37 protein-coding genes and 1 pseudogene are annotated in these 45,915 nt (G+C 37.3%); 14 read left to right on the forward strand and 24 right to left on the reverse strand.

Features of this window, described 5'->3' with window-relative positions; translation table 11 throughout:
• The coding region (locus tag BVH02_RS21690) for a hypothetical protein (RefSeq protein ID WP_205635764.1) at window positions 1-194 on the forward strand (194 nt) is incomplete at its 5' end.
• 22 nt (window positions 195-216) lie between these two features.
• Here the strand turns inward: BVH02_RS21690 and BVH02_RS20090 are convergent.
• From BVH02_RS20090 to BVH02_RS20210, 23 genes and pseudogenes are all read right to left on the reverse strand, one after another.
• Entirely contained in the window at window positions 217-1,377 is a 1,161-nt protein-coding gene (locus BVH02_RS20090) for a glycosyltransferase family 4 protein (RefSeq protein ID WP_086503263.1), read from the reverse strand.
• Window positions 1,378-1,896: 519 nt separating this feature from the next.
• Entirely contained in the window at window positions 1,897-3,537 is a 1,641-nt protein-coding gene (locus BVH02_RS20095; RefSeq protein ID WP_086503264.1) for a capsule assembly Wzi family protein, read from the reverse strand.
• Between the two features lie 4 nt (window positions 3,538-3,541).
• Window positions 3,542-3,811: a hypothetical protein gene (locus BVH02_RS20100; protein ID WP_086503265.1), complete on the reverse strand. Its 270-nt coding sequence runs from the start codon at window positions 3,809-3,811 to the stop codon at window positions 3,542-3,544.
• A gap of 306 nt (window positions 3,812-4,117) precedes the next feature.
• Complete coding sequence (locus tag BVH02_RS20105) at window positions 4,118-5,410, reverse strand: hypothetical protein (protein ID WP_086503266.1); 1,293 nt, start codon at window positions 5,408-5,410, stop codon at window positions 4,118-4,120.
• A gap of 9 nt (window positions 5,411-5,419) precedes the next feature.
• On the reverse strand, window positions 5,420-6,526 hold the full coding sequence (locus BVH02_RS20110) for a glycosyltransferase family 4 protein (RefSeq protein WP_086503267.1): 1,107 nt from the start codon (window positions 6,524-6,526) through the stop codon (window positions 5,420-5,422).
• A 3-nt stretch (window positions 6,527-6,529) separates the two neighbouring features.
• On the reverse strand, window positions 6,530-7,714 hold the full coding sequence (locus tag BVH02_RS20115) for a glycosyltransferase (protein ID WP_158093918.1): 1,185 nt from the start codon (window positions 7,712-7,714) through the stop codon (window positions 6,530-6,532).
• Window positions 7,707-8,855, reverse strand: a complete 1,149-nt coding sequence (wecB, locus tag BVH02_RS20120) for a non-hydrolyzing UDP-N-acetylglucosamine 2-epimerase (protein ID WP_086503269.1) — start codon at window positions 8,853-8,855, stop codon at window positions 7,707-7,709. The genes BVH02_RS20115 and wecB overlap by 8 nt, the downstream gene beginning before the upstream one ends.
• A 21-nt stretch (window positions 8,856-8,876) precedes the next feature.
• Window positions 8,877-9,995 carry a polysaccharide biosynthesis C-terminal domain-containing protein gene (locus tag BVH02_RS20125; protein ID WP_086503270.1) on the reverse strand — a complete coding sequence of 373 codons (1,119 nt, stop codon included), beginning with the start codon at window positions 9,993-9,995 and terminating at the stop codon, window positions 8,877-8,879.
• Window positions 9,996-9,999: 4 nt separating this feature from the next.
• Window positions 10,000-11,001, reverse strand: coding sequence for a polysaccharide biosynthesis protein (locus BVH02_RS20130; protein WP_086503271.1), 1,002 nt, complete (start codon window positions 10,999-11,001; stop codon window positions 10,000-10,002).
• Between the two features lie 9 nt (window positions 11,002-11,010).
• Complete coding sequence (locus BVH02_RS20135) at window positions 11,011-11,940, reverse strand: glycosyltransferase family 8 protein (protein WP_086503272.1); 930 nt, start codon at window positions 11,938-11,940, stop codon at window positions 11,011-11,013.
• Between the two features lie 5 nt (window positions 11,941-11,945).
• Window positions 11,946-13,100 carry an EpsG family protein gene (locus BVH02_RS20140; RefSeq protein ID WP_086503273.1) on the reverse strand — a complete coding sequence of 385 codons (1,155 nt, stop codon included), beginning with the start codon at window positions 13,098-13,100 and terminating at the stop codon, window positions 11,946-11,948.
• Window positions 13,097-14,470, reverse strand: a complete 1,374-nt coding sequence (locus BVH02_RS20145; protein WP_086503274.1) for an MATE family efflux transporter — start codon at window positions 14,468-14,470, stop codon at window positions 13,097-13,099. Before BVH02_RS20145 ends, BVH02_RS20140 begins: the two co-directional genes overlap by 4 nt.
• Before the next feature lie 2 nt (window positions 14,471-14,472).
• Complete coding sequence (locus tag BVH02_RS20150) at window positions 14,473-15,477, reverse strand: SDR family oxidoreductase (protein WP_086503275.1); 1,005 nt, start codon at window positions 15,475-15,477, stop codon at window positions 14,473-14,475.
• 8 nt (window positions 15,478-15,485) lie between these two features.
• On the reverse strand, window positions 15,486-16,796 hold the full coding sequence (locus BVH02_RS20155) for a nucleotide sugar dehydrogenase (protein WP_086503276.1): 1,311 nt from the start codon (window positions 16,794-16,796) through the stop codon (window positions 15,486-15,488).
• A gap of 35 nt (window positions 16,797-16,831) precedes the next feature.
• Window positions 16,832-17,992 carry a GDP-mannose 4,6-dehydratase gene (gmd, locus tag BVH02_RS20160; RefSeq protein WP_086503277.1) on the reverse strand — a complete coding sequence of 387 codons (1,161 nt, stop codon included), beginning with the start codon at window positions 17,990-17,992 and terminating at the stop codon, window positions 16,832-16,834.
• 50 nt (window positions 17,993-18,042) lie between these two features.
• Window positions 18,043-18,417 (reverse strand): annotated as a pseudogene (locus BVH02_RS20165) (GxxExxY protein).
• A 60-nt stretch (window positions 18,418-18,477) separates the two neighbouring features.
• On the reverse strand, window positions 18,478-19,428 hold the full coding sequence (locus BVH02_RS20170) for a GDP-L-fucose synthase family protein (protein ID WP_086503278.1): 951 nt from the start codon (window positions 19,426-19,428) through the stop codon (window positions 18,478-18,480).
• Window positions 19,429-19,456: 28 nt separating this feature from the next.
• Complete coding sequence (locus tag BVH02_RS20175) at window positions 19,457-20,452, reverse strand: mannose-1-phosphate guanylyltransferase (RefSeq protein WP_086503279.1); 996 nt, start codon at window positions 20,450-20,452, stop codon at window positions 19,457-19,459.
• 2,638 nt (window positions 20,453-23,090) lie between these two features.
• Window positions 23,091-25,535, reverse strand: a complete 2,445-nt coding sequence (locus tag BVH02_RS20190) for a GumC family protein (protein ID WP_086503282.1) — start codon at window positions 25,533-25,535, stop codon at window positions 23,091-23,093.
• A 6-nt stretch (window positions 25,536-25,541) separates the two neighbouring features.
• On the reverse strand, window positions 25,542-26,267 hold the full coding sequence (locus BVH02_RS20195; protein ID WP_317045442.1) for a polysaccharide biosynthesis/export family protein: 726 nt from the start codon (window positions 26,265-26,267) through the stop codon (window positions 25,542-25,544).
• 206 nt (window positions 26,268-26,473) lie between these two features.
• Window positions 26,474-27,238 carry a 3-deoxy-manno-octulosonate cytidylyltransferase gene (gene kdsB / locus BVH02_RS20200; protein ID WP_223271929.1) on the reverse strand — a complete coding sequence of 255 codons (765 nt, stop codon included), beginning with the start codon at window positions 27,236-27,238 and terminating at the stop codon, window positions 26,474-26,476.
• A gap of 49 nt (window positions 27,239-27,287) precedes the next feature.
• Entirely contained in the window at window positions 27,288-29,747 is a 2,460-nt protein-coding gene (locus BVH02_RS20205; RefSeq protein WP_086503284.1) for a GumC family protein, read from the reverse strand.
• A 5-nt stretch (window positions 29,748-29,752) separates the two neighbouring features.
• On the reverse strand, window positions 29,753-30,568 hold the full coding sequence (locus tag BVH02_RS20210) for a polysaccharide biosynthesis/export family protein (RefSeq protein WP_086503285.1): 816 nt from the start codon (window positions 30,566-30,568) through the stop codon (window positions 29,753-29,755).
• A 309-nt stretch (window positions 30,569-30,877) separates the two neighbouring features.
• Here BVH02_RS20210 and BVH02_RS20215 point away from each other — a divergent pair, with 309 nt between their 5' ends.
• The 13 genes from BVH02_RS20215 (at window position 30,878) to BVH02_RS20275 (ending at window position 43,276) form a co-directional block, all read left to right on the forward strand.
• Window positions 30,878-31,816: a GNAT family N-acetyltransferase gene (locus BVH02_RS20215; protein ID WP_086503286.1), complete on the forward strand. Its 939-nt coding sequence runs from the start codon at window positions 30,878-30,880 to the stop codon at window positions 31,814-31,816.
• Between the two features lie 365 nt (window positions 31,817-32,181).
• The gene (locus BVH02_RS20220) at window positions 32,182-32,568 is read left to right on the forward strand and encodes a DUF423 domain-containing protein (RefSeq protein WP_086503287.1); all 387 of its coding nucleotides are present in this window, start codon (window positions 32,182-32,184) and stop codon (window positions 32,566-32,568) included.
• A complete protein-coding gene (locus BVH02_RS20225) occupies window positions 32,565-33,857 on the forward strand; it encodes a D-alanyl-D-alanine carboxypeptidase (protein ID WP_086503288.1) in 1,293 nt (430 codons plus the stop codon). Before BVH02_RS20220 ends, BVH02_RS20225 begins: the two co-directional genes overlap by 4 nt.
• A gap of 521 nt (window positions 33,858-34,378) precedes the next feature.
• The gene (locus BVH02_RS20230; RefSeq protein WP_086503289.1) at window positions 34,379-34,909 is read left to right on the forward strand and encodes a PRC-barrel domain-containing protein; all 531 of its coding nucleotides are present in this window, start codon (window positions 34,379-34,381) and stop codon (window positions 34,907-34,909) included.
• A 230-nt stretch (window positions 34,910-35,139) separates the two neighbouring features.
• Window positions 35,140-36,183: a S66 peptidase family protein gene (locus BVH02_RS20235; RefSeq protein WP_086503290.1), complete on the forward strand. Its 1,044-nt coding sequence runs from the start codon at window positions 35,140-35,142 to the stop codon at window positions 36,181-36,183.
• Between the two features lie 9 nt (window positions 36,184-36,192).
• The gene (locus BVH02_RS20240; protein WP_223271930.1) at window positions 36,193-36,924 is read left to right on the forward strand and encodes an SGNH/GDSL hydrolase family protein; all 732 of its coding nucleotides are present in this window, start codon (window positions 36,193-36,195) and stop codon (window positions 36,922-36,924) included.
• A gap of 90 nt (window positions 36,925-37,014) precedes the next feature.
• On the forward strand, window positions 37,015-37,698 hold the full coding sequence (locus tag BVH02_RS21490) for a DUF4377 domain-containing protein (RefSeq protein ID WP_158093920.1): 684 nt from the start codon (window positions 37,015-37,017) through the stop codon (window positions 37,696-37,698).
• A 9-nt stretch (window positions 37,699-37,707) separates the two neighbouring features.
• Window positions 37,708-38,319 (forward strand): fumarylacetoacetate hydrolase family protein, encoded by a 612-nt coding sequence (locus BVH02_RS20250; RefSeq protein ID WP_086503291.1) that lies wholly within the window; start codon window positions 37,708-37,710, stop codon window positions 38,317-38,319.
• Window positions 38,306-40,180: a M23 family metallopeptidase gene (locus BVH02_RS20255; protein ID WP_223271931.1), complete on the forward strand. Its 1,875-nt coding sequence runs from the start codon at window positions 38,306-38,308 to the stop codon at window positions 40,178-40,180. The genes BVH02_RS20250 and BVH02_RS20255 overlap by 14 nt, the downstream gene beginning before the upstream one ends.
• 130 nt (window positions 40,181-40,310) lie before the next feature.
• Window positions 40,311-40,760 (forward strand): thioredoxin-dependent thiol peroxidase, encoded by a 450-nt coding sequence (gene bcp, locus BVH02_RS20260; RefSeq protein ID WP_086503292.1) that lies wholly within the window; start codon window positions 40,311-40,313, stop codon window positions 40,758-40,760.
• Window positions 40,761-40,771: 11 nt separating this feature from the next.
• Window positions 40,772-41,623 carry a transketolase gene (locus tag BVH02_RS20265; RefSeq protein ID WP_086503293.1) on the forward strand — a complete coding sequence of 284 codons (852 nt, stop codon included), beginning with the start codon at window positions 40,772-40,774 and terminating at the stop codon, window positions 41,621-41,623.
• A 37-nt stretch (window positions 41,624-41,660) separates the two neighbouring features.
• A complete protein-coding gene (locus tag BVH02_RS20270; protein ID WP_086503294.1) occupies window positions 41,661-42,629 on the forward strand; it encodes a transketolase family protein in 969 nt (322 codons plus the stop codon).
• Between the two features lie 110 nt (window positions 42,630-42,739).
• Window positions 42,740-43,276 (forward strand): GNAT family N-acetyltransferase, encoded by a 537-nt coding sequence (locus tag BVH02_RS20275; protein WP_086503295.1) that lies wholly within the window; start codon window positions 42,740-42,742, stop codon window positions 43,274-43,276.
• A gap of 55 nt (window positions 43,277-43,331) precedes the next feature.
• Here BVH02_RS20275 and BVH02_RS20280 read toward each other — a convergent pair.
• A partial coding sequence (locus BVH02_RS20280; RefSeq protein ID WP_143244262.1) for an MBG domain-containing protein occupies window positions 43,332-45,915 on the reverse strand: 2,584 nt, incomplete at its 5' end.

Raw genomic sequence — 45,915 nt, forward strand, 5'->3', positions numbered from 1 at the left:
CCAAATTCAATCAGTCTCTCGCAACGGCGCAACGGCGCAACGTAATTGATAAAACAATATACTTGAAGGAATTTTGTGTTCTCTGCGTGACCTCTGCGACCTCAGCGGTGAAAAAATATTCAATGATCAATTTCCAAAATCAATTGACAAGGAAGAAAATAAAGTACCTGTTGCGTTCTCTGCGTGGCCTCTGAGACCTCAGCGGTAAACAAAAACTTAATTAAGATCAACATTCGAAGACTCCATAAACTCACTTTTATTAAGTTTAATCTTAGATTTTTGGTGAATCTTCATTGGTCTGACTTCTAAAATTCTAGGCTGAAGAGCAACTTTTTTCTTTAGGTAGCGAACTGTAACTGCATCTAATCTATAGCCTAAAAATATGGACAAGGAGATGATTATCGGTAAGACTAAGTTATCTGAGAAATCTTTCATCAAATACACCAATCCAATAAAACCAAGTTGCAAAAAGCCTAAAAGCAAGGCAACTTGATCATGCTTTAAACCAATCCTCATCAAAAAGTGATGAACATGCGATTTGTCTGGACTCATTGGCTTTTTACCTTGAGAAATCCTTCTGATGAATACTCTTCCCATATCATATAATGGAAACATCATCAAGGCTACACCTGCAGCAAAGGTTGACTCAAATTTCAGGAATGCACCATCAGGTAAACCTTCATTAATGCCCATAAAAGCAATGATCAGTGTCCCCAAGGTAAAGCCAAGTGTCAAAGAACCTGTGTCACCCATGAAAATTTTGGCAGGATGCCAATTGAAAGCCAAAAATGCCAATACTCCTCCTAGGAAAACGAAAGAAATCAAGGCGTAGCTTTCTATTCCCTGCACTATAAACCATCCTCCTAGACAACTAAAAGATATCACGGCAATCGTTCCTCCTAGACCATCTAATCCATCAATAAGGTTAAATCCATTGGTCAATGCGAATAAGACAAATCCAGAGAAAATATAGCTAACTACATCATTCAACTCACCTAAGCCTAGGAATCCATGAAAATCACGAATTCTCACATCCGCTACTACAACTACGAGAAGAACAGCTACTAATTGGCCCATAAGTTTTCTTGAGGCTTTCAATTCAACTAAATCATCACGCAAGCCAACAATAAACATCAACAAGATGGCTCCTAATAGATATCGAATATCTGGTATAGGAAATTGCCAGCCCCAGATTGCCATAGCAACAGTACTAGCAACAACAAATGAGATTCCTCCCATTGAAGGGATAAAAGAAGAGTGAATTTTCCTACCTCCAGGTTGATCTCCAATATTCAACCTATGCAAAAATTTAATTAGTATTGGTGTTATCAAAATGCCTACCGAAAAGGCAGTTAGGGCGGCGTATAAAAAAAACATACTTAGCTGGTTTGAGAGTTGCAAATTTAAAAAAATTTAATGCAATAGACCTACCATAAAGGATTTATTAATAATATAGTAATCATGTTAAAAAATTGATTTCTTGAAAATCGATGGTAAATGAATCTAATAGAGACATGAATAGCAAAAAAGTTAAGTCGAAAAATAAAGTGATTAATTAATGATTGAATTGAATTAATCTATTTTCCGAGCAAAAACTTATGATTTTGCCCCCTAATTGTGGCACAACTACACAGATGTGTTCAAACCTAATTTGTTATCTACAATAGTTTTAGGAATTGTAAACCAGCAAAAGTGAAAAATTCCTTATAAGTGATTCGACAATAAAAATGATCAACGGCGGCTTGTCTAAATATAGGACAAAAAAAGACCTTCCAGATTTCAAAAATCTGGAAGGTCTCGTTTATCGAATATTAAGTTTAAATATCTTTTTTCCTGGTGTCACGATAGCTAACGGGACTCTGCGTTAACCTCTTTGTTACTCCACGGTTATAATCCTCACTTATTCCAAAAATAAATCAAGCTCGTCTGAGCTAAAAACGAAGTCATATTCTCCCCTTTCGAAAAATCCGGCGTACTATCCGGATCCAGTTGCCACTGGTAATTTTTGGCGTGGATAAACTGAAGCTTAGAACTAAGCAGGAGATTGTCAAATTTCTTGTCAAAGAGAAAACCAATGGAATAATCTATCCAAGGTTTTCTTTCAGTATCCTGAAGCTGAGCCTTGTAGTAAAAGTCCTGATTATTTGCCAAGCGTTCTAACTGAATCCCCATTTTATCTAATCCCTCAACTAAAGAAAACTCCAACGTCTGTATATTTGATCCTACTCCTATTCCAACTCCCAAAGGTTGCCCTTGTTGTACGAAGCCTCTGGCTATTCCATGTGTATGCCAAGTTGAACCTCCTCCTAATCCTCCATATCTAATATACCTGTTGACGGATTCCTGTTGCTGGGTCATCTCACCACGGATTTGAAGCATTTCTTTACTAGCTGCTAAATCTAACAACTGTACAAAACCCAAAATATAAGCTCTAGCATGCTCAGGATTTAAGGTGAATTCTCGCCAATTCTTGGCATGATCTCTACGACCAAATTCAAAATAGAGTTCAGACTTAGATTGGGGTAAGACAAATCTCCCAAAAACAGAAATCTGCTGATCCTGTCCATTAGCATCCTTATCAAAACCATAGGCATCTTTGGTGACTCCCGAGAAAACAGGGAAATAATCCAAAAACCCATTTCCCATGGATTCTGAATACTGCTGAAACGTTCTGGTAAAGCCTACAAATAAACCCGGAATCCATTTTGGTTTGTAGGAAAACATTAAAGCATTTAAATACCTCCAGTCACCTGAAAACGGTCTAAAATATTCAGAATTCAGCTCAGGGTATTGTGAAGGATCCAGACCAGAGTTTTGGAGCTTCCCGATGATAAGCTGTGTTTCAAAATTCCCAATATAGGTTTTTGCCGGCTTAGTCGTATTCAGTGTCAGATGCGGAAATCCCTGGGCATTGTTTGAAAATGTAAGCGCATTGAATTGACCTGGTCCCCACCAGATATTTTCTGTAGCTACTCCTATTTCAAAAGCGCCATAATTGAAAGCTAGCTTTGATTGTCCCCACCAGGGATTAGCAACCCAACCCTTACCAAACCTTTCAGGAAAGTCTCCTTGATTCCAATAGATAAATTTACTCTTCAATTCTGCGGGAGAAAATTGATCTAAATTTGTTGCAAAACCCTTGTTTTGAGCAAATACGAGCTCTGGTCTAAAAGTTAGGTTGATAAACTTATACTTTATCTCTACCCCGCCAGAAAAATAGGTCTGAAAACCTGGATTGGGAATCATCCCATTATCTCCCCATCCATAGGGTCTTTTGGAGCTGATTCGCATGGTGTTTATAATTGGACTTAGCCGAATTGAAATGTCGGTATTCACCAGCTTATTTGAAAATTTATAAAGGTTGGAATTTGCTAAAAATGGTCTGAGCAAAAATGAGTTAGGCTGATGAAGGGAATCCAATAATTGGCTTCGCCTTGCATTTTCCTCCAAAACAGGAAAATTAGCGGGTAAGGATTGAGCAAATGCTACCTCAGAAACAAAAAATGCCACTAAAAAAGTTAAAAGTCTATATTTCATTTAATTACCAATTATAAAATAGATCTTTCTCAAATCTATAATCATCATTCTTCGCCTCATCTAGTTTTAAGTTTGAGAAAATCATTAATGATGAATTGATTGATTTTGCCTGAAGTCCGTTAGCATATCCGCCCGGAACCAACAGAACGGTAGGTAAGCTTGCATCCAACACAAATTCAAATGTTTCTCCTTTTAGTCCTGTATCGAAATCAGTAATTCCTACCAATACAATTTTCGTTATTCCTGAAATTGGAATTATAGCCTTGGTTTCCACCTTATGCGCTTGCCAAGCCCTGACTTGATCTTTTTCGCCAAATTCAATTGAATAGAATCTCCTTGCCGTTAGTAGATCATACTCGTTACATTAACGCAACTCACCTCTTTCATCTGTATAGATCGATATGGGAATAAGAGTTGGTTCAGTCAATTGTATTTTCAGATAATTTCATTAAAATTATAATCACTATCTAACGATAAGAACAATAAGGTATTATATGTCATACCTATCACCTCCTGTTGCAACATGGCTACTGTGATAATTGCTATAGATCTATATACTATTATATTATATGTGTCAAAATCAATTATTTTTGGTCACAAAATCTTCCAATAGAAAATCATAAAGATCTTTAAGTTCTATTCTATCATGCTTAATTCTGTTATCAGTGTCTATCAAATAACCAATCCCTTCATGCTCCCCATTTTTTATAGCAACAAAGGAAACTTGGTTTTTGAAGTTTTCAATTTTTGTATTACCTACGATACTAAAATTATCAACTATATCATTTGGATACGTAAGTTCCACAAAAAGGCTTTTTCCTCGATTATCGACGGTAAAAACCTTTATATTATCTTTTTCAGCAGTATAAGAATTCAATAACTTTTGAGATAAAGCAGCTTCTTTTTCGGAAGAAAAGTCAATTAAAAAATCCCTTGACATTCTCGGCGTAACTCTTGTAAAGTTATCAATACCTATTAACCTCAAAAATTGCTGATGTTCTTTAAGTCTCCAATAAAAGGTCGTGTGCTTATGAGGCTTTTGATGCAAACCAGTAGCCACGACCAATCTTACAGGTTTTAGCATTAGTTCTCCAATTACTTGGTCATAAACTTTTAGTATTTCAAATAAAGGGTCTTGGCCTTTGGCACAATACCAGGCAGGATTGGAAAGTTCACCTTTATACGCACTCGAATTAAACATATAGTGATGTTGAAAATGTGCTCCAGTATTTAAAAATAAATTAGAAAAATCTGGCTTTTTGTTGTCCCATTCCACGATAAAAGTGTCTGCCAGTAATTTATCCAGAATTATAGCTTTCACACCCACCTGGGATTTAATTTTCAACAATTTCTGAAAGTAAAAAGAATAATCTTTAAAGGAGGTATATGTCAATATTCCTTTGAGCAATGCAATAATAGATTCTTTTGTCAATTTACCATGGGCGTTGTCATTTACTGCTTGGGAAACAGCATTGCTTAAACCTACAAAGATAGATGAACCAACTGCTTTGGTTTGGGTCCAGGGATCTGGGGCAAAGAAACTTGGGGATTTTAATCGATTATCAACATTAAACGGACTTACAGCTCCTACAGTGAACCCTTTATCTTCTATTGTTTCAAAAATTTGTTTCAAATCATTCCTCCCAACTATATCACCTAATCTAAACACCTTATGTTCCTCATAAGTTTTTCCAGTAGTTATGGAAACCCATTGGATCCATGGCTCCAATAATTGATATTTGTCTTCAGATGTTGTTTCTATTATTCTATTATCTGAGAATAATTTCTTAAAATTTGGCAACCATCCTTTTGATATATAATATTTTATATACTCAAAATTAAGTTCATTTAATCCAACTAATATTGTCTTCATAATGGTAGTTTATTTAATTATATTTATGACCTGCAAATATGCTTCAATAACAATTTGAACGTCAAACTTTTTTATTGCCACGTATTTAGCAGTCGAACCCATTTTAATTCTATACGTTTCATCCATTAAAACGATAGTTCTCATTTTATCTAATAAATCCTCGCTACTTTTAACCTGAACCAATAATCCATTTTCACCATCAGTCACAACATCAGAACAGCCAGGAACATTAGTAGTAATAATAGGTAGACTCATTGCGGATGCTTCAATTAAACTTTTGGAAAGTCCTTCCCTATAGGACGGAAGAACCATGATATCTACTAATTCATAATATTCTCGAATATTATGAACTTTACCCATAAAATGGAAATTAGCATTATTAACTTTCCATTGTTCTACTTCGGAAGTAGGAATGGCGGAAACATTTTTATAACCCACTTCCCCCACAAAATAAAATATCAAATCATGAAATTCTTGTGTAAGCTCATGAGCAGCTTTTACAAGCTCTCTAATCCCCTTTTCACCAATTATTCTACCTACAAAAAGAAACTTTTTTCCTGGGTTTTTCAATCTTTCATGCTTAAATAATTCTAAATTAACTCCTGAGCCAGGAATAACAGAATAATTTTCATTTAAAAAGTTCTTTGTTTTAAAGAATGCTAAATCATGTTTATTTTGAAAAAAGATCCAATAAGAAAAACTAAATACTACCTTATATATTATCAGTACAATTTTAGTGATAATACTTTTATTAATAAAAACAGAGCCTAATCCGCTAATATTATTAATAACTTTAAGACCAAACAATTTGCCAACAAGTGTTACATACAAATTAGGTTTGATAGTATATGTCAAAACAACATCAGGCTTTGAATATTTCATAAAAAACATTAAAATGCGCAAGCAAAGAAACAAATCTGAAACAGGATTAATTGCGTTTACCTTAAAACCGATAGGGATGCATGTAACACCTAATTTCTCTAATTCTTCTTGAAAAATTGGCGATCTAGGAGCAACTGCAATTAATTCATGCTTATTTTGAATTAATGATTTCACCAAATCTCCTCGAAAATTGAGTATATTCCAATAAGCGTTGTCAAAAATTATAATTCTCAAACCTTAAATTAATTTTAAAAATTTCTCAAAATCTTTTGTGAAATTCTCATATGAAAACACATGACTATTAAAGCAATGGTTTTTCATTTCAAGAATATCATTTTTGCTAATCGTTAAAATCCTTTCTAGTAAATCTCTAAAATCACTAATACTATCAGGACTTACTCCAAAACCTAACTTATTTACTGAAATATACTTTTCCAAATCACTAGTAAATGTGGTGATCATTGGAGTACCACAAGAAACGCTTTCAACAAACTTAGTTGGAAAACCAGCATTTGACAATCTACTATTTTCTCTAAATAAAATCGAAAAATCAGAATTTGAAATAAAGTTTAATATTAATGAATTCTCAACTTTTCCATGAAAAATCACATTATCTTCCAAATCTTTCAAAATCTCATGGTGATCATTGATCACTTGTAAATATTCTTTTTTTGTAATTCCATAAATGTTAAATATAAATCTTCTGTTCTTCAAATTAAATAGAGATTCAATTACAATATCTAATCTATCCTTGTATGCAGATTTAGAAACTGAACGACCATTATTGTTTGGAAACGGCTGACCAACATAAATCAATGTTAGTAACTTTGGATTTAATTCAAATTTTAAATTCACGAATTTATTCTTATTTATCAAAGGAGGAATTACGATTGAGTTTAACCCTTTTAAATTATAGTAATTCTTGAGATAAGAACTTACTGTGATAACTCCATCTGATCTTGTGTTTAAATATTTCATACGAAATGAAATGTCTAAATATTTCACTATTCTAATTAAATATGATCCGGAATTAGCTGAGTGCCAATCAGCTATATCTATAATCAATTTAATGTTGTTCCGTTTACAATAGCCAATTAAAATTAATTGAATAATTGATACAACGGGATTTCCATACATTATTAGTATGTTAATCTTCTCTTTCTCTATAATTCTTTTTATTTCATTTAAATATTTAAAAAAAAATATTCTATCAACAATCCTTGGAGAAGCAAAACTATAACAATTGAAATTATCATAAACTTTAGGGATTGAAGCATTTGCTTTAACATTTTCATCAAAATCGACAAATGTCACCTTGTTACCTAAATCCCGTAATGAATAGGCATTTCCTAAAACTCTTGAACCTGCTGCATTTCCATGAGGAAACTTAAAATTACCAAAGTATAAAATTCTATTATCCATCAATCTGATTTTCGTGCCAAACATTTCTTTTTATATAATCCACATAAGAAATAATAATTCTCACAACCTTTGCTGACACATTAGTCATGCTATAATCAGCTACTTGGTTAAAGTTTCTAGACTCACCAATTTCCTGCTGAGAAAGTTGACTGATTGCCTGCAAAATACGATCAGAATTCATTCCGACCATCATCACAGATGCTTCCTCCATTGCCTCAGGTCTCTCATGAGCGTCTCGTATATTTAAGGCACGAAAATTCAGTATAGAACTTTCCTCAGATATAGTACCGCTATCAGATAATACAGCGTAGGAATACAATTGCAAGGCATTATAATCTATAAAGCCTAAAGGTTTCATGAATTTTATTAGAGGATGAGTTTCAACTGACTTGGACTCAATCATCTTCATAGTGCGAGGATGAGTACTGACTATAATAGGAAATTGAAATTTTTCAGCAAGAATATTCAAGCTCGTAATTAACCCAATGAAATTCCGAGGGCTGTTTATGTTTTCCTCTCTATGTGCTGATACAACAAAAAATTCTCTCCTTTTTAAATTCAACCTAGAAAGAACATCTGAGGAAATAATTCTCTCATTATGATGAGCTAATACTTCATACATAGGAGAACCAGTTTTTATTATCCTATCAGCAGGCAAACCTTCTCTTAACAAATATTCTCTTGCTATATCGCTATAGGTAAGGTTTACATCAGAAATATGATCTACAATCTTTCTGTTAGTTTCTTCAGGTACACGTTGATCAAAACATCTATTTCCAGCTTCCATATGGAAAATTGGGATATGTCTCTTTTTAGCTGGAATTGCACAAAGGCAGCTATTGGTATCGCCTAGGACAAGAAATGCATCGGGCTGTTCAGATTCTAATAAAGGGTCTATTTTGATTAGTATTTGACCTATAGTTTCTGTTGCTGTTTTGCCTGCTGCATCTAAAAAGAAATCAGGTTTTCTAATTTGCAAATCATCAAAAAATATTTGATTTAACTCATAATCATAATTTTGACCAGTGTGAACTAAGATGTGATCTATAGCTTCTGAGGCATCTAAGGCATCTAATACGCGTGACAAACGTATTATCTCCGGTCTAGTACCCACCACAGTCATCACTTTTAATTTCTTCATTATATGCTATTTAAATCTTTACTAAACTTCTACAAAAAAAGTATCCGGATCTTTTGGATCATAGTGCTCATTAATCCAGAAAATAGTTAACAATTCTTCCTCCCCTATGTTTTTGATATTATGGGTATACCAAATAGGCATATCCACATAGGCTGGCTCATTTCCATTTAATTCAAAATTCAAGACTTCTTGGGTACCTATTCTGCGTAACTGAATCAAAGCTCTACCTTTTATTACTGCAAATCTCTCAATTTTTCGTGTATGAAAATGATTGCCTCGGGTAATCTCAGGAACAGTGGTGGAAAATGAAACTTGACCTCCTGTTTTTAACCGAATTACTTCTACAAACGCTCCTCTTGGATCAATGTGTTGAGTAAATTTTCTGGGAAAGTAATTTTCTATATCCATATAACACCTGTAGGTATTAAATAAATCTAATTCAAACTTAGAAGCGAAAGATGGGATTTCACCCATATCCTGGTATTTCTCTTTAAATTTATTTAGAATAGATAGAATGCTTGAAACCTTCGATTGACTAGTGAAAGGAACTAATAGTTCTTCTTTGGAAATATTGTCTCTTATGATTCCTAGTATGGTATTTACTAACTCATTTATATAAATTAATTCTACCTCGGCATCTATATGTATAGAAGGCTTTTCATTTCTGGCAATTTTATGACAGAATGTAGCTATGAATGAATTATAATTTGGATGTCCAAAAGGTCCAAATACATTAGGAATTATCATTCCAGTAAAAGAAGCCCCTACTCTATCTGCCCATGCGGCTAATTCCTCTCTGGCATGCTTTTTTGAATCTCCATATATGTTTCCAAGTGATTCCTGAGTTGAGGAAGATAAAATTACATGCGGAGTGCTTTTTGTTCTCTCTAACGATTCAATAAGTTTGGAGGAAAGACCAGTATTCCTAGAGTAAATTTCATTAGGATCATCATGCCTATTCAAAGCTGCCAAGTGAACAATAACATCACAACTAGATATGAAAAGGTCTAATTCTTTCGAGCTATCAAACCAAGACCTTTCAAAAATAATCAACTGAAACTCTTCAGGATATAGTCCAAGTGAATTGAAAAGATGTGATCCTACAAAACCATTTTGACCCGTAATTCCTACTTTAAACATACGACTAGTTATTTCGATTTAATTCTGCCTGAATTATAGGCAATTTTAATAATAGTTGCTTTACTCCTTCAACAGATAAACGTTCCGTATTATGAGAGTTATAATCTTCAATTTGATCAATGGATGATTCCCCTTCGGAAAAATATTTGGCATAATTAAGATCTCGATTATCAGCCGGTATTCTAAAGAAATCACCCATATCCTCCGCTTTTATCATTTCCTCTCGGGTACAAAGGGTCTCATACAATTTTTCACCATGCCTAGTACCTATAATCTTTGTTTCAGTATTAGCATTGCATAATTCCTTAATAGCTTGAGCTAAGTCTCCAATGGTAGAGGAAGGAGCTTTATTTACAAACAGGTCTCCGGCATTACCATTTTCAAAGGCAAAAAGCACTAACTCAACAGCCTCATCCAATGACATCAGAAATCGAGTCATATTTGGGTCCGTTAAGGTTAAAGAAGATCCCTCTCTTATCTGCTGCAGAAACAGCGGAATAACAGAGCCTCTAGAAGCCATAACATTACCATAGCGAGTGAGGCAAACAGTTGTATTCTTCAAATTTCTTGAAGCAGCCACTGCAACCTTTTCCATCAGAGCTTTGGAAATTCCCATAGCATTGATAGGATAAGCCGCCTTATCTGTGCTCAAACAAATTACCTTCTCAACATTGTTTGCATCAGCAGCGTCAATTACATTTTGGGTACCAAATACATTGGTGCGGGTGGCTTCTATAGGAAAAAACTCACAAGAAGGGACTTGCTTTAAAGCAGCAGCATGAAACACATAGTCTACCCCACGCATAGCACGCTCTACACTGTCGTAATTACGCACATCACCAATATAGAATTTCAACTTATCATTTTTCAAAGCTGTACGCATATCATCCTGCTTTTTTTCGTCACGAGAAAAAATGCGTATCTCATTAAATTGATCCGTATGAAGAAACCTTTTCAACACAGCATTACCAAAAGATCCTGTACCACCTGTAATTAATAAAACCATAAAATTTATTTAATAATATTTATTATAAAACACAACAAACCTAAAAGGTATAAACTTAATTAAAAACATTTTCATGATATTAGCAGGTTTTTTTGCATTATCAAGTGGGAAATCAAACCATGGAGAGATTGACTTGTAATATAAATATTCTTTTCTTAATGGATGAGAACAATTTAAATTCCAAGGCCTATTATACCAACCAGAAAGGTAATGAATTCCAACTACATTATTCTTTGCATCTTCAATTACATCCTTTGAGTAATAAAATTTTTGGCAAGAAATATCAAGCAATTTACGAGGAGAATACATAAAAAAAGATGACATTAAATTAAATTTTGGGTGGAGTGGAAGAATTCTACCTTTGCAACAAACATTTATTACCCCTTCACTTAAAACAGGTGGATTTCCATCACACTTATCTATAAAATTTAAAAAGATTTTCAATAAATTATCTTTCCTAATTAAATCTACATTTACTACAGCCATTCCATCATTAAAAAAATCCTCTTTTACAGATAATCCTAATTTATTTGAATAACTCTTAGTTACAGTTTTCACACATGCGAAATAATTTCTTTTTAGATCAATTTCCCATAGCTCTTGAAGAGAATTCTTAATTATGATATCACTATCCAAATAAATAACTTTATCTAAAGCTGAAATCCTTTCAAAAAATAATTTAGAATATACCGTAGGCACATGTCTTCCCAAATTATTAACCACAAGATCAAATGAAATATCATTAAAGTCGATATAATAAAACTTTGCATTATAGGATAACACGAGCTGACTTAATAAAGCTATAGAATCCAAAGATACATCAATACCTAAAAGATATATTGAAATATTATCAGTCCTATTTTGGTTTTCCAAAAGAGAGACTATACTAATACCAGTATGTACTATATACTTTTCATTACAAGAATATGCAATATTCATATATCCTAATTTTTATTATTATTAAAATCCCACAAAACCTCTCTTTTTGTATCCTCTTCTTTATTAAAAATAGAATAATAGGGATACCATTTAGAGTACCACCTTATTTCATTCATCCCAGTATATTGAATTACAAAATATTTACTTGTATTTAATCCCACAACAAAAATCAGAAAGCAAACACTAACTACTCTATAATAAGAACGAAAAGATGAAATCCGAAAAAAGGAATGAGCAATATTAGTTATATAGATGAAAATTAAAGGAAATAAATAATTTGTAAATCTAAAAAAAATAAAAAATACTGTAGATAATACACCTAATAGTAAATATAATCTGATATATGAATTATTTAACTTATGATAACTGTTATATCGATTATTTAAGTACTCGACACAATATGGATATACAAAATATAAAATTACTAATGAGATCAAACCATTAAAAGTATACTTATAATCGGAATAACTAATTAATGTATCTACAAGGCCATTATTAAAAGATAGAGATGTAATTATAGAATAAAAAATAGAATTAAAAAAAACTCCAAATAATAAAACAAAAACAATCAAAATATAGGAGAGTTTATTCTTTAGTAAATATGGGAAAAAAAATAATATTATTGCAGAGTAATGAAACATAAGTGCAATAATACAATAAATAAAATAAATTCTAAGCTTGTTATTTTGCAGATATTCTATTGACAATAAAAATATTGAAATAGCCAATGCTTCACGCATAATTTCAAAATTAAAATAACCATAGAAGCAAACAAAATAAAGAAATAAATAAGTATGTTTAAACTTAGTATAAGATTTGGCAAAATTGAAAATTGCATAATTAACTATTGAAGCCTGTAACAACTGAAGAATAAAAAATTCATTACTTACAGTTTTGGAAATTGCAACAACTAAAATCCAAAAGGGCTGTAACTTCACATAAGGAACATTTGTGGAAAACATTTCATACAAGTTAGGCAATTCATCATAAACCATCATATAATTTATAGTATCACCACCAACCCTATATCTAAAACCAGCCAATAATACAAATATTATAAACGATAACCGGTATATAACACTATTCCCTTTAGTGAAATTTGTATAATCATACAAAAATGCAAAAAACAATAAATACAGAATTATTAATAGGTATATCACAACTTAAAAAATATAAATATTTGTAGAAATTGTTTTCTAAAAAAAACTAAATTCAATAATAAAACAATGCAAATAAAAACTAAAAATTTTATTAAGAAATAGTAATTTGTATAATATAGTTCATAAAAAGTATAGAAAAATAAAATAAAGTAAAGTAATTCCTTAGAAAATTCTTTAAAATTAAACTTTATTAAACTAAGCGGTAATAGAAGCCATATACCTATAGAAATTGAGAATGATATCGCAATTGAATTTAAGGATTCAAAAATCAGAAAAGAAACCACTGATAATGAAATTGCAATAATAAGGTAAACTATACTATCGAATAAAAATTTTGGTTCAATTTTCTTTATTTTATATAAGTTAACATATATTGATTTAATTACAACAACACCGGGTATTGTTGTAATTAATATGGCAGTAATTGGCAGAGAATCTACATAATTTGGTAGATAAAGAAGAACAATGAAATCTAATATAAAATAGAATGGAATAGAAAATGCACTTACCAATAAAAGAATTACTCTAATCTGACTTATAGAATTTGAATCTTGATTCTTGAACAAATAAGGATAAAAAATTTTATTTACAGAACTAACAAATATTAATACAAAACCAACTAATGAAACACTAAGAGAATAAATTGCAAAATCTATATTACTTAAAAACAATTTAGTTGTCCATTTGCCAACGTCAAAATACATAGTAAAAAGAATATTTCCAAATAAAATAAAAATTCCCGAAATTATAATATCACGATACTTTAAAATATTCTTAAATATGGAAATATTTATAATTCTTTCTTTAAAAATCGAATTATTTAATTCAAGAAAAACGAAAGACAAAATAGTTCCAAGTAAGTTTCCTAAAACATACCAATAATAATCAGTAATATTTAGTAATAAGAGACTACAAGTGAAACATATATTAATTATTGGAGTAATTATTGTACACTTGAAATAGATAGAAAATTCTCCTATAGCTTGATAAAATGAAAGAAAAAATGACTGCATGTTTAATGGAAAAATGGATAATGCCAGGAGGATAAACATCATATCCCCAAAATAAACACTACACGTTATTGCAATAACTGAAATTAATATAGTAGATAAAATAAAAAAATCATGCTGCTCTTTAAAAATTGATGGATTAACATCCTTTGCCGTTAATCCTCCATATATAACATTGATACCATCTACGAAACCAAAATGTAGTAACCCAACAAAACTTAAAAACAATGTATAAGTCTTTAAATCTGAAAATTCTTCATATGATAAATATGAAGGTAATATCAATCCATTAATTAGACTTGCGGAAAAAACCAAAAAGTTTGATCCTCCTACATATACAAAATCTTTTTTTAAACCCAACTTTAATTATTATTTTTATTAAAAAAGTACCATTTTACAGTTGCCTTAATACCTTCATCTAAAGAATGAGAGGGGAGATAAAAAAGCATTTCATTTGCTTTCTCTACTGATGCCAACGAATGTGGAATATCTCCTTTACGGTTAAAGCCATGAGTAATCGCTATCTCAGAAATAGTTTTATCGTAAGTAGCGAGATGTTTTTTAATTACCTCACACAATTGAATTAGAGTAGTTCTATCTCCAACTGCCGTATTATAAATCTGATTTAAGGCAAAATCGTTTTCTGTGGTGAGACAAAGAAGATTCATTTGCACTACATTATCTATGTAAGTGAAATCGCGTGAAAAGGTACCGTCACCATTAATTACCGGACTCTCATGCTTCATGAATTGCTTTACAAAAAGCGGAATGACAGCTGCATAGGCACCGTTAGGATCTTGTCTTCTTCCAAATACATTGAAATATCTTAATCCAATGGTGTTTAAGCCATAAGTTTTGAAGAAGTTCTCTGCATATAATTCGTTCACATACTTCGTTATGGCATAAGGAGATAGCGGTTTACCTATTACATCTTCCACCTTGGGTAAAGCTTCTGAGTCACCATAAGTAGAGCTACTTGCAGCATAGATGAATCGGTTCACATTAGCATCTCGAGCGGCTACCAGCATATTCAAAAAACCACCCACATTTACATCATTGGTAGTAATTGGGTCATTGATAGATCTGGGAACTGATCCCAGAGCCGCTTGGTGCAAAACAAAGTCTTGGCCATCACAGGCTCTATGACAAATAGCCAAATCTCGAATATCTCCTTCAATCAATTTGAAGTTTTCATTTTCAAAAAATGGCTCAATATTGTGTTTATGTCCTGTAGCGAAGTTATCAAGACAAGTAACTATGGCTCCCAAACTCAAAAGTACTTCACATAAGTTGGAGCCTATAAAACCGGCTCCTCCTGTTACTAATATCTTCTTACCTACTAATTTCTCCTTGAATTTTTTAAACATCTTTGTTATTACAATCTAGCATCCACTAATTCCTTACTTAATACCGACTTCACATCAAATACTACCTGTGAATCAGATTTTTTGATATCCCAGGTTTTAAATTCTTTATGACCTACTGCCAGGATTATTGCTGAGTAGTCTGCTAATACAGGCTTAGCTCCTCCATTGATGATATCAATTCCATACTCATGCTTTACCTCCGCTGCATCTGCCCATGGGTCATACACACAAACATCCATATCGAAAGATTTGAGTTCGTTATAGATATCGATTACTCGTGTATTTCTTACGTCTGGACAGTCTTCCTTAAAGGTGAACCCAAGAATCAAGACCTTAGAATCTATTACCTTCAAATCTTTACGCATCATGTGCTTAATAGTCTCTGTTGCCACATGCTTACCCATGGAATCGTTGAGTCTTCTGCCTGCTAAGATAATTTCTGGATGATAACCAAGTTCCTGTGCCTTCTGTGCTAAGTAATAAGGATCTACAGAGATGCAATGACCTCCCACAAGTCCTGGTTTAAAAGGGAGGAAATTCCACTTGGTTCCTGCGGCTTCCAACACCTCTTGAGTATCTATCCCCAAAAGACTAAAAATCTTGGACAATTCATTCACAAAGGCAATATTGATATCCCGTTGGGAGTTCTCGATTACCTTGGCAGCTTCTGCCACCTTTATGCAGGATGCTTTGTGCGTACCAGCAACGATGACTGACTTATATAACTGATCCACATATTCTGCAACTTCTGAAGTAGATCCAGAAGTTATTTTCAGAATTTTAGTAACCGTATGCTCCTTGTCTCCTGGATTAATCCGCTCTGGAGAGTAGCCCGCAAAGAAATCTTCGTTATACTTCAAACCAGAGATACTCTCTAAAACCGGCACACATTCATCTTCAGTCACACCAGGGTAAACGGTAGATTCATAGATCACCACATCTCCCTTTTTCAAGACCTTAGCAATCATCTCTGATGCCTTGATCATAGGAGTAAGCACTGGCCTATTATGCCTATCAGTAGGCGTAGGGACAGTAACTATATAAATATTAGCAGTGGATACAGGCATTATTGCATCCGTAATCAGTAATCCCTTTCCTTTCTCATCTAATTCCTGACCCGTACCTACCAAAACTTTCTTCAGCTCCTCATCTGCTACTTCCAATGTTCTATCATGTGCCTTCTGTAGTTGATCTACTCGAGTTGCATTGATATCGTAGCCTACGGTTTTGTATTTTTCAGCAAATGCAGCAGCAAGTGGAAGACCTACGTAACCAAGTCCTATGATTGCGATTTTGCTTTTTTCTAAGTTTACTAGCATTTATAAATCGATTCTATTTTAGTACTTACTATATATTACTCTGACTGTCTATAAACCTCATGTCCTCCTTTAACCAAGTGCATGTCTTTTTGCATCAATTTGACATCAGACACCATCATATCTTCTACCAGTCCTGCTAGATCAAATTCTGGCTCCCAGCCTAATTGTGTTTTGGATTTGGTAGGGTCGCCTAGAAGTAAATCAACTTCTGTAGGGCGGAAGTATTGTGGATCTACTTTTACAAGTACTGAGTTTAAGAGATTTGAGTCTTCGTTCAGACTGATACCTGTAACAGATCTATATTTCTGTTCATCAATTGAATCTAAAATACCTACTTCATCTACTCCTTCTCCTTCCCAACGAATGGTAAATCCAACATGGTGAAAAGCCATGTGTACAAAATCACGAACTTTGGTCGTAACTCCTGTTGCAATTATAAAATCTTCTGGCTTATCCTGCTGCAAGATCAACCACATGGCGCGTACATAATCCTTGGCATGTCCCCAGTCTCTTAGCGCTTCTAAGTTTCCTAGATACAAGCAATCCTGCATTCCCATCGCAATTGCCGCTGTAGCCATGGTGATTTTTCGCGTCACGAATGTTTCTCCTCTTCGCGGAGATTCATGGTTAAAAAGTATTCCATTACAGGCAAACATTCCGTATGCTTCACGATAGTTCTTAGTGATCCAGAAACCATAAATTTTAGCAGCTCCGTATGGCGATCGTGGATAGAAAGGGGAGCTTTCATCGTAAAATCCCTTATCGTTCTTATTCTCTGGCATTCCACCATAGAGCTCAGAAGTTGAAGCTTGATAAATTCTAGTCTTCTTCTCCAGACCTAGAATTCTTACTGCTTCAAGGATTCTTAAAGTTCCAAGACCATCCACATTAGCCACATATTCTGGAGAGTCAAATGAGACTTTCACGTGACTCATTGCGCCTAGATTGTAGATTTCATCTGGTTGAATTTCCTGAATAATTCGAATGATATTCATAGAATCAGTCAAATCCCCATAATGCATCTTAAAGCGAACCGAACTCTCATGCTGGTCCTGATACAGGTGATCAACTCTTTGGGTATTGAAGGAGGAAGCTCTTCGCTTGATCCCGTGAACCATATAACCCTGTTCTAATAAAAGTTCTGCCAAATAAGAACCATCCTGACCGGTTACACCGGTGATTAATGCAGTTTTCATAGTTTATTACACGGAGTTCCTCGGAGTTTCCTCAGAGTCTCACAGTTTAATTAATGTATATATCTTTTTATTCCTTCTTTTAGACTCGTTGTATTGAAATTCAGATCCAGTCCAACTCTACATCCAGAAAATTTCAAATACGTTAAAATCTGTGCTGTATGAACTGGAGTTAATTTCTCAACTACCTTAAGTTCGTTACAACTTGGTTTTCAACGAGCAAATCAATTCTATATCCACATTCAATTTTAATCTCCATCATAAATTAATGAAACAGGAACTTGACAGGCTACCAATAAACCTTCCTTTTCTAATTCATATTTTAAACAAGCTTGAGATGCCGATTCCAAAAGTCCAGGTCCAAGTTTGGAATGCACTTTGAAGGCACAACATAATATAAGCTCTGTTAATTTTTCTTTTTCAAGCATGTTTATGAAAAAACTCCACTTGACTCTGTGGTTTCTCCGTGAGACTCTGTGTCACAATTATTACAATTTCACTTGCTTGAATGTTTCTTGATTCTTTAAGTACCACTGATAGGTAAGCTGAATTCCTTCCTTCAATCCCACTTTAGCCTTCCAACCTTCCTGTTCCATTTTAGATACATCCATTAATTTCCTTGGAGTACCATCGGGCTTACTTGAATCCCAAAGAATTTCCCCAGTATGACCTACAGCGTTTTGAATTAGTTCAGCCAGTTCTTTTATGGTCAGGTCTGTTCCTGTGCCTACATTGTACAGGTTCTCCTGAAACTTATTTTCCAATGCAAATATTACTGCGTCGGCCAAGTCATCCACAAATAAAAATTCTCTCATCGGAGTACCACTTCCCCATAGTTCAACCGGAGTATTTCCGTTTTCCTTGGCCTCGTGAAACTTGCGCATCATAGCAGGCAGCACATGGGAAGTGTTAAGATCAAAATTATCATAAGTACCATACAAATTGGTAGGCATAAGGGAAATGTAATCCTTACCAAATTGCTTGCGAATTGCCTCGCAGGATTTAACTCCGGCAATTTTCGCCAGCGCATACCACTCATTAGTTGGCTCTAAAGGTCCAGTCAGTAGATACTCTTCTTTAAGAGGCTGTGGTGCTAATTTTGGATAAATGCAGGATGATCCCAAAAAAATGAATTTCTGAACATCAGCTTTAAGGGAAAAATCAATAAGATTATTCTGAATCTGCATATTCTCCATCAAAAATTGATAGGGATAGTTATTGTTTGCCAATATACCTCCTACTCTAGCTGCAGCATCAATGATCACTTCAGGTTTTTCTGTTTCAAAAAAAATGGCTACTTGAGTTTGAGATCTCAAGTCCAATTCAGTTGAAGTTTTACCAATAAGATTGGTATATCCTTTTCCTGTCAATGTTCTCCAAATTGCTGAACCTACCATTCCTCGGTGGCCAGCGATATAAATTCTAGTGTCCTTATTCAATTCCTGCTGATTTTGAGAATTTAAAATTTTAAATTAATTCCGATTTTTCCCTCTCCAATCGCTCAAACACCTTCTTTACATCTTGAGCATTGTCTTTCTTAAGAATTAGAATAGCATCAGGCGTATGAATAAACATTGTATTTTTTAGCCCCAGAAATTCGGTGTGAACCTTGGTTCCAATGACCATATTACCTTTGCTATCTACCTTATGTCCTTGGCTTTTGAAATGATCATAAATAGATTCAAAAGAACCCATGTCAGACCAGGAAAAAGAAGACTTAACTACTTTGATTTTTTTAGTGTTTTCCATCACTGCGTAATCCACAGAAATGGAAGGTATTTTCATCGATAGATCGAAATCGAGTTTACCTGAAATGGCTGATTCAAAAACAGTTTTGGAAGTGTTGTATACTTCCGGTTCGAATGCTTTCAATTCGTCAAGATACACTCCTGCCTGAAAACAGAACATTCCAGAGTTCCAGTAGAAGTTGCCATTTTTCAAAAATGCCTCAGCAGTTTCTACATTGGGCTTTTCTCTAAATCCCTTAACCTCCTCACCTTCTGCTTCTATATAACCGAAACCAGTTTCAGGCTTGTTTGGCTTAAGTCCAAAAGTGACAATAAAACCCTCAGCAGCAAGCTGCACAGCTCTAACTACTGCCAATTGATAGTCAGATCCTGCTTCTATCAAATGATCCGACGGGGTTACAAATAAAATATCATCCGGTTGAGCGGAAAATGCTGCAAAAGCTATTGCTGCTGCAGTATTCCTTGGACAAGCCTCGATTATTTCTGTGTAATTTGGAATCCCAGCATTCTGCAAATCCTTCCTTGACAGTTCAAAGTTTTCTACGTTACCCACTACCATCACTTGATCGCAAAACGATACGTTTCTCTTGATGGTTTTTTGAAATAATGTTTCTGCGTCAAAAATTGGCAGATATTGCTTGGGTTGGGATTTACGGGAAAGTGGCCAAAGCCTTGATCCCACACCTCCTGAAAGGACTACATTAATTACAGACATCTAGGATTACTGATTTTATGTGAGGATTGAAAATAAAAATTTAATTATAGCACTGTGAGATATCTAGATGATTTTCATCTACTACTGCTACAGGATAAAATTATAAATTTTACCATTTTAAATTCTAAACTCAAGATACAGCTTCGCTCTTTCAGTCCCATAATCGAATGAATAAAAACAGACACTTAGTCTGAAATTACCATCAATCTAGGATCTTAGCGAATTAGTTATCTGCGATTACTTTTTGCAGAATTTAAAATAAAAGGGCTTAAAAAATGTCAAAAATAAAATTTATCCACCTTTTCACCCTTTTGAAGTTGCAAAGATAGGGAAGTGAGTAGTTTTTGTACTCATTTTAAAACACTATTTTTCATTGGGACTTTCATATACTATTATGTGTATTTGGCATTCAATATACTTTTCGAACCTCCATACTTTAACAAAAAAGCAACCAGTTTATAATGCTTTGGTTTGCTGTGTTTTTGGAAGTAACACCTGTAGAGCGTAGCCCCATTTTGTAGTGAAAAGGTTGAATGATCTCACAGATCATAACATCCACTTCGAGCGAATAATTATTTGCCGCTACCGGGCAGAATCATCAAAGAATCGTTGACATTTAATAGGTATGGGGGAAAACCTTCGAGGGGCTAAAAGGACGCTCATCTATAAAAAGTTTGGAAGGGATTAATCCACGATTTTGTGTTTCCGTGCCCTATGCGAGACCTTTGCGCACTCCGTGGTAAAAAAAATATCAACTCCACAGGAGAATCTCTCGAAGATCTCCTTCCAACTTTCCTTTGTTACTTTTGAAGGCCAAAAGTAACCAAAAGCCTCTTCCCGAGTCTATGCTTCAAATCGGTCTTATGTTTGGATTAACTTCAAAAGTTAGATAACCGATTTGATTTTTGTGATTTGTCTTCACCTAAAAATGACTGGATCTCCCTCGCCCACTCGGGAGCTAAGTCATTTTTTACGGCTACGACTGCATCCCAAAAACCACATATCCTCAAGGGTGTTTCCTTCCACGCTGACTCATTAGTCGTCTCTGTGCACTCTGCGAGACCTTTGCGCACTCCGTGGTTAAAAAAATATCAACTGCACTGGACTGGATCTCCCTCGCCCACTCGGGAGCTAAGTGATTTTTTACGGCTACGACTGCATCACAAAAACCACATATTCTCAAGGGATTTTCCCTCCACGCTAACTCATTAGTAGTTTCTGTGCCCTCTGCGAGTCCTTTGAGCACTCCGCGGTTAAAAAAGGATCAACTCCACAGCAGAATCTCCTGAAGACCTCCTTCCACTTTTCCTTTGTTACTTTTGAAGGCCAAAAGTAACCAAAAGCCTCTTCCCGAGTCTATGCTTCAAATCGGTCTTAGATTTGGATTAACTGCAAAGTTTTGATAACCGATTTGATTTTTGTGATTTGTCTTCACCTAAAAATGACTGGATCACCCTCGCCCACTCGAGAGCTAAGTCATTTTTTACGGCTACGACTGCATCCCAAAAACCACATATTCTCAAGGGAGTTTCCCTCCATGCTGACTGATTAGTTTTTTCTGTGCCCTCTGCGAATCCTTTGCGCACTCCGTGGTTACAGAAGTTTCATACTCGAATGAAAGAATCACAAAGAAACATCCTGAAAGGATAATGCCTTGAATAGACATGGGTTTTAACCCATGTTTTGTGAGCAAAAAATGTCATGTACCTCGGAGCAACCTGTTCTTTTGGAAAAAGGGGTTAATTCCGAGGAATGGAAATGAAGATAAAATAGTAATATCAATCATTAATTTTTTCTTTGCCCTCTGCGAGTCCTTTGCGCACTTCGCGGTTAAAAAAGGATCAACTCCACAGCAGAATCTCCCGAAGACCTCCTTCCACTATTCCTTTGTTACTTTTGAAGGCCAAAAGTAACCAAAAGCCTCTTCCCGAGTCTATGCTTCAAATCGGTTTTAGGTTTGGATTAACTGCAAAGTTTTGATAACCGATTTGATTTTTGTGATTTGTCTTCACCTAAAAATGACTGGATCTCCCTCGCCCACTCGGGATCTAAGTCATTTTTTACGGCTCCGACTGCATCCCAAAAACCACATATTCTCAAGGGTATTTCCTCCACGCTGACTCATTATTTGTCTCTGTGCCCTTTGCGAAAACTTGGCGCACTCCGCGGTTAAAAAATATCAACTGCACAGGACTGGATCTCCCTCGCCCACTCAGGAGCTAAGTCATTTTATACGCCTCCGACTGCATCACAAAAACCACATATTCTCAAGGGAGTTTCCTTCCACGCTGACTCATTAGTTTATTCTGTGTCCTCTGCGAAAACTTTGCGCACTCCGTGGTTTAAAAATATCAACTGCACTGGACTGGATCTCCCTCGCCCACTCTGGAGCTAAGTCATTTTTTACGGCTACGACCGCATCCCAAAAACCGCATATTCTCAAGGGAGTTTCCTTCCACGCTGACTTACCTGGATCAAAGAATAGCTCGAAAAAAACAGTAAATCACAGTATGTAGAATCTTTAATCCATTGTGTACTCCTTGGTTAAAAAAAAGCCGGAAAGGATATCCTCTCCGGCTTCAATTACATCTATATTTTTTTTAATGGTTAACAAAATTTCGTCACCACAAAATTATTTTTACACTCTCAATGCCCGCTTCCACCAAGGCTGTTGCTCTTCATCGTGATAGCCATAAGAGTTATTTCCGTAGCCATAACCATATCCATAACCATAGCCATAGCCGTAACCATTGTCTATATGTACATCATTCAGAATGCCATAGATTTTTGACACCCCTCCCTTTTCAACCAAATTATTTAAAATCTGAGAGTTACTCTTAATTGAATACCCTTGACGGAATACGAAGAAACTAATGTCAGCATACCCAAAAAGCTCTTTAGTCTCAGACACTAATCCTACTGGAGGACAGTCAAAAATCACTACATCATAGACTTGCTTGATCTCTTTGATAATTTGACCAAACTTTTCCTGCAAGAGTAATTCAGCTGGATTTGGAGGAATAGGTCCTGAAAGAATCACATCCATATCCTGGTGGCCAGTAGCTTTCACCACATCTTGCCAAGGTGTATTTGTACTCAGACAGGTGCTCATACCTTTGTCATTCTCCAAACCAAAATCCTCAGCAATCTTTGGCTTTCTAAGATCAAGGCCAATTAAAATCACCTTCTTACCCATGAGGGCATATACAGAGGCAACATTAATAGAGACAAAAGTTTTTCCCTCACCAGATATTGAGGAGGTGAAGAGTATGGTTAAGTTATCCTTTGCCGGACTTAAATAGGACATATCAGCACGAAGAGACCTGAAGGACTCAGTAACTGATGACCTAGGATTGTTCAATACAGGGATACCATCGTTAGAATTGTTTCTGCCGATCACTCCGATCAGAGGAACCTTGATTTGATTCTCTAACTCTTTAGGATCTGTAATCTTGGTATTTAAGAAATCCTTAATTGTTATAAATCCAATAGGTAGAATCAATCCTAGGATTAAGCCTATAAGAAGATTTAAGGATCTCTTTGGTGCTACAGGAGATTGTCCAGCTTTGGCATAATCCAACACCGAATTCTTTGGCATATTAGCAGCCTTCGTGATCTCCGCTTCTGCTTTTTTCTGCAAAAGATAAATGTAAATATTCTCGTTAATACTAAACTGCCGCTGTATGCCGATCAAATTACGCTCAGTTTCGGGCAAGGAATTTACATCGATCTCCAACATCCGGATCTGCCCCTTGAGGTCCGCAATTAAATTACCAGTATTACTTAGCGCTGAATTTACATTTTCCTGCAACTGTCTTTTCGTATTCAGAATACGGGTAGAATTCTCCCTTACAGAAGGATTCAAATCAGTAAAATTGGCAGATAATCTTACTTGCTCTGCTTGAAGTTCGCTATAAGCCTGCACTAGGGAATTTAGCAAAGGGTCTGTCACCCCAACTAAAGATGGAGCCATCATATCTCCGCCTTTATCAGAAACCAAATAATCTCTCAGTGTTTGATAATACTTCTGATTAATTTCTGCCTGTCCTTTCTGCTTCTCCAACTCCTGCATTCTTTCAAAGATTACAGATCCTTCTTCAGAAAGGTTAAAGACCTTATTTTCTGTGCGGTACTTCTGGAGCTTATTCTCTGAAAATCTCAAGGAATCTGAGATGCCCGAAAGTTGCTCGTTTATAAATCTAACAGTATTTTCAGAGGCCCTATTCTTTTCTTCCAGTTCACGAGCCAGATAGACTTCCATGATCTTATCGATGTAATCTTCACCTAATCTTCTCACGGGTGTCTCAAGACTCAAAGACAGAATAGATGCCTGCTTATTGATCGGAGAAACTGCCAGTTCTCCTCGGTACTTTAGAGCAAGTGAAGGCGTATCTATTAGATTAAATAGAATGATATCTCCTGGTAGTGAGGCTATCTGATTGATAGTAAATGAAAAATTCTCCCCTTTGACTTCCTTACCAAAAGTATAAACCGATTTTGCTAATGAAAGAGAGCTTTCATGTAAAGTCTTATAATATGGATCATTAGGATTGAAAATTTTAAACTCATAATTTTCTACACTAAGCTTAAAAGAATCCTCATCAATTACTTCTACTCTAAACTTCCCACCTACCAGCTGAGGCTGCTTCCAGTTAACGGCCACCATAATTGGAAGCTTTTCATAAATCTGAGAGGTGGATACAAAACCCTCCTTATAATATTGAACATTTAGATTCAACTCCGTAATAGCCTCTTCAGCCAATGAAAATGATTTTAAAATACCAATTTCATTTTCAATGTTGCTTTTCCCCTGAAGCATTCCAAGTCCTGAAGATTCGAATAAGTCAGTTCCCAAACTTGGCTTATCATCAACAACAAGAATAGAGGATTCTACTTTGTAAATATTCGTAGCATATCGATTAAAGATAAATGCGGCAAGTACCCCAACGAACATAAAAGCAAGGATAAGCAGCCAGTATTGTAGGTAATTGAATAAAAGTACTTTGAGATCAATCTCATCCTCCTTCTGAACCATAAAAGGATTCTGCCCAGAATTGGAAGGATTTGGAGTATTCGGGTACATAAATTCTTATTTGAGTAAATTCAAAATTAAGGCCAACGCAGTAATGCCGGAAAAAACCAAAGCCAGAGTTTGTGCGGTATTTTCACCAGTACCAGTTTCTCTTACTTTCATAGGCTCAATATATAACTGATCATTTGGCTGAATAAAATAGAATGGCGAGGCAACGATCTGTCTATCCAACAAATTAATTCTGTGCAATCTTGTGCCTTCTGGATACTGTCTGATTAATAAAACTTCATCCCTCTTGGCAACTGTAGTCAAATCTCCTGCATTGGCTATAGCTTCAAAAATGGTCATTCTATCCTGTAACACAGTGAATTTGCCGGGACGTCTGAACTCACCAAGAGCAGAATACCGAACACCTCCCAGTTTAACTTTTACATAAAGTTCGCTTTTCACGAATTTCCTCATGCTCTCTTCAACAGAAATTCTTACTTCTTCTAAGGTTTTATCTTTTACATACACATCCCCTACCACAGGCAAGCGAATATTTCCATGTTGATCTACCGAGAATCCTGTCATGTAATAAATGTCTCCACCACTCTGAGCAGAGACATTGCCCATGGAAGAATTGGTTTGAGTAGGCTTACTGTTGAATCCAGATGCTATCAAATCATCTATTGTCTGTACATTCACATCAATAATATCATTGTATTGAAGCTTATATTCAGGGATTTCGTAGGTGATAAGCGCGCCATCTTCTATCGGAGAATTGCCTTCTAGATTTTGCAAGTAGACGATCTTCTCATTTGATATACAGCCAAAGGCTATTAAAAAAACCAGGAACAACGAGAGCCCCTTTAACAACTTCCTCATATGTAATTTTTAATGTTTTGCCCCAAAATCTGCGCAAACTTAGACATTTAATCTTAATTAGATCAGCTTTTTAACACTTCGCCACCTAAGGCGCATCTTCTCCAAATTTTTTAACCAGTTATCTAAAGTTGCTTAAAATACAATCTAGCCTTCTCCAAATCCTCCTCTGTATCGATGGCAATTGCTTGATGAAGTGTCTCCACCATCCTTATTCTGTAACCATTCTCCAATAACCTTAGTTGCTCTAACATTTCTATGGCTTCTAATTGACTCTTCGGAAGACCTGTGTAATCATTTAGAACATTATTACGATAGGCGTACACACCGATATGCTTCCAATAAGGTACTGAAGGATCCAATTCTCGATTGTAAGGTATTTTAGATCTGGAAAAATAAAGCGCATCTCCCCATAGATCTGTAACCACCTTCACTGCATTAGGATTCTCTGCCTCTTCAGCAGATATTCTAGTTTTAAGTGAGGCCACATCTACTCTAGGATCCAAAAAGACTGCGACTAAATCTCTGAGTGATTTCTCATCCTGAAATGGTTCATCTCCTTGTACATTTACAATTAGGTCGGCATTTACGGAGCTCATCGCTTCTGCTATCCGATCAGATCCACTCGTATGCTCCTTTTGGCTTACAAACACTTTGCCACCAATAGCTTCTATTTGTTGTTTGATCTCCGGATGATCAGTCACTACCCATACCTCGTCAAAAACTCCTGTTTTCACAGTACTCAAGTAAGTTCGTTGAATGACAGATTTTCCTCCCAAATCTTGCACAAGTTTGGATGGCAATCTAGTGGAAGCATAGCGGGCTGGAATTAATGCTGCAATCGAAAGCATATTTGGATTAAAATCGTTTGAGTTGTCTTGTGTTTGCATGATATGTCGCCCTATCTTCCCACTTCTGTATTCCATTTCTTATTTAACTCTATTTCACCTTAAAGAGCTTTTTCAGTTTCAGCCAAATTGTTCCTTGGGTTTTCTTTAACTTCTTTTTCTTGCTTTCTAGGTCGTCACCGTAATAATTATACATGTACTTGTTGTTCTGAGAATACAGATAAGTATTTCCATAACCGTAATTGTAGCCTTCGTAATGGTAGCCTGAATTGACAATCCCATTGAAAACCCCATATACATTTTTCACTTGCTTGTTATTAAAAAGATCATTAATCATCACCAAGTGATCTTTAACTGTGTAATCCTGCCTCACTACGTAGAGATTGATGTCAAAAAGCCGCATTAAATCAATAGTCTCTGATACCAGGCCCATTGGAGGTGTATCAAATACCACCACATCAAATCGGGATTCTAAATAGCTTAAGAATTCTGTAAGTCTTGGCGTCTGTAATAATTCTGCCGGATTTGGAGGAATTACTCCAGAAGGCACAAACCAAAGATTCTCATAAGTAGAAGGCATTACTATATCCTCGGCTTCCACTTTACCGATTAAATAAGTGGACAAGCCTATACGGTCTGACTCTCCAAAGTAGGATGCTAGTTTTGGACGTCTCAAGTCTCCCCCTACCACCACCGTTTTTTTAGAACTTAGTGCCATCGCCGAAGCAAGATTTAAAGAAGTAAAAGTCTTGCCTTCACCGGAAACAGATGAAGTAACCAATATCATCTTCGTCTTCTTTCCACTCGCCAAATAAGTAATTGCCGAGCGAAGTGATCTGAAAGATTCTGCGACGGCAGATTTAGGAAAATCAAGCACTACCTTATTCGTATCCTTGAGACTATATCCTACAATCCCTAATTGTGGAATCATGAAATGCTTTTTCAAATCACGCTGATCCTTGATCGTGTCATCAAAAATATCACGCACTACAACAAATCCAAAAGGCAACAAAAAGCCTAAAACTATAGCCAATCCATAATTCTGTTGCTTCTTCGGAAAGATTAACGTGCCACGTCTAGCCGCATCAAGTATCGTATTGTCCGACACATTAGAAGCCATTGCTATTCCTGCTTCTGCACGCTTTTCTAGCAAGTAGGTATATAGGGATTCCCTCAATTTGAATTCTCTAAAAATCCCAGAATATTCAGACTCAGATTCGGGAAGTGTGGCGAATTCAGCATCGTAAAAACGAATATCCCGCTGAATGCTGCTTTTTTTCTGCTTCGTATTCTCAATCAGATTAACAATGTTTTCAAACAGTGCATCCTGCACTTTATCCATCTGTACATCAATTTTCAATACTTCAGGATGATTCTCATTTACAGTGGCAAGTAGTTTTCTTCTGTCTTGTGAAAGAGTAACTAACGTTTGAATCAACCCATTTAGAAGTTGATCAGGAATACCAATGACTGACGGAGCTATCACATCAGAAAAGTCCTTGCTTTTCTGATCCATATAAGTACGAATCTGCTCGAAATACTCTAGCTGATAATCTATCTCGGCGTTCATTTCATCGAGATTATTCATTTTCCCCAGAATATTAGAAAACTCTGCAGAGACATCAAGAAGCTTGTTCCTGACCTTAAAATCCTGCAATTCCCGCTCCTTTTGCTGAAGAGAATCCTCTAGTAAACCTAGTTGTTCTTCAATAAATGCCAAGGTGTTTTCTTGAGTCTTGTTTTTCTCATTCAAATCAAAGCCTATGTAAGATTCCATCAAGGCATTGATATAATCTCTTCCCTTCTCTACCACCTTGGTCGTGGTACTCAATCGAAGGACCGAACTATATTCATTCTGCAAATTAACTTGCACAGATCTAGCATAGGTATCTTCAAGCGAGCTAGGATTTCTAAATCTAAAAACAAGCTCTTCATTAGTCCTCCCTGGATTTACCAAGTGTACAATAAACTTCGATCTGGTAGTAACAATCTCTTCACCAAAAGTATAAGTCTTATCATATATGGAGGCATCTCCTGCTGCAACAGCAGAATTGAAATCAAAAAAACCAACATCTTCCTTGGATAGCTTAAAGGTGTTTTCCGAAAGTATTTCCATCTGAATAGGAATATCTTCCATCTGAAGATGGCTCCAGTCTACTTCAATGCGAATTGGGGAACGATCATAAAGTTCTATAGCTTTAATAGTAGTCTTGGCATAATACTCCACATCAAAATGAAGCTTTTTCAATGCTTCTCTAGCTAAGCCTTTAGACCTCAACCGGAGTATGTCATTTTCAAGATTAAGACCTGTAGAAAAAATATTTGATCTATCTAGAATACGTGCTTCGGGAGAAGTATTTGTCTTGATCATCATAGATCCAGAGACTTCGTACTCATCAACTGTGTAACGATGAAATAGGAAAGTACCGATCAGAAACAAGGTGATAAACAGTATATACCAAGGCCAATAGCGTATGTATTTGGCAATCACATACCTGATTTCCAGCGCTTTCTCCTCGTTGTCTAACTGACTTAAGTCTAACTTCTCCATTTCAACTAGTTCCCCGTCACCAAATTAATAATTAATAGCGTCGAAGCTAGCAAACCGGCAAAAAGTGCCAAGGATGCCGTTAAATTATCTGCATTACCAAATTGCCTGATATTCATAGGCTCTAGGTATAAAATATCGTTAGGCTGGATGAAGTAAAATGGACTTCCTAATAATGCCCTATCATTCAAGTTGATCTGATGAATTTTTGTCCCACCATCGTATTGCCGGATGATAAATAGCTTGTTTTTCTTTCCTAAAATTGTGGTTTCACCAGAATTGGCCAAAGCGTCAAAAATAGTAGCTCTATTTTTATAGATTACACTGACTCCTACGGAGTTGAATTCTCCAAGTGTGGTATATCTAATTCCTGAAATCCTTAATTTGACATAGATTTCTTCTTTGAAAAATTCATTAATTTTTACCTGAACTTTATCTTTTGCTTCCTCCTCGGTCATTCCCGCTATCTGGATTTTACCAAGCTTAGGCACCTCGACATAACCCTTTTGATCGATGGAATATCCTCTGAAATATAAGGGATCTGAACCAGCACCGCCACCGCCACTTCCTCCCATTCCACCTGTATTTTGTGAGTATTGAAAGGAAAATGCTTCGATCAGTTCTGGATCAGATGTAGCAAAATCAATCTCAACAATATCAAAAGGCTGTAAAACATATTCGTAATCTACATCAGCAAATGGTATGAATTCTTCCAGTTCAATGGGGGTATTTTCAGGGAGATTTTGTAAATAAGTAATTCGCTTATTGCTGATACAACTCGTCGCAATAATCGCAATACTGACAATAAACAGGATTTTCTTCATTCTGGAAGCATAAAGTTAGCTTGGCTCAAATATATAAAATAGTTAGCGACAAGGTGCACGTTTCAAATTTGAACTTTAAAATAGCCAAAATGAAAGGGCTATTCTCAAATTCTAGGATCAAAATCATGAACTATGCATCCATTGTAGTATTAGCACTACATTTTTATTAAATTTTTCCCTCCATAGAGCATCTACTTAAGGACAAGAATTTCAGCTACGAAATCGCACATCTTTCCATGCGCACTCCCCCAAAACCTCTGTCTGTTTTCTGGTTTAATCCGATTTCAAAATTCTTTATATCTTTAAACCATGCAAACCAGAAAGGCAAACTCCGAGGATTTACCCGCAATTATCAGCTTATTAAAAGTCTCCTTGGGAGAGAGTTTGATCCCCAAATCTGAGGAACTTTGGAAATGGAAACATATTTCAAATCCATTTGGCGCATCACCGATGCTAGTGGCTGACGACAATGGTTTAATATGCGGTGTACGGGTGTTTTTACGGTGGGAGTTCCGTCAAGGCAAAAAACTTATTAAAGCCTGCAGAGCTGTGGACACGGCAATTCATCCTGATTACCAAGGGAAAGGATTGTTTAAAAACCTTACGCTCTCGCTTGTAGAAGAGCTCAAGGAAGAAGGTGTAGACCTGATTTACAATACCCCTAACTCGCAGAGTACTCCAGGGTATTTGAAGATGGACTGGGAAAAATGGGGGAAATTGCCACTGAAAATGCATTTCAATTTAAGCCTAAGAAAAAGCAAAAACCAGACGTTTTCAGATGATTGGTCAAGTATTACACCACTGTTTGACAAAATAGAAAACGGCACCTATACCCCCGAAGAGATCCGTACCAACCTAGTCTCTGGCTATCTCCACTGGCGCTATGTAAGCTGCCCCTTATTTCCTTACCATCTGATCAGCGATGGAGCTACTTACCTATTGATTTACAGAATCAAGGAGGGGAAAATCGGCAGAGAACTCAGAATAGTAGATTTCTTTGAGCTACCTGGTTTTGGCGAGAACGAAAAAAAACAGCTTAACTCACGTCTAAAAACTGTTCAGAAAAATAACGGTGTACGATTCACTTCCTTCTCAGGATTACAGTATAAGAAAGAATTACCCATCGAATTAGGACACATGCCTGTCATGTCCATTGGGCCCGAAGTGACGCTTCGCAAAGTGGCTAATTTAGAAGATGTGCTTAATATGCCTTGGGCCTGGAGTTTGGGAGATTTGGAGGTTTTCTAACTTTATCATTCATCATTCATCATTCAAAAATCAACGATGCTCACCTTTACATTTATGCTTTGCAAATTGAGAGCATAGTTAAATTTAGAGAATTTATGGCGTGTTCGCGGTAGACTACAAAATGGCTTAAAAGGCCAAAATAAATTGTTGTGGGTATATAATCGCTATTATAAAAGCCTAAAATTCAAGCATTGAAATGATAAGGCGCTAGTGAATATCTGCCTTGCGACTAATAAAGAAGTAGGCGCAGCAGAGAAATTAGGTAAGAAAAGTGGCGGGAGGAAGTTTAATTTTAAATCCTGAGTGATGAATTTTGAATAAGGAATTCACTCGCTAAAAGGATAAATAAGAAATAAGTAATACCAATGAACGGAAAACAAATCATCCAAACTGCTGCAATTTTCGGAGCAGTAGCAGTAGGAATCGGAGCTTTTGGAGCACATGGATTGAAAGACATCTTAGCTGACACAGGAAAAGCTGAAACTTTCGAAACCGCTGTAAAATACCATTTCTATCATTCCTTAGCCCTTTTTTTAATTGGAATCTTGGCCTTGATAAAGCCAACATGGAACAAACTAAGTACCGCCGCTATACTGATGGTGGTAGGAATTTTGATTTTCTCTGGCTCTCTTTATTTTCTTTCGCTTACAGGAATCACCTGGCTTGGAGCGATCACCCCTCTTGGTGGTGTAGCATTTATTGCAGGCTGGATTTTGGTATTTTTAGCCGCCTCAACTAAGAGCGACCTATGAGAAAAACTAGCATTGTTGCTTTTCTAAGCCTCCTTCTTTATACCTCTTCTTTTGCTCAGCTTTCCCGAGATCAATTTTCCAAACTGGAGTCAGCACTCGGAGAAACCAGTTTTTTTAATGGCCACCTCGCTGGTTTCATGCTGTATGACCTAGATTCTCAACTCGTACTTTATGAGAAAAATTCGCATCAGAGATTTATCCCAGCTTCCACTACTAAGCTGTTTACACTGTTTTCGTCGCTAGTTGTTTTGGGAGATAGTACTCAATCGATTCGCTATGTTAGAGATGGTAAAACAATACGAATTTGGGGGGCTGGGGATCCTAGTTGGAAGTACAAAAAGTTTGCACAGCCTGCAATTTTAAAGCTTTTAGAACCTTACGATCAAGTTATTTTCTCTGATGCCAATATGATGTCCCCAGCCTTTGGATATGGCTGGCAGTGGGACGATTACTATTATAATTATTCCGCAGAACGCACTTCGCTCCCGATCTATGGCAATCTAGTTCAGGTGAAAAAAGTCGGAAATGCCCCAGTTGTTTTTCCTGCTAGTTTTCAGCCTAATGTATTCCCCACACAACGCACTATCCGAGAATTGGAGCGGGATTTTCACAGTAATAAATTCTATTACAACCCAAATAACTTCAGAGCTAGGGAAGAATTTATCCCATTTATTTCATCACCTGAACTTTTCATGCAGCTCGCTTCAGAAGCTACTGGCAAAAAATGGATCTATCAACCCGACAGTTTACCTTCTAATCACGAGCTTTTATACGGAACACCACTTTTTCCAATCTTGCAGGAAATGATGCTGGAAAGTGATAATTTCCTGGCGGAGCAGTTAATGCTGATGGTTTCTGACCGCCTTTTTCAACGCTTGGATACCGAGCGAGCGATTGAGTACATTCTCAAAACTTATCTCTATGATCTTCCTGATGCACCTCAATGGGTTGACGGCTCGGGCTTGAGCCGCCACGACCTTTTTACGCCACGCACGATGGTGGCACTTTTTGAAAAAATCTATAGAATGATGCCAGATCAGCAGCTCTTTGAACTCCTTCCAACAGGAGGAAAAACAGGGACTTTAGAGAACAGCTACAAAGCGGAACAACCTTACATCTTCGCCAAGACTGGTACGATGAGTAACAACCACAGCTTAGTTGGCCTGATAAAAGGTAAAAGCGGTAAACTCTATTGCTTTGCTTTTATGAATAGTAACTATCCTTACAAAGCTTCTGAAGTTAGACGTGAAATGGAAAAAGTGATGGTCATGCTGAGAGACATGATTTGATTTCAGGTTTTAATCGGTAACCTATAAACAGTAGTCTTATCATTCAAATATCACAGTAATAGGCAAATCGCAAATCTGAGCACTCTTTACCAAATCGCCAAAAAGCACGTGTATATCTACACAGTTATCTTGCTCCTTGCACTGAATATTTCCTACAATATTTTGCTAGAACCTTTGGAATTGCTCACGAGAATAGACATTCACCTCGCTTTAACCCTTCGTATTGCCGGTTTCATACGCTAGCAAATGCGTGAAAAAGTAAAGAAATACGATCAGAACCTGAAATCTATGATCAAACAGATGAAATCCATACTATTGAATAAATTAGATAAATGGTCCTTTTAACCAAGCTATTAATTCCGTAAAATCTGGAATTTCGTTCCACGAAAAGGGGAACACACTCTCACCTAAAAAAAGCTACAAAGCCCTAATAGTGCTTAGGAGGCAATTAGTTGACATGGCACGGATATGGGAAATCTATAATCAAATAACATATTCACAAACCATAACCAACTAATATCATGCATCATTCAAATTATTCCCAATTCAGTTGTTCTACAGCTATCTCAAGAAAAGTAAAAACAGCTAGAGATGAATCTGTTGGATCAATCAAAGACATCATGGTCAATACCCATTCTGGTGAAATTGATTATGTAGTACTCAAAATAGACGAAGGTTTTCTAAATATGGGTTCAAAGCTTTTGGCTTTACCTTTTGAGTCTTTCGAATTCAATCCTCATCAAGATGATATTGTAATCGTAAAAGAACTTAAAGAGACCCTTGAAAATGCTCCTGGATTTGACAATGATAATTGGCCAACCGGTCCTCAGGCAGAATTCCTGCATACCATGCGTTCATATTACAGCCAAGAAGAGCGTAGTCTTTATGGACGATATGATCACGAAAATAAAGCGTATTACAATGACGAGGATAGATTTGACATAGGATCAGATCGAATTCGCGACACGAAATTTGGCGATGGCTTCTTGGAGCCAGATCATCGTGGACAAAGACAATCCGATATCCGTAGAGGTGGCGAGCCACTTCTATAATGTAAGAGTTGATTTAATCACTACATCTAAAGGCTAATCCAATAATTGGGTTAGCCTTTATTTTTTAAAAGTTTCTGACAATTCATAAAAACCCATACGACGAATTAGTCAAGCTCAAGCAACGATATAAATGATATCCTCAACGTTTATCTTCGCGTCCTTTAAGGTTTAGATTATTACGGAAATAAAAATCCCTTATTTTCACGTTTCAGAAAAACCATAGTCTTCCCATGCAAAAACGCGCTTTCCTCAAATCCCTTGGACTTCTTGCCGGATCACTTCCGATGCTCTCCTTTGATTCAGCCAACCCAGCATTTGACCCAAAAACACTTTTGCCGAAGGCCATAAAAAAAGGAGACACCGTAGGCCTGGTATCTCCATCTTCTGCCACGGCAGACAGAATGCAATTCACATACGCCAAGGAAGCATTAGAAGCATTGGGTTTTAAAGTGAAATTGGGGAAAAGTCTAATGAACCGAAGAGGACATTTGGCTGGAACCGATGCCGAACGAGCGGGAGATATAAATGAGATGTTTGCTGACAAAGAGGTAAAAGCTATAGTAAGCATACGTGGCGGATCGGGTGCTGCCAGAATATTGCCTTTGATTGATTACAAGGCAATTTTCAAAAACCCAAAACCTCTACTTGGTTATTCTGATATCACGGCCCTGCATTGTGCGATTCAGGCGCAAACTGGCTTGATTACTTTCCATGGCCCGATGGGTTCGGGAAGTTGGAACAGCTTTAATGTGGAACAATTTGAGAAGATTTTTTTTAAGCAGGAAAAAGTGACTTTTGAAAATATCCATGCCGAAAGTGATGATTTGGTCATCAAATCAAATCGAATTCAAACCCTGAAAAGCGGTAAAGTAGAAGGGAAAATTCTTGGAGGCAATCTAACTGTATTGACCGCGATCTCAGGTTCTCCATACTATCCTGATTTCAAAGACGCAATTCTATTTATCGAAGATATAGGAGAAGATCCATACAAGATGGATCGAATGATGAGTACTCTGAAACTCAATGGAACCCTGGATCAGATCAAGGGCTTTATCTTCGGTCAATGCTCCGAATGTGAGCCCGGGGGAGGATATGGTTCACTCACGCTGGATCAAGTGCTAGATGATTACATTTTACCTCTGAAAATCCCTGCCTACTCTGGCGCGATGATCGGTCATATCTCCAAGCAATTTATCATACCTGTAGGGGCGAAAGTTGCTATGGATGCGGACAAGGGAACCATTTCACTACTTGAGTCCGTATTTCAACAGTAAAACCATACTATGAAAATTTTCTTTCTACCGCTGCTTCTTCTTGGGATAATCTCTTGCAATAGCTCTAAGAATATGCTTCCAACTGATTCTGACTCATCTATGTCTAATAACCCTACTGATAACTCCGAACAACTTACTTATCTCGCACTTGGTGACAGCTACACCATCGGTGAAGGAGTCAATGATGCGGGTCGGTATCCCAGCCAGTTGGTTGCAAAACTGAATTCTGAAACTGATAGATCATGGAGTAGTCCAAAAGTAATCGCACGAACAGGATGGACTGTGGATGAATTGGAACAAGGAATCATTAGAGAGGAAATTACAGGTAAAACGTTCGATTTGGTAACCTTACTTATTGGAGTCAATAATCAGTATAGAGGCCGCTCGGTGAAGGATTTCGAAAAGGAATTTGAAGCAATGCTTTCGCGTGCAATAAGCTTTGCAGGAGAAAACAGAAATCATGTTGTGGTGATCTCCATTCCGGATTGGGGAATTACGCCTTTTGCGCAAGCAAAAGACTTAGACCAAGCTAAAGTGGCAAGGGAAATCAATGCGTATAATTTGGTCTGCAAAACGATAAGTGAAAAGTATGAAGTCGCTTACGTAGATATTACCAAAGAATATCGCGAGGGAGGTGATCAGTTAGAGATGCTTGTGGCTGACGGATTACACCCAAGTGCAAGGATGTATGAGGTCTGGACTAAAAAGCTTTATGAGCAAGTGAAGAAGTTTAACTTTTAAGTATGGAATTTGCTTATTCGGTATACCTTCAACTGAGAAACACTTCACTTCTGGAAACAGGTTGCGAAACCATCTGTTAACTAGCTACTTATGAAAACCATCTTATTCCTTTTAATCAGTACAATCCTTGGCGCAGTTGCTTGTGATAGAGAATCCGATAAAAACACAGAGATTTGGTGGGTCAATTCTGCCAAAGTAGCATGTACTGGAGTTAGTCCAATGTCTTGTCTTCAAATTCAAAAAGGAGCCCAAATCGACCCAACAGCTTGGGAGTTTTTCTACAATGACATTAAGGGCTTTGAGTATAACCCAGGAAATATTTATCAAATCAAAGTAAACATCACAGAGCAGGAGGCACCGATTCCAGCTGATGCTTCTTCCAATAATTATGAACTGATTGAGGTTTTAAGTAAGAAAACAGATCCCGCGTTGAGAATTACAAACATCTGGAAGGTGAAAAGCGTGGGAAATATTGCTAACCCAACAGGTTCCAAAAGCGGAGAAGCATTGATCTTTGAGATCAATGCTTCTGCCAAAACCTACGTAGGTAATATGGGGTGTAATTCTGTGCAGGGAGCTATCAAAGAAAATAACGGAGAAAAGTTGATTCTTGAGCCAGGAGCTGCTACTATGATGGCCTGTCCAGATATGGCTACGGAGTATGCTGTATCTAAAGCTCTCATCAGCACCCGAGCTTTTAAACTCGAAAACAATCAACTTTATCTTCTAAATAGCGCTGGAGAGACATTAATGACTTTGCTAGCTGTAGATTAATAAACAGGTATGAAGATTATTTGCATAGGCCGGAATTACGCGGCTCATATTGAGGAATTGAAAAACGAGACTCCGGGAAATCCGGTAGTTTTTCTAAAACCAGATACAGCGCTTCTGAAAGACGGAGCGCCGTTTTTTTATCCTGATTTCTCCAAAAACATTCACCACGAAGCGGAATTGGTTTTGAAGATTTCGAAGCAGGGAAAATGCATAGAGAAGAAATTTGCACATCGATACTTTGACGAAATCGGTATGGGAATAGACTTTACAGCGCGTGATCTTCAGGATCAGTGCAAAGCAAAAGGCTTGCCTTGGGAAATCGCCAAAGGTTTCAATGGCGCATCACCGATTGGAGGCTTCAAAGCTGTTGATGACTTTGAAGATCTGAAAAACATTGATTTTCATTTGACCATCAATGGGGAAACTCGGCAGAAAGGAAACACATCATTGATGCTTTTTGATTTTGGTACAATCATAGAGTATGTATCACGCTTTTTTATGCTAAAAAAAGGAGATCTCATCTATACTGGCACTCCTGCTGGTGTTGGTCCAGTGCAGATAGGAGATCAATTGAAAGGATTTATAGGTACAGAAAAGTTGTTAGATTTTGAAGTTAAGTAAGCTAAGCTCCACCCTCTTATTTCTTGGACTAATTTTCACTCTTGAGCTTAACGCTCAGCAGGTTGACAAAAATTATTTCAAGAATCCCATTAATCCTGGGACAAGAAATTATCTATCAGGAAATTTCTCAGAATTAAGACCTAATCACTTTCACACCGGCTTAGATTTCAAGACTGGTGGACAGGAAGGAGTTCCAATTTTGGCTGCTGCCGACGGCTGGGTTTACCGGATCAAGATTACCTCTTTCGGTTATGGAAATGTCATCTACCTGAAGCATCCAAACGGGATGATTACGCTGTATGGTCACTTGCGCAATTTCAACAAAGAACTGAGCGATTACATGCGTAAGAAAATGTATGAGGCAAAAGCCATTGACTTGGAAGTATTTCCTAACCCAGGAGAATTACCGGTAAAACAAGGACAAAGAATTGCCGATAGCGGTAACACAGGTGGATCTGGTGGACCACATTTGCATTTTGAAATTCGAGACAGTTTGGAACGGGCCATGGATCCGCTCCTATTTGGCTTTTCTGAAATCCTTGATACTACTGCTCCAGTTCCTCAAAGCATAGCAATCGTTCCACTAGAAATAGATTCCCGAGTAAATGGGAAATTCGATAGACTGGAAGTAACTCCAGTTGCCAGCGGATCAAATTATCGATTGCCAAATGACATTAAAATCACTGGAAAAGTCGGCATAGAAATCCGCAGCTACGATCAATTGGATGGCGCTAGCAACCAAAATGGATTCCCAACTTTTGAACTAGCGGACGAAAAAGGCACTTTTTTCAACCAGACTGTTGATAAGGTGGATTTCAATTATACTAGGCAATTTCTTCAGTACACGCATCAAAACCGCTATACCAAACTTTATTCTCAGAAGAACTTAAAGTTTGACTTTATCACACCTAAGTCGGAAACTGCTGGGCATTTGGAACTAGAAACAGGAGAAAAGAAAAACTATCAGCTGAAGCTTCGTGACACTTATGGAAACGAGCGACAGATTAGTTTTACGCTGCAAGGGCAGGATCTGGAAACGAATGTAAATGACGGCGGAGCACCAATTAGGGCATCAATGGCTTATATAAATAATATCTTAAAAATTAAGGCACCTATCTCCCCAAAAGGTGGCTTGGCTAAGTTTAAAGTGGGTGCTCATGCGTTCGAAATGCTTCCAGCTTATCAGGATGCTAGCAGTCGTACCTATCTCTGGGATATGGAATTTGGGATTCCTGAAGAAATTGACATTTGCACCGAGGTGTTAATTCCGGGCATTAATGCACTGATTCCTGCTGGTAAAGAGATCTCTTATTCTGATAAAAATGTGCGGATGAATTTCGGTAAGGAGACTGTTCTTGATGATTTGTATTTAAGGATTTCAAAGTCAGGGTCTACCTCAGCACCCAAGTTAATTTTGAACAGCAGCCGCGAATACCTGTGGAATGCGGTCAATATACTATGGAGTGTGCCTGGCTATTCTGGAAACAAAAATCGCTCACATGCTTACAATACTTCTGGAGGCGGCAAATCCTTTTTGGGCGGCACTTGGAATGGTGACACATTGAATTTCGGCTCGAGATATTTGGGAGAAATCTCAATTTTGCAGGACAATACTAAACCTACAATCCAGGTAATCAAAGTCAATTCCTCAGATATGCGCTTTGTGATTAAGGATGATTTATCAGGAATCGACACTTATGAAGCTTTTGTAAATGGCAAATGGGTTTTGATGCGATATGAGTACAAACAGGCGGTGATTTGGTCCGAAAAATTAACGAATGAACCGTTCAAAGGAGAAGTTTTGCTAAAAGTTACCGATAAAGCTGGCAATACTGCTGAATGGAAAGGAACGATTGGTTAAATTAGGCGGCTTAACCAAAAAATTGTGAAATCGAGCTTGTTGCAGAATACAGTCTCAAGGAAGATGAGTAATTAAGCAAGATTCCTCCCTATAGTTATAGAGAGGATCATGAAAACCAAAATATAAGGACATGAAATTAGAAGAAGGCCAGATGGCCCCAGATTTTGAAGCGAAAATTGAAACCGGAGAAACGATCAAGCTTTCTGACTATCGAGGGAAAAAGGTTGTCCTCTATTTTTACCCTAAAGATGCTACCCCAGGATGTACTGCCCAAGCATGTAACCTGAGGGACAATTACGATATGTTACAAAAAGCAGGTTATGTAGTCTTTGGGATCAGTTCAGATGCAGAGAAATCGCATGTGAAATTCAAAGAAAAGCAGGCCCTCCCATTTTCACTTATCGCTGACACTGACCTGAAAGTTCACGAAGCTTTCGGCACCTGGCAGGAAAAGAATACGTTTGGCAAAACCTATATGGGAACTGTCAGAACAACTTTTGTCATCGAGGAAGAAGGCAAAATCACTGAAATAATAGAAAAAGTAAATACAAAAGAGCATACCTCTCAAATCCTTAAATAGACCTATCCGAAATGGAAAAAAAATCAATCGAACAACTCGAAAGCGTTGCATCACAGGTTCGTAGGGACATTCTTAGAATGGTCCATGCGGTACAATCAGGACATCCTGGCGCATCATTAGGTTGTACAGAATTCTTTGTAGCGCTGTACTTTGACCAATTAAATCACGACTCTAACTTCAAAATGGAAGGAAAAGGTGAAGACCTATTTTTCCTTTCCAATGGCCATATTTCACCCGTTTGGTACTCTGTACTATCTAGATCAGGTTATTTCTCTCCTGAGGAAATGGACACATTCAGAAAACTGAATTCTAGACTTCAGGGTCACCCAGCTACAGAAGAAGGACTTCCAGGAATCAGAATCGCTTCTGGATCATTAGGACAAGGAATGTCTGTTGCAATCGGAGCTGCACAAGCTAAAAAAATCGATGGCGACGGAAGTACTGTTTATGTACTTATGGGCGATGGCGAGCAAGAGGAAGGGCAAGTTTGGGAAGCAGCTATGTATGCAGCTCACTGGAAAGTTGACAATTTGATCGCTACTATTGACTTGAACAGACAGCAGATCGATGGACCTACCGCGGAGATCATGGACTTGATCGACTTGAGAGCAAAATATGAGTCTTTCGGATGGGAAGTTATAGATACCCTACAAGGTAATGACATGAAGTCTGTAGTAGAAGGACTGGAAAAAGCTAAGAGTCTTAGCGGCAAAGGAAAGCCAGTGATGAATTTACTTCATACTGAAATGGGCTTTGGCGTTGACTTTATGGTTGGTACACACAAGTGGCATGGTATCGCTCCAAGTGACGAGCAACTAGCAAACGCTTTGGGACAATTACCAGAAACCATTGGTGATTTTTAATCAAAGCTATTTTTAGACCATTTACTCAAAAGAAAACATGGAAAAGACATTGGATTTAAAATTCAACTATACAGAAAAAAAAGATACACGTTCAGGATTCGGTGATGGCTTATTGGAAGCTGGCCGTAAGAATCCTAATGTAGTAGGACTTTGTGCCGATTTAATTGGTTCATTGAAAATGGGAGCATTCCAGAAGGAGTTCCCAGAGCGATTCTTTCAAACAGGAATCGCAGAAGCGAACATGATGGGTATCGCAGCAGGTATGACTATCAATGGCAAGATTCCTTTTACAGGTACTTTCGCCAACTTCTCTACCGGTCGTGTCTATGATCAGATTCGTCAGTCCATCGCATACTCTGGTAAGAATGTGAAAATCTGTGCATCTCACGCAGGCTTGACTCTTGGAGAAGACGGTGCTACTCACCAGATCCTGGAAGATGTGGGCATGATGAAAATGTTGCCGCACATGACTGTGATCAATCCTTGCGATTATAACCAAACGAAAGCGGCAACTATAGCGATTGCTGAATACGAAGGTCCTGTTTACCTAAGATTCGGTCGTCCATCTTGGCCTATTTTCACTGATCCTGCTCAGAAGTTTGAGATTGGTAAAGCTTGGAAAATGATAGAAGGAACTGACGTTACTATTTTCGCGACTGGCCATTTGGTATGGGAAGCAGTCGTTGCTGAAGCAATCTTGAGAAGCGAAGGCATCTCTGCAGAAGTGATCAATATTCATACAATCAAGCCACTGGACGAGGAAGCAATTCTTGATTCTGTAGCTAAAACTGGTTGTGCTGTCACAGCAGAAGAACACCAATACAATGGTGGCCTAGGCGATAGCGTAGCACAAACCTTGGCAAGACATAATCCTGCTCCTGTGGAGTATGTGGGTGTAAACGACAGCTTTGGCGAGTCTGGAACTCCTACTGAGTTACTTGAGAAATACGGCTTGAACGCTGCAAATATTGTTGCTGCAGCTAAGAAGGTATTGGCTAGAAAGTAAATTGTCTAGCACAGCTGCTTCTGGAGAAGCAGCTTAACGATTTATGAAACCACAGTCATCTGACTGTGGTTTTTTATTGTTTTCTATCTTAGGAAAAGTTTTTAATTCTCATGATTAGCATAGATAAGAACCTTACACTTTACCCTATCAAACTTGAAGATCAACCCACACTATTTAAGTTGATGGATGAGGTTTACAACAGCGCTTATCCGGATTTCTGGACTGATGGAGGTGACTGGTATTTAGAGTTATGTTATAGCTGTGAAAACCTTAAAAAAGAGCTCTCTACTGATATTAGCCATTATTTTTTCGTAGAATATCAAGGTAATAGAGTTGGGATTCTAAAGTATGACTTCCCCTTTTCTCCTACAAAAACTGAAATTCCACATGCGATAAAACTTCACCGACTCTATTTAGCTCAGTCTGTCCATGGGAATGGAATTGCTAAGCTATTAATTCAGCATGTTGAGAAAATCGCGAAAGATAATAAGTTAGATTTTATTTGGCTGGAAGCAATGATAGAGAAACCTCAAGCCAAAAGATTCTATGAGAAAATGGGATTTGAATGGGTTCTTACATATCAATTGGAATTTGAACGTCTACTTCCTGAAGTCCGGGGCATACAGATTATGAAGAAAAAGATATGAAAAAAACCTCTCCTATTTTACTAGGAGAGGCTTTCGCATTTAAGTATTAGAACTTTTACTTTTTAATTAATCGCTTGTTCATTACGATTTGACCAGTTTTCACCTGAACAGTGTATAGTCCTGGGCTCAAGTGATCAATAGCTATTTGATACTTAGAGCTTCCACTCTGCATACCTTCCTGCTCATGAACCAATCTTCCTACTGCATCATAGATTCTGATTCCAACCGTAGTAGTTTGGTATATTTCGATCTCAAGATTTACATCAGATTGTGCTGGGTTAGGGAACATATTGAAGTCTCCAAATCTAGGCTCACGAATTAACTCAAGTACTCTTTCGATCGTCTGACCTGCTCTATCAGTACTTAATACCGTAATTCTTGCAGTACTTGGTATTGCGGTTCCTTTCCAGACAAGTGACTTACCTACAAGTTCAAAATCAGAATGCTCTGCAATAGAATAGATATGCTGGTCATCCGCTGGATCGATAGTAATTAGATCACCAATTAGATTACCGCCTTGGACATTTCTATACAGAATAGAATTGCTCAATTTGATATCTGTAGGCAGAGGCTTATCAGATACAAGTACAGTTACGCTAATCGGCTCATCTAGATCAATCCATTCGTTCGCTTGCACATTAACTTTCATTTCATAGAAACCTGCTGCAAGAGGATTGTAGGATTCAGCATTGATATTCAGCTTAATTCCTTTCCCTTCGAACCAGTCAGAACCCATAGCAGTAATCTTCTTCTCTATTTCAGCAGTTGGAGTATTCCAAGGGACTGTTACCAGATCCGTAACTACTCTTTTGTTGCCTTTAGCAACTACTTTATGAATAACAATTGATCCACCGCCAATAACTGTAGCGTCGTCTGAACTTTCCGAAGTGCCGCGCTTATTATCATAAAGCAGCGTGCTAGAAGAATTATTATCCCAGATCATGATCCTGAACTTGTCAAATCCACCGCCTCCAGCGACATCACCATCTATGGCAATAACTCTGAATTTGTGAGTTCCAACACCATTTACGGTTCCTGTTCCGGTATATGTGGCCTTTGCTCCGGAAATCACCAGCTGCATATTATCATGCGTGGCACTTGAGAAGTGTATGTCTCCTGCTTTAAACTGGAAGTTTGTATTTCCATCTACCTCAGTAGTATTGTTCTTTCCAGTATTGTATTTGGCATTGAAACCAAAATTCGCTTTTCCTACAATAGTTGCTTTCGCACCTATCATAGCACCAGCTGGAGAATCAATCCAACCACCACCGGTTACAAATCCACCTGCTGGGTCGTAGACTGGAAGGAACACAACTTCAGACTCGGAGCATCCGCTTCCTATGATTGCTTTTACTTCATAAACATCAGCGGCTAAGCCAGAGACAACTAGTGTAGCCTTACCTGTTCCATCTGTTAAGCTAGTACCCTTAGATACTCCATCAACATAGAAAGTAATTGAAACTCCAGACACTGCTGGGCTAACTGTAGCTCTTAGCGTTGCAATAGTTCCTATTGCTACAGGAGTACTACTTGCCGATGCGTCTAGTGTGACCGCTGTGACAGTAAGCGTACCTTTTACAAATCCTATATTATAGTTCGAAGAAGTCAAGCCAGTTGGAGTGACATCATAAGAACCTGCACAAGAATTGATTGAAGCATCTGTAGCATAACTCACGGTTCCACCCAAGATTGCTTGAGTTTCACCATTTACAAAGCCACTGTAAGAGACCGTGAAGGCAGGGTTAACTTGACCTACATATTTGGATTTGTTGTCGGCGGTGATGGTTAATACTTTCTTACCGATAGTGAAATTCTTGCTGTCTGAGGATGCAAAGTAGTTCGCACTTTCTGCATAGGTATAACTTGCCGTTGCAGTTCCTGCATTTACATTATTCGCATAGTCCACTGCCGGAGTCAGATTCAATCCACCTGCACCTGTCACACTTACTGAAGCTGGTGTTTGTGCAGAACCGGTATAAGTATAAGGTCCCGCTGGTACCGTTACAACTGTAACGGAAGCTGCTTTGCCAATTGTAAAGTCTTTGCTGTCTGAGGATGCAAAGTGGTTCGCACTTTCTGCATAGGTGAAGCTGGCCGTTGCAGTACCTGCATTGGTGTTGTTTACATAAAGCGGAGCTGGAGTCAAACTCAATCCACCTGCACCTGTAACACTTACTGTAGCTGGAGTGATCGCTGCTCCGGTATAAGTGAACGGAGCACCTGTGATTGTTACCGTAGTAACTGAAGCTGCTTTGCCAATGGTAAAGTCTTCGCTGTCTGAGGATGCAAAGTGGTTCGCACTCTCAGCGTAAATATAACTAGCAGTAGCTGTTCCTGCATTGGTGTTGTTTACATAAACCGGAGCTGGAGTCAAACTCAATCCACCTGCTCCTGTCACGCTTACTGTAGCTGGAGTGATCGCTGATCCGGTATAAGTGAACGGAGCACCTGTGATTGTTACCGTAGTAACTGAAGCTGCTTTGCCAATGGTAAAGTCTTCGCTGTCTGAGGATGCAAAGTGGTTCGCACTTTCTGCATAGGTGAAGCTGGCCGTTGCAGTACCTGCATTCATATTGTTTGCATAATTAGCCGTTGGAGTCAAACTCAATCCACCTGCTCCTGTCACGCTTACTGTAGCT

Source organism: Algoriphagus ratkowskyi (assembly GCF_002150505.1).
GTDB classification, from domain to species: Bacteria; Bacteroidota; Bacteroidia; order Cytophagales; family Cyclobacteriaceae; genus Algoriphagus; species Algoriphagus ratkowskyi.

Bases quoted from the DNA above. Each gene is read 5' to 3' on its own strand.
- BVH02_RS20090 (WP_086503263.1), bottom strand. From the start codon at position 1,377: ATGTTTTTTTTATACGCCGCCCTAACTGCCTTTTCGGTAGGCATTTTG.
- BVH02_RS20095 (WP_086503264.1), bottom strand. From the start codon at position 3,537: ATGAAATATAGACTTTTAACTTTTTTAGTGGCATTTTTTGTTTCTGAG.
- BVH02_RS20105 (WP_086503266.1), bottom strand. From the start codon at position 5,410: ATGAAGACAATATTAGTTGGATTAAATGAACTTAATTTTGAGTATATA.
- BVH02_RS20115 (WP_158093918.1), bottom strand. From the start codon at position 7,714: ATGGATAATAGAATTTTATACTTTGGTAATTTTAAGTTTCCTCATGGA.
- wecB (WP_086503269.1), bottom strand. From the start codon at position 8,855: ATGAAGAAATTAAAAGTGATGACTGTGGTGGGTACTAGACCGGAGATA.
- BVH02_RS20125 (WP_086503270.1), bottom strand. From the start codon at position 9,995: ATGTTTAAAGTAGGAATTACGGGTCAAAATGGTTTTGTAGGATCACAT.
- BVH02_RS20130 (WP_086503271.1), bottom strand. From the start codon at position 11,001: ATGGTTTTATTAATTACAGGTGGTACAGGATCTTTTGGTAATGCTGTG.
- BVH02_RS20135 (WP_086503272.1), bottom strand. From the start codon at position 11,940: ATGAATATTGCATATTCTTGTAATGAAAAGTATATAGTACATACTGGT.
- BVH02_RS20150 (WP_086503275.1), bottom strand. From the start codon at position 15,477: ATGTTTAAAAAATTCAAGGAGAAATTAGTAGGTAAGAAGATATTAGTA.
- BVH02_RS20155 (WP_086503276.1), bottom strand. From the start codon at position 16,796: ATGCTAGTAAACTTAGAAAAAAGCAAAATCGCAATCATAGGACTTGGT.
- gmd (WP_086503277.1), bottom strand. From the start codon at position 17,992: ATGAAAACTGCATTAATCACCGGTGTAACCGGTCAGGATGGTTCTTAT.
- BVH02_RS20175 (WP_086503279.1), bottom strand. From the start codon at position 20,452: ATGTCTGTAATTAATGTAGTCCTTTCAGGAGGTGTGGGATCAAGGCTT.
- BVH02_RS20190 (WP_086503282.1), bottom strand. From the start codon at position 25,535: ATGTACCCGAATACTCCAAATCCTTCCAATTCTGGGCAGAATCCTTTT.
- kdsB (WP_223271929.1), bottom strand. From the start codon at position 27,238: ATGCAAACACAAGACAACTCAAACGATTTTAATCCAAATATGCTTTCG.
- BVH02_RS20205 (WP_086503284.1), bottom strand. From the start codon at position 29,747: ATGGAGAAGTTAGACTTAAGTCAGTTAGACAACGAGGAGAAAGCGCTG.
- BVH02_RS20210 (WP_086503285.1), bottom strand. From the start codon at position 30,568: ATGAAGAAAATCCTGTTTATTGTCAGTATTGCGATTATTGCGACGAGT.
- BVH02_RS20215 (WP_086503286.1), top strand. From the start codon at position 30,878: ATGCAAACCAGAAAGGCAAACTCCGAGGATTTACCCGCAATTATCAGC.
- BVH02_RS20220 (WP_086503287.1), top strand. From the start codon at position 32,182: ATGAACGGAAAACAAATCATCCAAACTGCTGCAATTTTCGGAGCAGTA.
- BVH02_RS20225 (WP_086503288.1), top strand. From the start codon at position 32,565: ATGAGAAAAACTAGCATTGTTGCTTTTCTAAGCCTCCTTCTTTATACC.
- BVH02_RS20230 (WP_086503289.1), top strand. From the start codon at position 34,379: ATGCATCATTCAAATTATTCCCAATTCAGTTGTTCTACAGCTATCTCA.
- BVH02_RS20235 (WP_086503290.1), top strand. From the start codon at position 35,140: ATGCAAAAACGCGCTTTCCTCAAATCCCTTGGACTTCTTGCCGGATCA.
- BVH02_RS20240 (WP_223271930.1), top strand. From the start codon at position 36,193: ATGAAAATTTTCTTTCTACCGCTGCTTCTTCTTGGGATAATCTCTTGC.
- BVH02_RS21490 (WP_158093920.1), top strand. From the start codon at position 37,015: ATGAAAACCATCTTATTCCTTTTAATCAGTACAATCCTTGGCGCAGTT.
- BVH02_RS20250 (WP_086503291.1), top strand. From the start codon at position 37,708: ATGAAGATTATTTGCATAGGCCGGAATTACGCGGCTCATATTGAGGAA.
- bcp (WP_086503292.1), top strand. From the start codon at position 40,311: ATGAAATTAGAAGAAGGCCAGATGGCCCCAGATTTTGAAGCGAAAATT.
- BVH02_RS20265 (WP_086503293.1), top strand. From the start codon at position 40,772: ATGGAAAAAAAATCAATCGAACAACTCGAAAGCGTTGCATCACAGGTT.
- BVH02_RS20270 (WP_086503294.1), top strand. From the start codon at position 41,661: ATGGAAAAGACATTGGATTTAAAATTCAACTATACAGAAAAAAAAGAT.
- BVH02_RS20275 (WP_086503295.1), top strand. From the start codon at position 42,740: ATGATTAGCATAGATAAGAACCTTACACTTTACCCTATCAAACTTGAA.